52 protein-coding genes and 3 pseudogenes (1 of these 55 cut by a window edge) are annotated in these 56,050 nt (G+C 71.5%); 29 read left to right on the top strand and 26 right to left on the bottom strand.

The annotated features are described in order from the left end of the window. Positions 1-2 precede the first annotated feature (2 nt). A complete protein-coding gene (locus tag ABEA26_RS00005) occupies positions 3-782 on the top strand; it encodes a siderophore-interacting protein (protein WP_345587933.1) in 780 nt (259 codons plus the stop codon). Positions 783-809: 27 nt separating this feature from the next. Here the strand turns inward: ABEA26_RS00005 and ABEA26_RS00010 are convergent, their stop codons facing one another. Together ABEA26_RS00010 and ABEA26_RS00015 are read right to left on the bottom strand one after the other, a co-directional pair. Continuing rightward, positions 810-1,202: a VOC family protein gene (locus ABEA26_RS00010; RefSeq protein ID WP_345587935.1), complete on the bottom strand. Its 393-nt coding sequence runs from the start codon at positions 1,200-1,202 to the stop codon at positions 810-812. Then, positions 1,199-1,501, bottom strand: a complete 303-nt coding sequence (locus ABEA26_RS00015; protein ID WP_345587937.1) for an ArsR/SmtB family transcription factor — start codon at positions 1,499-1,501, stop codon at positions 1,199-1,201. Before ABEA26_RS00015 ends, ABEA26_RS00010 begins: the two co-directional genes overlap by 4 nt. Before the next feature lie 95 nt (positions 1,502-1,596). Between ABEA26_RS00015 and ABEA26_RS00020 the strand changes: the two genes are divergently transcribed. Further along, complete coding sequence (locus ABEA26_RS00020; RefSeq protein WP_345587939.1) at positions 1,597-1,986, top strand: VOC family protein; 390 nt, start codon at positions 1,597-1,599, stop codon at positions 1,984-1,986. A gap of 39 nt (positions 1,987-2,025) precedes the next feature. Here ABEA26_RS00020 and ABEA26_RS00025 read toward each other — a convergent pair whose 3' ends face one another. After that, positions 2,026-2,361, bottom strand: coding sequence for a putative quinol monooxygenase (locus ABEA26_RS00025; RefSeq protein ID WP_345587940.1), 336 nt, complete (start codon positions 2,359-2,361; stop codon positions 2,026-2,028). An 89-nt stretch (positions 2,362-2,450) separates the two neighbouring features. Next, a complete protein-coding gene (locus tag ABEA26_RS00030) occupies positions 2,451-3,041 on the bottom strand; it encodes a TetR/AcrR family transcriptional regulator (protein ID WP_345587942.1) in 591 nt (196 codons plus the stop codon). 127 nt (positions 3,042-3,168) lie between these two features. Here ABEA26_RS00030 and ABEA26_RS00035 point away from each other — a divergent pair, with 127 nt between their 5' ends. Then, on the top strand, positions 3,169-4,620 hold the full coding sequence (locus ABEA26_RS00035) for an amidase (protein WP_345587944.1): 1,452 nt from the start codon (positions 3,169-3,171) through the stop codon (positions 4,618-4,620). Positions 4,621-4,676: 56 nt separating this feature from the next. Here the strand turns inward: ABEA26_RS00035 and ABEA26_RS00040 are convergent, their stop codons facing one another. The 4 genes from ABEA26_RS00040 to ABEA26_RS00055 are packed head-to-tail and all read right to left on the bottom strand — an operon-like array spanning position 4,677 to position 8,086. Then, the gene (locus ABEA26_RS00040) at positions 4,677-5,690 is read right to left on the bottom strand and encodes a DUF2891 domain-containing protein (protein WP_345587946.1); all 1,014 of its coding nucleotides are present in this window, start codon (positions 5,688-5,690) and stop codon (positions 4,677-4,679) included. Continuing rightward, positions 5,690-6,340, bottom strand: a complete 651-nt coding sequence (gene pcp, locus ABEA26_RS00045) for a pyroglutamyl-peptidase I (protein ID WP_345587948.1) — start codon at positions 6,338-6,340, stop codon at positions 5,690-5,692. The genes ABEA26_RS00040 and pcp overlap by 1 nt, the downstream gene beginning before the upstream one ends. Positions 6,341-6,395: 55 nt before the next feature. Continuing rightward, on the bottom strand, positions 6,396-7,370 hold the full coding sequence (locus ABEA26_RS00050) for a DUF979 domain-containing protein (RefSeq protein ID WP_345587950.1): 975 nt from the start codon (positions 7,368-7,370) through the stop codon (positions 6,396-6,398). Continuing rightward, positions 7,367-8,086 (bottom strand): DUF969 domain-containing protein, encoded by a 720-nt coding sequence (locus ABEA26_RS00055; protein ID WP_345587951.1) that lies wholly within the window; start codon positions 8,084-8,086, stop codon positions 7,367-7,369. The genes ABEA26_RS00050 and ABEA26_RS00055 overlap by 4 nt, the downstream gene beginning before the upstream one ends. Positions 8,087-8,308: 222 nt before the next feature. Between ABEA26_RS00055 and ABEA26_RS00060 the strand changes: the two genes are divergently transcribed. The 3 genes from ABEA26_RS00060 to ABEA26_RS00070 are packed head-to-tail and all read left to right on the top strand — an operon-like array spanning position 8,309 to position 10,568. Further along, on the top strand, positions 8,309-9,061 hold the full coding sequence (locus tag ABEA26_RS00060; RefSeq protein WP_345587953.1) for a LamB/YcsF family protein: 753 nt from the start codon (positions 8,309-8,311) through the stop codon (positions 9,059-9,061). Then, positions 9,058-9,717 (top strand): 5-oxoprolinase subunit B family protein, encoded by a 660-nt coding sequence (locus tag ABEA26_RS00065; RefSeq protein ID WP_345587954.1) that lies wholly within the window; start codon positions 9,058-9,060, stop codon positions 9,715-9,717. Before ABEA26_RS00060 ends, ABEA26_RS00065 begins: the two co-directional genes overlap by 4 nt. Further along, on the top strand, positions 9,714-10,568 hold the full coding sequence (locus tag ABEA26_RS00070) for a 5-oxoprolinase subunit C family protein (RefSeq protein WP_345587955.1): 855 nt from the start codon (positions 9,714-9,716) through the stop codon (positions 10,566-10,568). Before ABEA26_RS00065 ends, ABEA26_RS00070 begins: the two co-directional genes overlap by 4 nt. A 29-nt stretch (positions 10,569-10,597) precedes the next feature. Here ABEA26_RS00070 and ABEA26_RS00075 read toward each other — a convergent pair whose 3' ends face one another. After that, a complete protein-coding gene (locus ABEA26_RS00075; protein ID WP_345587956.1) occupies positions 10,598-11,215 on the bottom strand; it encodes a TOPRIM nucleotidyl transferase/hydrolase domain-containing protein in 618 nt (205 codons plus the stop codon). A 316-nt stretch (positions 11,216-11,531) separates the two neighbouring features. On the opposite strand from ABEA26_RS00075, the gene malX reads away from it, so the two are divergent. After that, positions 11,532-13,178: a maltose/glucose-specific PTS transporter subunit IIBC gene (malX, locus tag ABEA26_RS00080; protein ID WP_345587957.1), complete on the top strand. Its 1,647-nt coding sequence runs from the start codon at positions 11,532-11,534 to the stop codon at positions 13,176-13,178. A gap of 2 nt (positions 13,179-13,180) precedes the next feature. After that, positions 13,181-14,407: a MalY/PatB family protein gene (locus tag ABEA26_RS00085; RefSeq protein WP_345587959.1), complete on the top strand. Its 1,227-nt coding sequence runs from the start codon at positions 13,181-13,183 to the stop codon at positions 14,405-14,407. A 33-nt stretch (positions 14,408-14,440) separates the two neighbouring features. On the opposite strand, the gene ABEA26_RS00090 is transcribed toward ABEA26_RS00085, so the two are convergent. Both ABEA26_RS00090 and ABEA26_RS00095 read right to left on the bottom strand, forming a co-directional pair. Further along, on the bottom strand, positions 14,441-15,169 hold the full coding sequence (locus ABEA26_RS00090; RefSeq protein ID WP_345588151.1) for an ABC transporter permease: 729 nt from the start codon (positions 15,167-15,169) through the stop codon (positions 14,441-14,443). A 10-nt stretch (positions 15,170-15,179) separates the two neighbouring features. Continuing rightward, positions 15,180-16,142, bottom strand: a complete 963-nt coding sequence (locus ABEA26_RS00095; RefSeq protein WP_345587961.1) for an ATP-binding cassette domain-containing protein — start codon at positions 16,140-16,142, stop codon at positions 15,180-15,182. A 103-nt stretch (positions 16,143-16,245) separates the two neighbouring features. Here ABEA26_RS00095 and ABEA26_RS00100 point away from each other — a divergent pair, with 103 nt between their 5' ends. From ABEA26_RS00100 to ABEA26_RS00140, 8 genes and pseudogenes are all read left to right on the top strand, one after another. Then, positions 16,246-17,055 carry a TetR/AcrR family transcriptional regulator gene (locus ABEA26_RS00100; RefSeq protein WP_345587962.1) on the top strand — a complete coding sequence of 270 codons (810 nt, stop codon included), beginning with the start codon at positions 16,246-16,248 and terminating at the stop codon, positions 17,053-17,055. A 496-nt stretch (positions 17,056-17,551) separates the two neighbouring features. Next, positions 17,552-17,806: pseudogene (locus ABEA26_RS00110) on the top strand (vWA domain-containing protein); the annotation flags it as partial. A 260-nt stretch (positions 17,807-18,066) separates the two neighbouring features. After that, complete coding sequence (locus ABEA26_RS00115) at positions 18,067-19,380, top strand: ATP-grasp domain-containing protein (protein ID WP_345587964.1); 1,314 nt, start codon at positions 18,067-18,069, stop codon at positions 19,378-19,380. 12 nt (positions 19,381-19,392) lie between these two features. After that, positions 19,393-21,438, top strand: coding sequence for a CocE/NonD family hydrolase (locus ABEA26_RS00120; RefSeq protein WP_345587965.1), 2,046 nt, complete (start codon positions 19,393-19,395; stop codon positions 21,436-21,438). Between the two features lie 42 nt (positions 21,439-21,480). After that, entirely contained in the window at positions 21,481-22,014 is a 534-nt protein-coding gene (locus tag ABEA26_RS00125; protein WP_345587967.1) for a nucleotide triphosphate diphosphatase NUDT15, read from the top strand. A 253-nt stretch (positions 22,015-22,267) separates the two neighbouring features. Further along, entirely contained in the window at positions 22,268-22,675 is a 408-nt protein-coding gene (locus tag ABEA26_RS00130) for a YciI family protein (protein ID WP_345587969.1), read from the top strand. 8 nt (positions 22,676-22,683) lie between these two features. Then, on the top strand, positions 22,684-23,829 hold the full coding sequence (locus ABEA26_RS00135) for an RNA polymerase sigma factor (protein WP_345588153.1): 1,146 nt from the start codon (positions 22,684-22,686) through the stop codon (positions 23,827-23,829). 15 nt (positions 23,830-23,844) lie between these two features. Then, a pseudogene (locus ABEA26_RS00140) lies at positions 23,845-24,051 on the top strand (sugar hydrolase); the annotation flags it as partial. A 125-nt stretch (positions 24,052-24,176) separates the two neighbouring features. On the opposite strand, the gene ABEA26_RS00145 reads toward ABEA26_RS00140, so the two are convergent. The 8 genes from ABEA26_RS00145 to ABEA26_RS00180 all read right to left on the bottom strand — a co-directional run bounded on the left by ABEA26_RS00145 (position 24,177) and on the right by ABEA26_RS00180 (position 34,591). Further along, a complete protein-coding gene (locus ABEA26_RS00145; protein ID WP_345587970.1) occupies positions 24,177-25,736 on the bottom strand; it encodes a GMC family oxidoreductase in 1,560 nt (519 codons plus the stop codon). Positions 25,737-25,765: 29 nt separating this feature from the next. Next, entirely contained in the window at positions 25,766-27,232 is a 1,467-nt protein-coding gene (locus tag ABEA26_RS00150; RefSeq protein WP_345587972.1) for an aldehyde dehydrogenase family protein, read from the bottom strand. Between the two features lie 376 nt (positions 27,233-27,608). Then, positions 27,609-28,634 (bottom strand): amidinotransferase, encoded by a 1,026-nt coding sequence (locus ABEA26_RS00155; RefSeq protein ID WP_345587974.1) that lies wholly within the window; start codon positions 28,632-28,634, stop codon positions 27,609-27,611. A 287-nt stretch (positions 28,635-28,921) separates the two neighbouring features. Further along, positions 28,922-29,692, bottom strand: coding sequence for a class I SAM-dependent methyltransferase (locus tag ABEA26_RS00160; RefSeq protein WP_345587976.1), 771 nt, complete (start codon positions 29,690-29,692; stop codon positions 28,922-28,924). Between the two features lie 92 nt (positions 29,693-29,784). Further along, complete coding sequence (locus ABEA26_RS00165; RefSeq protein ID WP_345587978.1) at positions 29,785-31,023, bottom strand: aminotransferase class V-fold PLP-dependent enzyme; 1,239 nt, start codon at positions 31,021-31,023, stop codon at positions 29,785-29,787. Further along, the gene (locus ABEA26_RS00170) at positions 31,020-32,357 is read right to left on the bottom strand and encodes a pyridoxal-phosphate dependent enzyme (protein ID WP_345587980.1); all 1,338 of its coding nucleotides are present in this window, start codon (positions 32,355-32,357) and stop codon (positions 31,020-31,022) included. The genes ABEA26_RS00165 and ABEA26_RS00170 overlap by 4 nt, the downstream gene beginning before the upstream one ends. Then, positions 32,354-33,853, bottom strand: coding sequence for a Y4yA family PLP-dependent enzyme (locus ABEA26_RS00175; RefSeq protein WP_345587982.1), 1,500 nt, complete (start codon positions 33,851-33,853; stop codon positions 32,354-32,356). Before ABEA26_RS00175 ends, ABEA26_RS00170 begins: the two co-directional genes overlap by 4 nt. Positions 33,854-34,132: 279 nt before the next feature. Next, positions 34,133-34,591 (bottom strand): nuclear transport factor 2 family protein, encoded by a 459-nt coding sequence (locus ABEA26_RS00180; protein WP_345587983.1) that lies wholly within the window; start codon positions 34,589-34,591, stop codon positions 34,133-34,135. 381 nt (positions 34,592-34,972) lie between these two features. Between ABEA26_RS00180 and ABEA26_RS00185 the strand changes: the two genes are divergently transcribed. Then, positions 34,973-35,317 (top strand): hypothetical protein, encoded by a 345-nt coding sequence (locus ABEA26_RS00185; RefSeq protein ID WP_345588154.1) that lies wholly within the window; start codon positions 34,973-34,975, stop codon positions 35,315-35,317. 203 nt (positions 35,318-35,520) lie between these two features. After that, positions 35,521-36,165 carry a dihydrofolate reductase family protein gene (locus tag ABEA26_RS00190; protein WP_345587985.1) on the top strand — a complete coding sequence of 215 codons (645 nt, stop codon included), beginning with the start codon at positions 35,521-35,523 and terminating at the stop codon, positions 36,163-36,165. 46 nt (positions 36,166-36,211) lie between these two features. Here ABEA26_RS00190 and ku read toward each other — a convergent pair whose 3' ends face one another. After that, positions 36,212-37,213, bottom strand: coding sequence for a non-homologous end joining protein Ku (gene ku / locus ABEA26_RS00195; RefSeq protein WP_345587987.1), 1,002 nt, complete (start codon positions 37,211-37,213; stop codon positions 36,212-36,214). A 233-nt stretch (positions 37,214-37,446) separates the two neighbouring features. On the opposite strand from ku, the gene ABEA26_RS00200 reads away from it, so the two are divergent. Next, on the top strand, positions 37,447-39,525 hold the full coding sequence (locus tag ABEA26_RS00200) for a SpoIIE family protein phosphatase (protein WP_345587988.1): 2,079 nt from the start codon (positions 37,447-37,449) through the stop codon (positions 39,523-39,525). Positions 39,526-39,618: 93 nt separating this feature from the next. Then, the gene (locus tag ABEA26_RS00205; RefSeq protein WP_345587989.1) at positions 39,619-40,302 is read left to right on the top strand and encodes a CBS domain-containing protein; all 684 of its coding nucleotides are present in this window, start codon (positions 39,619-39,621) and stop codon (positions 40,300-40,302) included. A gap of 177 nt (positions 40,303-40,479) precedes the next feature. Here the strand turns inward: ABEA26_RS00205 and ABEA26_RS00210 are convergent, their stop codons facing one another. Beyond that, positions 40,480-41,409, bottom strand: a complete 930-nt coding sequence (locus tag ABEA26_RS00210) for a LysR family transcriptional regulator (protein ID WP_345587991.1) — start codon at positions 41,407-41,409, stop codon at positions 40,480-40,482. An 84-nt stretch (positions 41,410-41,493) separates the two neighbouring features. Here ABEA26_RS00210 and ABEA26_RS00215 point away from each other — a divergent pair, with 84 nt between their 5' ends. After that, the gene (locus tag ABEA26_RS00215; protein WP_345587993.1) at positions 41,494-42,810 is read left to right on the top strand and encodes an aspartate aminotransferase family protein; all 1,317 of its coding nucleotides are present in this window, start codon (positions 41,494-41,496) and stop codon (positions 42,808-42,810) included. Positions 42,811-42,822: 12 nt separating this feature from the next. Here the strand turns inward: ABEA26_RS00215 and ABEA26_RS36225 are convergent. Together ABEA26_RS36225 and ABEA26_RS00220 are read right to left on the bottom strand one after the other, a co-directional pair. Then, positions 42,823-43,083: pseudogene (locus tag ABEA26_RS36225) on the bottom strand (hypothetical protein); the annotation flags it as partial. 9 nt (positions 43,084-43,092) lie between these two features. Beyond that, complete coding sequence (locus tag ABEA26_RS00220) at positions 43,093-45,312, bottom strand: MMPL family transporter (protein WP_345587994.1); 2,220 nt, start codon at positions 45,310-45,312, stop codon at positions 43,093-43,095. 517 nt (positions 45,313-45,829) lie between these two features. Here ABEA26_RS00220 and ABEA26_RS00225 point away from each other — a divergent pair. Together ABEA26_RS00225 and ABEA26_RS00230 are read left to right on the top strand one after the other, a co-directional pair. Beyond that, positions 45,830-46,075 carry a hypothetical protein gene (locus ABEA26_RS00225; protein WP_345587995.1) on the top strand — a complete coding sequence of 82 codons (246 nt, stop codon included), beginning with the start codon at positions 45,830-45,832 and terminating at the stop codon, positions 46,073-46,075. After that, on the top strand, positions 46,014-46,367 hold the full coding sequence (locus tag ABEA26_RS00230; RefSeq protein ID WP_345587996.1) for a DinB family protein: 354 nt from the start codon (positions 46,014-46,016) through the stop codon (positions 46,365-46,367). Before ABEA26_RS00225 ends, ABEA26_RS00230 begins: the two co-directional genes overlap by 62 nt. Before the next feature lie 127 nt (positions 46,368-46,494). On the opposite strand, the gene ABEA26_RS00235 is transcribed toward ABEA26_RS00230, so the two are convergent. Beyond that, the gene (locus ABEA26_RS00235; RefSeq protein ID WP_345587997.1) at positions 46,495-47,064 is read right to left on the bottom strand and encodes a TetR/AcrR family transcriptional regulator; all 570 of its coding nucleotides are present in this window, start codon (positions 47,062-47,064) and stop codon (positions 46,495-46,497) included. 106 nt (positions 47,065-47,170) lie between these two features. On the opposite strand from ABEA26_RS00235, the gene ABEA26_RS00240 reads away from it, so the two are divergent. Then, a complete protein-coding gene (locus ABEA26_RS00240; RefSeq protein ID WP_345588155.1) occupies positions 47,171-48,037 on the top strand; it encodes an SCO6745 family protein in 867 nt (288 codons plus the stop codon). A 76-nt stretch (positions 48,038-48,113) separates the two neighbouring features. On the opposite strand, the gene ABEA26_RS00245 is transcribed toward ABEA26_RS00240, so the two are convergent. Next, positions 48,114-49,322 (bottom strand): Cmx/CmrA family chloramphenicol efflux MFS transporter, encoded by a 1,209-nt coding sequence (locus ABEA26_RS00245; protein ID WP_345588157.1) that lies wholly within the window; start codon positions 49,320-49,322, stop codon positions 48,114-48,116. A 149-nt stretch (positions 49,323-49,471) separates the two neighbouring features. On the opposite strand from ABEA26_RS00245, the gene ligA reads away from it, so the two are divergent. From ligA to ABEA26_RS00270, 5 genes are all read left to right on the top strand, one after another. Continuing rightward, entirely contained in the window at positions 49,472-51,574 is a 2,103-nt protein-coding gene (gene ligA, locus ABEA26_RS00250; RefSeq protein ID WP_345587998.1) for an NAD-dependent DNA ligase LigA, read from the top strand. Between the two features lie 132 nt (positions 51,575-51,706). After that, entirely contained in the window at positions 51,707-53,053 is a 1,347-nt protein-coding gene (locus tag ABEA26_RS00255) for an enolase C-terminal domain-like protein (protein ID WP_345588000.1), read from the top strand. Beyond that, complete coding sequence (locus ABEA26_RS00260) at positions 53,050-53,880, top strand: SDR family NAD(P)-dependent oxidoreductase (RefSeq protein ID WP_345588001.1); 831 nt, start codon at positions 53,050-53,052, stop codon at positions 53,878-53,880. Before ABEA26_RS00255 ends, ABEA26_RS00260 begins: the two co-directional genes overlap by 4 nt. Before the next feature lie 29 nt (positions 53,881-53,909). Further along, the gene (locus ABEA26_RS00265) at positions 53,910-54,902 is read left to right on the top strand and encodes an aldo/keto reductase (protein ID WP_345588159.1); all 993 of its coding nucleotides are present in this window, start codon (positions 53,910-53,912) and stop codon (positions 54,900-54,902) included. After that, positions 54,899-55,747 carry an amidohydrolase family protein gene (locus ABEA26_RS00270; RefSeq protein ID WP_345588002.1) on the top strand — a complete coding sequence of 283 codons (849 nt, stop codon included), beginning with the start codon at positions 54,899-54,901 and terminating at the stop codon, positions 55,745-55,747. The genes ABEA26_RS00265 and ABEA26_RS00270 overlap by 4 nt, the downstream gene beginning before the upstream one ends. Before the next feature lie 178 nt (positions 55,748-55,925). Here ABEA26_RS00270 and ABEA26_RS00275 read toward each other — a convergent pair whose 3' ends face one another. Further along, positions 55,926-56,050: the end of a GntR family transcriptional regulator gene (locus ABEA26_RS00275; protein WP_345588004.1), read on the bottom strand. 592 nt of this gene lie beyond the right edge of the window; 125 of the gene's 717 nt are visible here — the last part of the coding sequence; the start codon falls outside the window, past its right edge; it ends in the stop codon at positions 55,926-55,928.

Consider the following 56,050-nt stretch of genomic DNA (forward strand, 5'->3'; position numbering starts at 1 on the left):
GGATGTTCCGTGCCCACGTGGTGCGCACCGAACGCGTCTCCCCGTCCATGCAGCGCGTGACCGTCACCGGTCCGGACCTTGCCGAGTTCCCCTGGCTCGGGTATGACCACTGGTTCCGCCTTTTCCTCCGGCTCCCCCGCCAACGCCGCCTCCGGCTCCCGGAGTTCACCGGTTCCCAGTGGTGGCAGCCCTATCTCGCCATCCCCGAGCACGAACGGCCGCACTGCGCCAACTACTCCGTGGCCGACTTCCGCCGGCAGGCGGCGGAGATGGACATCGACTTCGTCGTGCACCGCCGCCCCGGGGGCGACATCGAGGGCAGGGCGGCGATCTGGGCCTGCCGTGCCGCCCCGGGGGAGCCGCTCGCCCTGCTCGACCAGGGAATCCTTTTCGACTGCCCGCAGGACGCCTCCGAGGTCACCGTCGTGGCCGACGAGACCGGCCTGCCCGCCGCTGCCGGCATTCTGCGCTCCCTGCCGGGCGGGACCGTCGGACGGCTCATCCAGGAGATTCCCACCGCGGACGACCGGCGCCCACTGCACGGGCCCGCCGGAGTGTCGGTCTCCTGGATCGCGCGACAGGACGGCACCTCCGTTCCCGGCGTCGCCGCACTCCGGGAGCTTCGGCGGCTGACCTCCGCCAGCACGACGGGATACGCCTTCGTGGTCGGTGAGTCGGCCCTGGCCACCGAGGGCCGCAGGCATCTGCACCGTCTGGGCCTGCCCAAGGAACGCATCACCTTCTCGGGCTTCTGGAAGCACGAGAAGGCGCAGGCCGCCTGACGGCGGCCGGTCGCCGCCGAGAACCGTCTACTGTGCCTGAGTCGCGATCTGGATGAGGTTGCCGCAGGTGTCGTCGAAGACGGCGACAGTGACGGGGCCCATTTCCACAGGCTCCTGGGTGAAGCGAACACCCAGCTCACGCAGACGCTCGTATTCCGCCGTCACATCACCGACGGCGAACTGGGCGAGCGGGATGCCGTCCTGGACGAGTGCGTCACGGTAGGTCTTGACGGCCGGGTGGCCGGCGGGCTCCAGGAGGAGTTCGGTACCACCGGGCTCGTCGGGCGAGACGACCGTCAGCCACCGGTCCTGCTCTCCCACCGGTTCGTCGTGCTTCTTCAGGAAGCCGAGAACCTCCGTGTAGAAGCGCAGGGCCTTGGCCTGGTCGTCGACGAAGACGCTCGTCATGTTGATCTTCATGGGGTGCTCTCTTCGGGTTGGGGTGCGTCGGGCACGAGCCAGCGCTCGGTGATCCGCCGCAACGGGGCCGTGTTCAGGTCGTGGAACTTGTACCGGCCCTCGCGCCTGGTCTCGACGAGGCCGGCGGCCTCCAGCACGGCGAGGTGCTGGGAGACTCCCTGCCGCGAGATGCCGAGCTGGTGCTTCACACTCAGTCGCGAGCAGATCTCGAACAGTGTCTGCCCGGACTTCTCCGCGAGCTCGTCGAGGATGGTGCGACGCGTGCGGTCGGCCAGGGCTCTGAAAAGGTCGTCGGCCACGGCCACAGGATAGGCAAGAAATCACTTGCCTATCAAGTCGAGGTGCCTCCTGCGTTCCAGAGGCCCCGGGCCGGCACCTCTGGAAGGATCAGGGGATGGCACACTCGCATCCGCGGATCAACGCCCTGATCGTCGACGCCGACGACCCCGAACGGTTGGCCGCCTTCTGGTCCGAGGTGCTCGGCAGGCCGGTCATGGGCCGTACCGGGCCGTACGTATGGCTGCGGCGCGAAGACGGCCTGGGCCTCGGCTTCCAGCAGACGGGCGAGCGCCGGCCGGGCAAGAACCGTATGCACTTCGACATCGCCTCCCCCGATCCGGCCGCGGAGCAGCAGCGGGTCGAGGCGCTCGGCGGGCGCAGGCTGGAGGAGTACGCCGACGGCGGGTTCCTGGTGATGGCCGACCCGGAGGGCAACGAGTTCTGCGTCATCCCCGACGGACCGTTCGAGCTCGACGACGAGGGTCGCACCACCTACCTCGGCTGACGGGTCGCGCGAGCGGCCGGCACGCCGCCTGCCGCAGCCTCAGCCCTCTTCTGCCGGGACCGCCATCTCCCCGAGCCGCGACCAGTCCTCCTGTGGGACCGTCGCGTTGACGATGCGCGGCGTTTCCACCAGGTGGGGCGGCAACGTCTCACGTGCCGCGGCGAAGTGGTCCGAACCGACGTGCGCGGCACCGGCCTCGTCGTCACGGAACGCTTCGACCAGCACGTACTCGGTCGGGTCGTCGATGCCGCGGGACCAGTCGAACCAGAGACACCCGGGCTCCGCGCGGGTCGCCTCGGTGAAGGCGCGGGTGATGTCGGGCCAGGCGTCGGCGTCCTCGGGCCGGACACGGAACCTGGCGGTGATGAAGATCATGGACGGGCCTTTCGGGCGTTCGGACAATGGCCGGTCAGGCGCTCGGGACATCAGTGGGACGGTCTGCCGAGAGAGGAAGCCGGGGAGGATCAGCGCCGGTCGACGATCCCCTCGACGATTCCCATCAGTCGATCACCCACCTGATCGATGCTCTTGTTCTGGGTACTGACCTGCGCGCCTTCGAGTACGAATGTGATCTCGGCCGCGGCCTGCTCCGGATGGGACAGGCCGGCCTCGGTGCACATGCCGACCAGTCTGCGGGTCTGGTGTGCCTTGTGCTTCTCGATCACCTGTCGTGCGGGATGGGAGCGGTCGGGCAGCTCCGCGATGGAGTTGATGAACGGGCAGCCCCGGTGCGAGATGGCAGGCAGCCCCTCGGCGATGAAGCGGGCCAGCCCCAGGATCTGCTCCCTGGGCCGGCCCGGGTTCTCGGCCTCGACGCGGTCGAAGGCCGCCCGGTACTCGGCGGCGACGATGCGCAGCCACTCCGCGACCAGCGCGTCCTTGGTCTCGAAGTGCCGGTAGATCGCCATCTTGGTGGTCTCGGCCCTCTCGGCGATCGCCTGGACGCCCACCCGCCTGATCCCCTCGCTCCGGAAGAGCTCTTCCGCCGCGTCGAGGATGCGTTCGCGAGGGGGCAGTTTCGCGACCCTGCTCGGCCTGCCGGCGGTCGATGTCATGACTGCTCCGTGACGTCCGGTCGGTTCGGGTCTTTCGCTCCTGTTACGGTACCAGCCCGTTCCGTTCGATACTGCTCGGTATCGTAAGGGACCCAGTGGTATCGAGCAATCCGGGTGGAGAGTGACAGTGAGAATCGCCGAGTACGTGAACTTCGACGCGGTCGGGCTCGCGGAACTGGTGGCGGAGGGCGAGGTGACCCCCGCCGAACTGGCAGCAGCCGCACGTGAGGCCGCGCAGGCGGTCAATCCGCAGATCAACGCGGTCGTGGAGACCTGGCCGACCGACGACGGGCCCAGCCCCGGCAGCACACCGCTGGCCGGAGTGCCCTTCCTGATCAAGGACATCGGAGTCTCCATGGCCGGGAGACGTATGGAGCTGGGCAGTCGTCTCGCGGTCGGCAACGTCGCCGACGCCGATTCCGCCCTCATGCTGCGCTTTCGCCGGGCCGGCCTCGTGACCTTCGGGCGTACCGCGACACCGGAGATGGCCTACGGCATCACGACGGAACCAGTGCTGTACGGCCCGACCCGCAACCCGTGGAACCCGGAGCGGAGCGCGGGCGGATCCAGCGGGGGCGCGGGCGCGGCCGTCGCTGCCGGGGTGGTTCCTCTCGCACACGCCACCGACGCCGCCGGCTCGCTCCGCATACCCGCCGCCTACAACGGCCTCTTCGGGCTGAAGCCCACCCGTGGCCGGGTTTCCATGGGCCCCGACGCCGACGAGACCTTCAGCGGTCTGGCCGTGCACGGCTGTGTCAGCCGCACGGTACGGGACAGTGCGGCACTGCTCGACCGGATCCGCGGGCCGGAGCCGGGTGACCCCTACTTCGCCCAGGAGCCGTCCCGTCCGTACGCGGAGGAAGTCACCCGCCACCCGGGCTCGCTGCGGATCGGCGTCCTGACCCATGCGTGGGGCGGACGCCGAACCGCACCACCTGTGGCCGACGCCCTCTCCCGCACCGTGGGTCTGCTCGAGTCACTCGGCCACCAGGTGGAGGAGGTCGAGGTGGAGCTCGGGGCCGACTGGGAGGACTTCGTCCTTGACAACGCCCGTCTGATGACGACGCATCTCACGGCCTCGGTCGACGAGTTGGCTGCCGCCTTCGACCGTCCCGTCGACTCCTCGACCCTCGAGCCGGCAACCCTTGCCGGCTACCGCTACGGGCAGCGGGTCGGCGGCGCCCAGTTCGTCACCGCTCTCGCGATCCGGAACCGGGTCGCTCGGAGTCTGGCACGGTACTTCGACGCCTACGACATCCTGCTCACCCCGACCGTGCCGGAGCTTCCGATGCCACTGGGCACCTACGGTGGGGGCGCACAGGCACTGGACGGCCTCGGCTGGATCGACCGCCTCAACGACCGCTCGCCGTTCACCATGCCGTTCAACGTGGCCGGCACGCCCGCCATGTCCGTGCCGGTGACGGCCGACGCCCGGACGGGCCTCCCGGTCGGTATGCAGTTCGCCGCCGGTTACGGACTCGAGGGCCGCCTCTTCCGCCTCGCCGGCCAACTCGAACGGGCGGCCCCGTGGTCGGGCCGGACACCAACGGTGTGGGCGGGGAACCCCACGGGCCGCTGAGAAGCCTTCCGGTGCGAAGCCGCCGGGCTCTTCGGTGCCGTCGGCCCTGACAGGGCTCAGCCGTGGGCGACCGGGTCGAGTGCCAGGGCGGCGAAGGTCGCCAGCCAGTGGTCGGTGGTGAAGTCACCGCGTTCCACCGCCGGCAGCCCCGCCGAGAGGTGGGCCCGGGCCGCCGCGTGCAGGCGGGTGCGGACCGGTCCGTCGGGCAGGGCGTCCGCGAGGGAGCGCAGCGCGGCCGCTCTGCTGAGAGTCAGGCCGAGCAGATGACCGATCTGCGGGTCGGCGTGATCGGAGACGACCGGTACGTCCAGGAGTGAGCAAGGGGCCCCGGACCTCAGCGCGGGCAGGAAGCGGTCCAGCCACCGCGGGAACCCGTCCTTCGGGAGCACCCTGCGCATCGCGTCGGCCTCGCTCAGCGCCGGCGAGAGGAAGTCCTGGCCCGACGGTTCCCAGTGCGCGGGCGCGTCGTGGTCGTCGGCGAACCAGGCGAGCAGGCGTTCCCTCACGGCTCGGTCGGTCGCCGCCGACAGTTCTCCCGAGTCGAGGGCGAGGCCCAGCGCGAAGGCGCTGTTGGGGTGGTTGCCGTGGCGTACCGGATACGTGGCCTTGGGCAGCCAGTCGGCCAGCAGTCGGTCGACGGCTGCGACGGCCGGCGTCAGTGCCTCGGCCCAGCGGGCGCCCGCCGCACCTTGGTGGGCCCGGCACTCGGCGGTGAGCGCGAGCAGCCACGCCCAGCCGTAGGGCCGCTCGAAGGAGGGGCGGTCACGGAGGTAGGCGGCCTCGGCGGCGAGATTGCCGGGGGTGAGGTGCCGGTCGAGTACGGCGACGGCCGGGCCCGTGTCCGGCAGTGAGGGCGTACCGCCGTGCCGGCGAAGCAGGCGGACGAGGAGCCAGTGCATGTGGACCGAGGAGTGCCAGTCGTAGGCACCGTAGAAGGCGGGATGCAGGGAGCGGGGTTCCGGGCGCTCGTCGGGTGAGGTGATCAGGTGGGCGGGGAAGTTGGGGTACTCGCGCGTGATGTTGGTGAGGGCGATTCCGGCGAAGGGGGCCGCGTAGGCGCTGAGCGGCATCAGTGGGTGGCTCCTTCGGTGACCTTCAGGTCCCGCTCTGTCGGTGTGCGGGCGGCTGTGGTCAGCAGGGCGCGCAGGCCGTGGGCGACGGTGGCGGGTGGCAGGGACGGCGCGGTGCCGTCGGTGACCTGCTCCGGTGCCCAGGGCACGTGCACGAAACCGCCCCGTATGTGCGGGAACTCGGTGGCGATGAGATGGCCCAGGCCGTACGCCACATGGTTGCAGACGAAGGTCCCGGCCGTGTTGGAGACCGCGGCCGGGACACCGGCCTCCCGCAGCGCGGCGACGCAGGCCTTGACGGGGAGGGTGGAGAAGTAGGCGGCTGGGCCGTCCGCGATCACCGGTTCGTCGATGGGCTGCCGGCCGGCGTTGTCGGGGATGCGCGCGTCGTCGAGGTTGAGGCCGGCGCGTTCGACGGTGACGCCGGTGCGTCCGCCCGCCTGGCCCAGGCAGAGCACCAGGTCGGGGGCTTTCGCGCGGATGGCGTCGCGCAGGGTGTCGAGGGACTCGCCGAAGACGCAGGGCAGTTCGGCGGCGGTGACCGTGAGACCGGTGGGCGGTTCGGCGGCCACCAGGGTCGCCGCACGCCAGGACGGGTTCACGCTCTCGCCGCCGAAGGGGGCGAAGCCGGTGATGAGGACTCGGGTCATGGGCATTCCTTGCGGGTCGTACGGGTGCCGGTCGGACGAGGGCCGAAGCGGATGCTCAGAACGCGAAGAGCGACATGATGACGGTGCAGCAGCCGAGGAGCGCGATGCCCGTCGGCAACTGCGCCTTGATCGGTCCGTACTGGTCCTTGAGCTCGAGCAGGGTGGCCGGGACGATGTTGAAGTTGGCGGCCATCGGCGTGCAGAGGGTGCCGGCGAAGCCGGCCAGCATGCCGATCGCCAGGACGGCGGGCTCGTTGCCGTGCATCTGCTGGATGAGCACGGGCCAGCCGATCGCCGCGGTCATCACCGGGAAGGCCGCGAACGCGTTGCCCATGATGACGGTGAACAGGAACATGCCGACGCAGTACGCCATGACGGCGAGGTACTTGGAGTCGTCGGGCAGGACGTTGTTCACGATGTCGCCGACCTGCGTGCCGACTCCGGCGGCGGCGAAGATCGAGCCGAGTACGGCCAGCAGTTGGGGCAGGATCAGGGCGGAGCCCATCGCCTCCAGCATGGAGCGGCCGGAGTGGATCGGGACGGAGAGCTTGCGCTCGCCGGTGACCAGCATGCCGACGACGAGCGCGACGACGCATCCGAGGCCGAGCCCGAGGAGCGTGGCCTTGCCCGTCTCGAACAGGCCGGACTCGTCCAGCACGGAGGCGCAGACGATCGCGACGAGCGGGATGGTGAGGGCGGGGATGAAGATCCTGCTGCCGAGCCGGGTGGCCGAGGCCTCGCGCTGTTCGCCGGTGGTGGTGACCGGGACACCCTTGCCGAGGAAGTTGAAACCGGCGAGCACGATCAGGGTGAGGACCGCGACACCGAGCGGTTCGGCGGGCAGGTTCCAGTCGCCGTTGCCGGCGGTGGCGTTGGCGACGCCGGTGCCGTAGGGGAAGGTGAGGCCGAGCAGGCCCCAGAACGCGGCGGACGTCCACCGCTTGGGGTTGCTGCGGTCGGCGGCCATCTGCACGGCCATGACGACGAAGACGAGGCCTATCAGCCAGTAGAGCCATTCGACCTTGATCACTTGTCGGCCCCCTCGGGAAGCGGCAGGTCGTGCTCGGCCGCGGCATGCGCCATCTCGCGCTCCAGTTGCCGGTCCAGGAGCAGCAGCCGGGCGCCGTGGATGACGAAGGCGCAGACCGCGAGCGGGATCGCCCACAGGGCCAGCTGGGTCGGTTCGATCTCCTGCTGGTAGGTGGAGTTCACGAAACCGGTGATCAGCAGGATGGAGCCGATCGCGATGAAGCAGTCCTCGCCGAAGAAGACGCCGACGGTGTCGGCCGACGCGGAGTAGGAGCGCACCTTCTCGCGCAGCCGGTCGGGCAGCTTGGACCCCGTGGAGCGTTCGGCGGCGGCCTCGGCCATGGGAGCGACCAGGGGCCGCACGGTCTGCGCCGGGCCGCCGATGCTGTTCAGGCCGAAGGCCGCGGTGACCTGCCGGACCAGCAGGTACACGGTGAGGAACCGGCCCGCGCTGAGTTTGCCCAGTCGGCCGATGAGATTGCGGGCCTGCTCACGCAGGCCGTAGCGCTCCAGCAGGCCGATCACCGGGAGCACGATGGCGAAGACGGTGACCGAGCGGCTGTCGGCGAAGGACCTGCCGAAGGCCGCGAGGACCTCCATGGGGCTCATCCTGCCGAGCAGTCCGGTGACGATACCGGCGACGCCCACAACAAGGACGGGGTTGCGGCGCGTGACGAATCCGAGGATCACCACGACCACACCGAGGAGAACAATCATTCGGTGGCCTTCTTCAGGCATGAGGGGGCAGAGCACGGACCCGGAAGCTGCGGAGCCATGACTTCATCGGTCCGGGGACCATAGCTTCAGATGCGTGGCAGATGCACGGACACTAGCGATCGTTGAACGATCTAACAAGAGGTGAATTTCACGGGCCCCTGCGCACCTGTCATGCCCGTCGATGCCTTGTCGGATCGTTCAACAATCGACTACGGTCAAAGTGTGATCGACCTCAACGCAGATCTCGGTGAGGGCTTCGGCCGCTGGACCCTCACTGACGACGACGCCCTGCTCTCCGTCGTCACCAGCGCCAACGTCGCCTGCGGTTACCACGCGGGCGACCCGTCGGTGATGCGCCGCGTCTGCGACCTCGCCGCCGAACGCGGGGTACGGATCGGAGCCCAGGTGTCCTACCGCGACCTGGCGGGCTTCGGACGGCGCGCCATGGACGTGCCCGCCGGCGAACTGGCGGCCGAGGTGGCTTACCAGATCGGTGCGCTCAGGGTGTTCGCCGAAGCCGCCGGGTCCGAGGTGGCCTACGTGAAGCCACACGGCGCGCTCTACAACCGCACCGTCCACGACGCCGAGCAGGCCCGTGCCGTCGTGGCCGGGGTGCGGCTCGCGGGCGGTGCGCTGCCCGTGCTCGGCCTCCCCGGCTCGCTGCTGCTCACCGCCGCGGGCGAGGCCGGGCTCACCGGCGTGCCCGAGGCCTTCGCGGACCGCGCCTACACCGCGCGGGGCACACTCGTCCCCCGCCGGGAGGCGGACTCCGTGGTGACGGACGAGGACGCGGTGGTACGGCGCGCGCTGGCGTTCGCCGTGCGGGGCGCGGTCGAGGCCGTGGACGGGACGACCGTCGCGGTCGCCGCCCGGTCCCTGTGCGTGCACGGCGACACCCCGAACGCTGCCAGGATCGCGGCGCGGGTACGCGAGGCACTGGAGTCGTCGGGGGTCGGGATCGGGGCGTTCGCGTGACGGAGAGCCGGTCTCTCACGGTGCGTCCGGCCGGCCGCCACGCGCTGCTCGTCGAACTGCCCGACGCCGAGAGCACCGCGGCCTTCCACGCCGAAGTGCTGCGCCGGCGGGCCGCCGGGACCCTGCCTCCCGTGGAGGAGATCGTGCCGGGAGCGCGGACCGTCCTGCTGGACGGGGTGCCGGACCCGGACGCGCTGGCCCGCGGGCTCACCGGGTGGGAGGTGCCGCGCGTCGCCGACGACGACGGGGACCTGGTGGAGATCGCCGTACGCTACGACGGGCCGGATCTGGCCGACGTGGCGGCGGCGTGGGGAGTCGCCCCCGAGGAGGTCGCCGCACGCCACACCGCCCACGCCCACCGTGTCGCGTTCTGCGGTTTCGCACCCGGCTTCGCCTACCTCACCGGCCTTCCCGCCGAGCTGCACGTGCCCCGCAGGGCCACGCCCAGGACCCGGGTCCCGGCGGGCGCCCTCGCCCTGGCCGGCCCCTACAGCGCCGTCTACCCCCGCTCCACGCCGGGCGGCTGGCAGCTGATCGGCACCATGCCGGACCCGGGCTCCCTGTGGGACCCCACGCGGGAGCCGGCGGCGCTCCTCGCACCGGGGACGCGCGTGCGCTTCGTCACAGCGGACGCCGCCCCGGGAGGCACGGGATGACCGCGAGGCTCACGACCGTACGCTCCGGCGCCCTCACCACGGTGCAGGACTCCGGCCGGCGCGGCCACGCCCACCTGGGAGTGCCCCGCTCCGGCGCCTTGGACGCGCCCGCGATGCGGCTGGCGAACCGGCTGCTCGGCAACGACCCGGACGCCGCCGTCCTGGAGACCACCCTGACCGGCTGCGCCCTCCGGCCCGACCGAGCCATATCCGCGGTGGTCGGCGGCGCGCACTGCCCGGTCACCGTGGACGGGCGTCCGGCGGCATGGGGGGCGCCCGTGCGGGTGCCCGCGGGTGCGGTACTCAACGTCGGGACGGCGACCGCGGGCGTGCGTTCGTACGTGGCGGTGGCCGGAGGCATCGCCACCGAACCCGTCCTCGGCAGCCGCTCGACGGACCTGCTCTCCGGGCTGGGACCCGAACCCCTGCGGGACGGCGACGTCGTGCCGGTGGGTCTGCCCCGGTCGGTGACACCGTCCGTCGCCGCCCCCTGGCCCGGACCGCCCGCCGAACTCGTCCTGCCGGTACGCCTGGGCCCCCGCGCCGACTGGTTCGCCCCGGCTGCCCTGCGTACCCTCACCTCGGCCACGTACCGCGTCTCCCCGCACAGCAACCGTATCGGTCTGCGTACCGAGGGACCGCCGCTGGAACGGGCGTCGACGGGTGAACTGGCCAGTGAGGGCGTTGTCCTGGGCGCCGTACAGGTGCCGCCGGACGGACGCCCGGTGGTCTTCCTGCACGACCACCCCACAACAGGTGGCTACCCGGTCGTCGCGGTCGTCGCGGAACCCTCCCTGGCGGCGGCTGCCCAGGCCGCGGTCGGGACACCGGTGCGCTTCACGCTCGGCTGAGGGAGTACCGGAAGAGGCGCCGACGGGCCTCAGAGGCTGGTGAGCAGGTCGTCGAGCGGGGCGGGTACGCGATCGGGGTCCAGTGCCTCGACCATGACGCCGGCGTAGTGGATCTTGCGCCCCTTCTTCGTGCCGAGGAAGCGGCGCAGCTGCTGTCGCGCGGTGCGGCCCTGCTGCGCGGGCTGGCGAAGGAAGGTCCGCAGGGCACGCGTGTCGCCCTCGGCCCGGACGAGTTCCTCCACCCGGGTCACGCCCAGCGCGCGAATGAGCTCGTCCTCCAGATCCGCCGCGCACACGAAGTACCGGTGGTCTGCCGCGCCGGCCCGCTCCAGGGCTCGGTCGTAGTAGCGGCGCTCCCTCTCGTCGCAGAGTCCCGTGAGGCGGAGCCCCAGACCGGTGGGCCCGAGGAACCGCGCGAAGCGCCCGACGCTCATCGCGCCGCCCATCGGCAGCACGCACACTCCTTCGGCCTCCAGGTCCCGGCCGCGAGCCGCTGCCAGCGCGCCGACCGCGGCGACGTCGCTCGGGCCTTCGAGCAGGACTGCCGCCCGGACGGACAGGCGGGCCGCGAGCTCACGCACGAAGGTGTCCGGGCCCTCCGGCGCCCACTGGACGACCGCCTCGCGGAATGTCCCCATGTCAGCCATGGGACGAGTCTCCGCCTTTCCCGGCGGCCACGGTAGCGATTTCCCGCGTCGCGGCACAGGGGGTGCCGTGGACCGGTCCGGGCCCGGCGCGGAAAGTGGGAGCCTTCGCCTCCATGGACAGTCGCCGACCCGCTGTGATGTGATCCGTACGGCGGAACGGTCCTGCTTGGCGCGGTCACGGAACGACCCCAGGTACCGCGCAAGGACGGTCTCCCACCCCACGTCATGTCCTCCGCCACTCGCTGTGCCCGTGGGCCCCGCATCGCCACGGCGAGCGTCCGGGTCCGTTCCCCCCAGGCTCGAAAGTTCCCTACACATGCAGAAGACCAAGGCCGCACTCTGGGAATTCCTCCAGGGACTCGGCAAGACGTTCATGCTGCCGGTGGCCCTGCTCGCGTTCTGCGGCATCATGCTGGGCATCGGTTCCTCGCTCTCCAGCGAGGCCGTCACTGACAACGTTGCCTTCCTGAAGGGCGAGGGCTGGCACCTCGTCTTCACGTGGATGGCCAACACCGGGTTGGTCGCCTTCACCTTCCTGCCCGTGCTCTTCGCGATGGCCATCCCGCTCGGGCTCGCCCGTGAGGACAAGGGGGTGGCCGCCTTCTCGGGTTTCGTCGGCTTCGCCGCCATGAATCTGGCGGTGAACTTCTACCTCACCGCCAAGGGCGTCGACTTCGAGGACGAGAAGGCGATCGAGCACTACGGCATAGCCGACGTGCTGGGTGTGCAGTCCATCGACACCGGGCTTCTCGGCGCGGTGGCCGTCGGCATCGTCGTCAGCCTTCTCCACCGGCGATTTCGCACCCAGCGGATGCCCGACGCGCTGGCCTTCTTCGGCGGGCTGCGCTTCGTCCCGATCGTCTCGGCGCTGGTCCTCAGCGTGCTCGGTCTGCTCATCCCGCTGCTCTGGCCGACGTTCAACGGCTGGATCACCGCCGTGGGCCGGGGCATCGGGCACACCGGGGTGTTCGGGCCGTTCTTCTTCGGCATGGGAGAGGTGCTGCTGCGGCCGATCGGGCTGCACCACATCCTCGTGGCCATGTTCCGTTTCACGGACGTCGGCGGTGCGGGAACCGTGTGCGGTGACCAGGTCTCCGGCGCCCTGAACCTGTTCTACGCCCAGCTGGACTGCTCGGCCGCGCCGAACAGCGCGGTCACGGAAGCCACGCACTTCCTCTCCCAGGGGAAGATGGCGGCCTATCTGGGCGGCCTCCCGGGCGCCGCGCTCGCGATGTACCACTGCGCGAACCGCCGCATGCGCCCCGAGATCAAGGCGCTGCTGGTGTCCGGTGTCGTGGCCTGCGTGGTGGGTGGCATCACGGAACCGCTGGAGTTCCTGTTCCTCTTCGTCGCCCCGTGGCTGTACGCCATCCACGCGGTTCTGGTCGGACTCGGGTTCCTCACGGCGGCCGGGCTCGGCGTCTTCATCGGGAACACCGACGGCAATGTCATCGACTGGCTCGTCTTCGGTGTCCTGCAGGGCTCGACGACCAAGTGGTATCTCGTGCCGTTGATCGCGGCGGTGTGGTTCACCGTGTACTACTTCCTGTTCCGCTGGGCGATCACCCGCTTCAACCTGCGGACTCCCGGGCGCGAGGAGCTCTCGGCACAGGACGAGGACGAACGGGGCTCGGACGAACGGGGCTCGGACGAACAGGACGAGGTGAAGGACGCCGCGCCGGACGAGGCGGCGGGACCCGAGCGCGAGCTGGTCGCGGGCAAGTACGACGCCGTCGCCATCCTCGACGCGATCGGCGGTGCCGACAACATCCGGTCCCTGGACAACTGCATCACACGTCTGCGTATGACGGTCCAGGACGCCGAACGGGTCGACGAGGCACGGCTGAAGAAGCTGGGAGCCGTGGGAGTCGTCAAACTCGACGGCCACAACGTGCAGGTCGTGATCGGCCCGCAGGTCCAGTCGGTGAAGGACGCCATCGCCACGATGATCCCGGTGGGCTGACCATGACCTCCTTCTCCTCCATCACCGGCCATCCTGTTCGCGGGGCCTCGCAGGCGCCGTACGACTTCGACACCCCGGTGGACCGGCACGGCACCTGGTGCACGCAGTGGGACTACGTCCAGGACCGCTTCGGCGTGCCGGATCTGCTGCCCTTCACGATCTCCGACATGGACTTCGAGACCGCCCCGGAGGTCATCGCGGCACTCCGCGAACGCCTGGACCACGGGGTCCTCGGCTACTCGCGGTGGCGCCAGGACGACTTCCTCTCCGCGATCGTCCACTGGTACGCGACGCGGCACGCCACGGACGTGGAGCCCGAGTCGGTCGTCTACGCGCCCTCCGTCGTCTACCAGGTCTCGCAGCTGCTGCGGATGTGGTCGCGCCCCGGTGACGGCGTGGTCGCCCACACGCCCATGTACGACGCGTTCCCCAAGACGGTGGCGGCCCACGGACGTCGGCTCCGACAGTGCCCGATGGACGACTGGGCGGAGCTCGAGCGGCTCCTGGCGCTCGACGACACGGCCGTACTGCTGCTGTGCTCACCGCACAATCCGACGGGCAGGGTGTGGTCGGCGGACGAGCTGGACCGGATGGCCCGGCTGTGCGCGCGGTACGACGTGGCGGTCATCAGCGACGAGATCCACTCCGACCTGGCGTACGCGCCGCACGTCCACCGGCCCTGGGTCCGGCACGGTGGCGACGGTCGATGGGCCGTTCTCACCTCGGCCTCCAAGTCGTTCAACATTCCCGCGCTGACCGGCAGTTACGGGATCATCCGGGATCCCGCGGCGCGGGAGGCCTACCTGCGGCGGCTCAAGGAGGCGGACGGCCTTTCCTCCCCCGCGGTGCTGTCACTGGTCGGTCACATCGCCGCGTACCGCGAGGGAGCGCCCTGGCTGAACGCCCTGCGCGGATACCTCGCCGGCAACCTCGCGATGGTGGCCGGCCGTCTTGGCGAGGAGTTCCCGCAGCTCGGCTGGGAGCCGCCGCAGGCGGGGTACCTGGCCTGGATCGACCTGCGGCCTCTCGGCGTCGACGACGACGCCCTTCAGCGCGACCTCGTGGAGGTGGAGAAGGTGGCCGTCATGCCGGGGGGCACCTATGGCTGCCCGGGACGAGTACGGCTCAACGTCGGGTGTCCTCGGTCCAAGGCTGAGGCGGGTGTCGAGGCCCTGGTACGCGCGTTGCGCCGGGTCACCCGGCCGGAGAAGGCGACGCCCCCGCCCTGAAGGGAGCCGGGTCCGCACCGACGTGGCGAAGCCCTACCGGCTCGTCCGCCGCCGGAACAGCGCCCCCGCCGCCGCCACCGACCCCACCGTGATCGCCGCGCACCAGGCGAGCGCCTGCCAGCCGCCGGCGCCCACCGGCCGGTCGAGCAGGAGACCGCGCATCGACTCGATCACCGGCGTGATCGGCTGGTGCTCGGCGAAGCCGCGCAGCCAGGACGGCATGGTGTCGATCGGCACGAAGCCACTGGACGGATACGGCAGGAAGGCGACGAAGAAGGTGAACCCCCCGGCCGCCTCCGGCGACTTGGCCACCAGCCCCACCGCCGCCGAAAGCCAGGACAGGGCCACGATGTAACAGACGAGCACTCCGATCGCCGCGAACCAGCCGGCCGCCGACGCCGCGGGCCGGAAGCCGATCGCCGTGGCCACGCCGAAGACGACGACGGTGGCCGCGATGTTGCGGACGAGTGAGGCGGCGACATGCCCGGCCAGGACGGACGTGCCACTGACGTCCATGGAGCGGAAGCGGTCGATGATCCCACCGTGCATGTCGTTCGCGACGCTCATGGCCGTGTTGCCGGCGCCGAAGCCCGCGCACAGCACGAGCACGCCGGGCACCACGTACTGCACGTACGTGCCGCCGGTGTCGATCGCCCCGCCGAAGAAGTAGACGAAGACGAGCATCAGCATGACCGGCATCACCAGCGCGCTGATCAGCGCGTCGGGCGTACGGGCGCTGAGCCGGACGGACCTTCCGGTCATGGTGAGGACGTCAGACACTGGTGCGCTCCTTCTGCCGCGTGACGCCGGTGCCGGTGCCGGTGAGGGCCATGAAGACGTCGTCGAGGGTGGCACCGTGCACGGCGAAGCGCTCGACCAGGACGCGTTCGGGGTCGACGGCGTCGAGAAGTTCGCGGACGTGCCCGGCACGGCCGCTCGTCGCCACCCCGAGCCGCAGCTCGTCGGGATCGCGTCGCACCACGAGTGAGCCGAGGAGCCGGTCGGCCTCCTCGTACGCGGCCCGCCCGGCGAGCGTCAGGACCAGCAGTTCGTCGGCCACCCGCAGCTTCAGCTCGGCAGCCGTGCCCTCGGCGACGATCCGACCGCCGTCGATGAGCGCGATCCGGTCCGCGAGCCGGTCGGCCTCCTCCAGGTACTGGGTGGTGAGGAAGACCGTCACTCCGGACCCGGCCAGCTCCGCGACCAGCTGCCACACGTCCTGCCGGCTGCGCGGGTCGAGGCCGGTGGTCGGCTCGTCGAGGAAGATCACGGTGGGATCGCCGACGAGCGAGGCGGCGAGGTCCAGGCGGCGCCGCATGCCGCCGGAGTACGTGGCGACCCGGCGGCCGGCGGCCTCGGTGAGCCGGAAGCGAGTCAACAGCTCCTCGGCACGGGCGCGCGCGGCGGCGCGGTCCAGACGGGCGAGGCGGCCCATCATGCGGAGGTTCTCGACGCCGGTGAGCTGGTCGTCGAGAGCGGCGTACTGCCCGGTCAGGCTGATCGACCGGCGTACGCGGGCTCGCTCGGTGACGACGTCGTGCCCGGCCACCCGGGCATCGCCGGCGTCGGCGGCGAGGAGGGTGGCGAGGATGCGGACGGTGGTGGTCTTGCCGGCGCCGTTCGGGCCGAGCAGGGCGAAGACGGTCCCGGAGGTGACGGTCAGGCCGACGCCGCGCAGGACGTCGACCTCCCCGTAGGACTTGGTGAGGCCGTGGGCCTCGATGGCCGGTGTCATGGGTGCGGAGCTCCTCTGCGTACGCCATACACGCTACTGCGTAGACCATACACGAATCTGCGTAGGGCGTACACGGAACTGTGTATGTCATACACTCCTGGCCATGGAGAACGACGCATTCCCCGCCGGCGTGGAAGCGGCCTGGGGGCTGCGCGACCGCCCCGTGAAGGGCCCGAAGCGCGGGCTGACCCTCGACGGGATCATCACGGCGGCCGTCGCGATCGCCGACGGCGAGGGGGCCGAAGCGGTCTCGATGAGCCGGGTCGCGAAGGAGCTCGGGTCCTCGACCATGGCGCTCTACCGCTACGTGGCCACCAAGGACGAACTGGTGACGCTGATGGTCGACTCGGCCGTGGGCGCACCCGCGCCGCTGCCGGACGACGTCACCGGGTGGCGCGCGGGCCTCGAGTACTGGTGCGTCTCCATGCGCGAGGCGCTGCTTCGTCATCCCTGGGCGATCGGGCTGGTGGCCGCGAGCGGCGGACCGCCCATCACCCCGAACCAGCTGGCCTGGCTCGACCAGAGCCTCCGGATCCTCTCCGGCACCCGCCTCGGCCACGGAGAGAAGATCGCGATCACGCTGCTGGTGAGCGGCCAGGTCCGCAGCGAGGCCAGCATCACCGCCATTCTGCTGCAGGACCCCGAGGGGACGAAGCGACGACTGGCGGGCTACAAGGATTTCCTCCGCCGGGTGACCGAGAACGGCAGGCTGCCGGCGCTGCGCGAGGCCGTGGAGGACGGCGCCTTCGACAACCTCGACGCGGACGCCGCCGCCGAGAGCGACGAGTTCGACGACTTCGACTTCGGCCTGCAGCGTGCGCTGGACGGGGTGGCGGCTTACTTGGCGGCGACGGACGACATCCCGGTCCCCCACTCCTCGCAGAGTGACCCGACTGAGGCGACGGCCGAGTAGTTCTTCGTCAGGGGCCGGCGGAGGGCGTCCTGGCGTGTCGGTGCCGGCGTTCGGTCCCGTGCTCGGTCCCATGCTCGGTCCCATGCCGGCGGCCCTGCCCGCGGCCCATGCCCGCGTCCGCTCGAGACTCGACGACTTCCGAGGGTCGCCGTCCACGCCTGGGACGTGTGCGGAGCACAGGGCCTCGGCCTGCGCACCGCCTACACCGCCCACCCCGTCGGCGACCCGCCCGCCCCCACGGACCGCTTCGACCTCCACGCCGACGGCCCGGCTCGCCGGGTCGGCCGCGCCCAACGGCCCGACCACCGCCCATGGCACCATCCTCGGTGGCCGCTGGAGCAGCGCGCCGACCGGGAGAACGGGCGATTCGGCGAGACACTCCGCGGCTCGCCCGCCCGGCCGGCCGCCGGAGACGAGGAGTTGACCATGAGGCCACAGGACACACCGGCGGCGCGGGGCGCACGGGACACGGCCGAGCTGTTGCGGACGATCAGCGGAGTTCAACGACGCCGCCCGTACACGCGGCGACATCGTGATGCTCACCGACGACGACTGCGGCGTCACCGAGGAATGGATGCGCGCGTGGAACGAGTCCAAGCGCCTGTTGGGCTTCCGGGTCTTCGGCGTCGCCATCGGCGCCCCGCGCGTCGCCGAAGAGGGCTCGGTCCTGGAGGCCCTGTGCGACAACCTGCGCTCGGTCGAGGACTTCACCGACGTCCAGGCCGCCGCCGATCTCTTCCGCCTGATCTGACGAGAAGGCGTACGCCCGCTTCGTCCTCCCGTCCGGCGCGGGCTCCGCCGGCCCGCCAGCGAACGGGACCGCCGCCCGGTGCCGGGCCCCTCGAACTGCCGGGCGCGCCCGCCCCCTTCCCGTTCCCTGCCGCGCCGGCCCGTCGTGACCAGAGGCATTCGCCCCCCCTCCTCGGGACCGACGCCCCGCCCGACTCCCGTTCGGGGTTGCCCGAGCCACTCGCGGGTACCCAGCCGATCTTGGGAGGAGAGAGGAGAGTCGTGTCTGACCAGAATGTCAAGAACGTCTTCGTGGTGGGTCTCGACGAGACCAATCTTCCGACGCTCGAAGCCGTACCGGGGGCGGATTCGCTTCGCTTCCATGGCCTTCTGACGGTCGAGGAGCTACAGGACGGGGAGGTGTCGCTACCGGGGGTGATCGATAAGGCACAAGAGGTGCTGGACGCCTTCGACGGAAGCATCGACGCGATCGTCGGCTACTGGGACTTCCCGGTCAGCACCCTGGTGCCGATCCTCGGAGCACGCTACGGCACCCGCACCACGAGCCTGGCGTCGGTGGTCAAGTGCGAGCACAAGTACTGGAGCAGGCTCGAGCAGCAGAAGGTGACGGACCGCCATCCACGCTTCGGCCGGGTCGACCTGAAGGCCGACCCGCCACGGACTCCGGACGGCGTGCGGTTCCCGATGTGGCTCAAACCCGCGTTGTCCTACTCCTCCGAACTCGCCTTCGGCGTGGCCGACGAGAAGGAGTTCGGCGCAGCCGTCGCCGAGATACGCGAGGGCATCTCCCGCATCGGCCGCCCGTTCGAGCACATCCTCGACCAGGTCGACCTGCCGCCGGAGATGGACGGCGTCGGCGGCCGGGTCTGCCTTGCCGAAGAGGCTCTGTCGGGTGTCCAGGTCGCCGTGGAGGGCTACGTCCACCAGGGCGAAGTGACCGTCTACGGCACGCTGGACTCCATCGACTACCCCGGTTCGCCATGCTTCCTGCGCCACCAGTACCCGTCCATGCTGCCCCCGCAGGTGATCGAACGACTGCACACCGTCACCGAGCGGGTCATGCGCCGGATCGGCTTCGACTCCGCGACGTTCAGCGTGGAGTACTTCTACGATCCCGGAAGCCAGGACATCAGCCTGCTGGAGATCAACCCGCGCCACTCGCAGTCGCACGCGGAGCTCTTCGAGTACGTGGACGGCGTGCCCAACCACCATTGCATGCTCGCCCTCGCCCTCGGTCAGGACCCGCGCATGCCGCACCGGCAGGGGCCGTACGCGATGGCGGCCAAGTGGTACCACCGGTGGTTCACGGACGGCGTCGTGCGCGATGTTCCCTCCGCCGAGGACATCGCCCGCGTCGAACGCGAGATCCCGGGTGTACGGATCGAAGTCCTGCCCGAACGGGGGCAGCGGCTGTCCGACCTGTCTCAGCAGGACAGTTACAGCTACGAGCTCGCGCACATCTTCACCGGCGGCGACGACGAGGAGGACATGCGCAGGAAGTACGACCAGTGCGTCGCCGCCCTGGGCCTGACCTTCGACGAGCCCACGGAAGCAGCGCGAGGATCGCGAGAGTAAGGAGCGCCGGTCATGCGTCATGTGACCCACCTGCCCTTCACCACGAAGGAAGAGGAACACGTCGTCATCCCCATGTCCGACGGCGTCCGCCTGTCGGCGCGTGTCTGGCGCCCCACGTCGTCGGACCACGAGCCCGTCCCCGCGGTGCTGGAGTACATCCCGTACCGCAAACGGGACCTCACCGCCGTACGGGATTCCGTCCACCACCCCTACATCGCCGGGCACGGCTATGCCTGCGTCCGCGTCGACCTGCGTGGCACCGGCGAGTCGGAGGGGGTGCTGCGGGACGAGTACCTGGAGGTGGAACAGAGGGACGCCGAGGAGGTGCTGGCCTGGCTCGCCGAGCAGCCCTGGTGCGACGGCACCACGGGGATGATGGGCCTGTCCTGGGGGGCGTTCGCGGCCCTCCAGGTGGCCGCCAGGCAGCCGCCGAGCCTGAAGGCCGTGGTCATCGCCTCCTTCACCGACGACCGGCACGCGGACGACATGCACTACATGGGCGGAGCCATGCTGTCGGACAACCTGGCCGAGGCGGGCACCATGTTCGCCTACGCCACCTGCCCGCCCGATCCCGCCGTGGTCGGCGACAGCTGGCGCGACATGTGGAACGAACGCCTGGAGCACTCCCGGCCGTGGGTCCTGCAATGGCTGCGCCACCAGCGCCTGGACGACTACTGGCGACACGCCTCGGTCGCCGAGAACTACCAGGACGTGCGGTGCCCGGTACTGGCGTCCAGCGGGTGGGCGGACGGCTACTCCAACGCCGTCACGCGGCTACTCGCCCACCTGGACGGACCCCGCAAGGGCCTCATCGGTCCCTGGTCGCACAAGTTCCCGCACCTCGGGGAACCCGGCCCCGCCATCGGCTACCTCCAGGAGGTGGTGCGCTGGTGGGACCACTGGCTCAAGGGTGTCGACAACGGCGTCATGGACGAGCCGATGCTGAGGACGTGGATGCAGGACAGCGTCCCGCCGTCCACGTCGTACGAGGAACGGCCGGGGCGCTGGGTGGCGGAGCCGTGCTGGCCGTCACCGCGCGTCCGTCCGACCACACATGCCCTCACCCGGCACGGGATCGCGCCTGCCGGCGAGTCGCATGAGGAGACGGCAGGTGTCGGGGGCGACGACGCGCTGACCGTGCGGTCCCCCTTGTCCGTCGGTCAGTTCGCGGGCAAGTGGGCCTCCTACAACGCGCCACCGGACCTGCCCTACGACCAGCGTGAGGAGGACGGCGGCTCACTCGTCTTCGAGACCGGACCACTCACCGAGCGGCTGGAGATCCTCGGGTCGCCGACCGTCGACCTCGACCTGTCCGTCGATCAGCCGGTCGCCATGGTGGCCGCACGCCTGTCGGACGTCCGCCCCGACGGTGCCGCCACCCGGGTCACCTACGGCTTGCTGAACCTCACCAGGCTGGACAGCGCGGAGCGGCCCGAACCGCTGGTGCCCGGACGTCGCTACCGCGCCACCGTCCACCTCAACGGGGTGGCGCAGAGCTTTCCGCCGGGGCACCGCATCCGTCTGTCCCTGTCCACGTCCTACTGGCCGCTCGCCTGGCCACCGCCGAAGCCGGCCACGCTCGGCGTCCACAGCGGCTCCAGCACGCTCACCCTCCCGGTCCGCCCCCCGGAGAAGGCCGACGACAACCGGGCCACGCCGTTCGGCGAGCCGGAGGGCACCCCGCCCCTGGTCACCACCACGCTGACGCCCCCGGAGGAACGCTGGGACGTGAAGCGCGACCTGGTCGGCTACAACGCCGAGCTGGAGACCGTGAAGGACGGTGGCACGGTCCGCTTCGAGGAGATCGGCCTGGACGTCGGCCGCCGCGCGCACGAACGCTACGCGTCCGTCGCCGACGACTTCACGTCCGTCAGCGGCGAGTCCACCTGGACCATGGAGTTCCGGCGCGACGACTGGGACGTACGCGTGGTCACGCACACACGTCTCACCTGCGACGAGAACAGCTTCTTCGTCGACGCCACGCTGGACGGCTACGAAGCCGAACGCCGGGTGTTCTCCCGCACCTGGAACGAGTCGGTGCCCCGCGATCTGCTCTAGCGGGCATGGCACGCGAAGGCCTCGAGGATGTGGAATGGGCGGGTGAACTCTCCCGCAGAGGGCGCCGAGCGCCCGGAACGCGTCCACCCCGCCTCCCACAGCCTCACCGGTGTGGGCCTCGCCGTCCTCGACTCCGCCGGACGGGTCCTGCTCGGCCTGGGCCACGACGGACGCTGGGAACTGCCGGGCGGCAAGGTCGACGCCGGTGAGGACTTCGAGACGGCCGCCGGGCGCGAACTGGCGGAGGAAACCGGGCTTGTCGTGTCCGCGTCGGACGTCCTGGTGATGGCGGTGCTCGTCGACGCTGTGGGCAGGCTGCCCAGGGTGACGGCGGCGGCCGTCACCCGGCGGGCCACGGGCAGGCCCCGGGTCACCGAGCCGGACAAGATCGTGCGCTGGGAGTGGCTCGACCGCCGGGCGGTTCCGTCCTCGCTCTTCCGTCCGTCCGCCTCGGTCCTGGACTGCCTGTGGCCCGAAGCGGCACGACGAGGAACCGCAGGGGTACGTCACTACGAGGTACTCGCCAGCCGGATCAGCGGGAGTGGGGCGAGTGAGTCCGACGGAGTACTTCCCTGAGCCGGTCGCACACCCGACGCACGTCCGCCGCCTCGGGGGGGGGGGGAGGCGGCCGGGAACGACCGCCGCGGGCGGCACCGTGGTGGGACATCGGTCGCGACAACCGGTGCCCACCGGGCCGCCGGTCCCGACGCGTCCCCTGCGAACCGGGCCGGAAAAAAGATCCGGCGGTGATGTCGAGAACCCGTGCCCGGCTCCGTCCCCGGAGTGAACGCGACCACAATGGGTCGTACCAGCACCGAGGAGAGACACCATGGCCAAGTACCTGCTGCTGAAGCACTACCGCGGCGCCCCGGCTCCGGTCAACGACGTCCCCATGGACCAGTGGACGCCTCAGGAGATCTCGGCCCACGTGCAGTACATGAACGACTTCGCGGCCCGGCTCGAGAAGACCGGCGAGTTCGTCGACGGCCAGGCGCTCGCGCCCGAGGGCACGTTCGTCCGGTATGACGGTGCGGGGCGCCCGCCGGTCACCGACGGCCCGTTCGCCGAGACGAAGGACCTCATCGCCGGCTGGATGATGATCGACGTGGACAGCTACGAACGCGCCCTGGAGCTGGCCGGCGAACTGTCGGCCGCCCCCGGTGCGGGCGGGAAGCCGATCCACGAGTGGCTGGAGCTGCGCCCGTTTCTCACCGCGCCGCCCACCGTCACGGAGTGACCTCGTCGATGAACGAGGCCCTGCTCCGAAGCCTCACGCCGAGCGTGCTCGGCATCCTCGTCCGCCGCGGAGCCGACTTCGCGGCGGCCGAGGACGCCGTGCAGGACGCGCTGCTCGAGGCGGTCCGCGTCTGGCCGGCCGACCCTCCCCGGGACCCCAAGGGCTGGCTGGTCACCGTGGCCTGGCGGCGGTTCCTCGACGCGACCCGGGCGGACCTGGCCCGCCGCCGCCGTGAGGACCTCGTCGACGAGGAGCCGGCGCCCGGGCCCGCGGCGGCAGCGGACGACACCCTCCAGCTGTACTTCCTGTGCGCCCACCCGTCGCTGACGCCGTCGTCCGCGGTCGCCCTCACGCTGCGCGCCGTCGGCGGGCTGACCACGCGCCAGATCGCCCGGGCCTACCTGGTGCCGGAGGCGACCATGGCGCAGCGGATCAGCCGGGCAAAGCGCACCGTCTCCGGAGTGCGGTTCGACCGGCCCGGCGACGTCGCCACCGTGCTGCGCGTTCTCTACCTGGTCTTCAACGAGGGCTACTCCGGGGACGTCGACCTCGCCGCCGAGGCCGTCCGGCTCACCCGGCAGCTCGCGGCCGCGGTCGACCATCCCGAGGTGGCGGGGCTGCTCGCCCTCATGCTGCTGCACCATGCCCGGCGCGCCGCCCGGACGGCGCCCGACGGCAGCCTGGTGCCGCTGGCCGAGCAGGACCGCGTCCGATGGGACACCGAGTCGATCGCCGAGGGCGTGGCGATCCTGCAGGCGGCCCTCGCCCGCGACCGGCTGGGTGAGTTCCAGGCCCAGGCCGCCGTCGCGGCGCTCCACGCCGACGCGCCCACCACCGAGGAGACCGACTGGGTGCAGATCGTCGAGTGGTACGACGAGCTCGCGCGGCTGACCGACAGCCCGGTCGTGCGGCTCAACCGTGCGGTGGCCGTCGGTGAGGCCGACGGGCCACGTGCCGGCCTCGCCGCGCTCGCCGCGCTGGACGCCTCGCTGCCCCGCCACACCGCGGTGGCGGCGTACCTGCATGAGCGCGACGGCGACCCGGTGACCGCGGCGCAGTTGTACGCCGAGGCCGCCCGGAGGGCACCCAACCTGGCCGAGCGCGACCATCTGACGCGTCAGGCGGCCCGGCTCAACTCCCGTCGGCGTCGCTGACGGGTCGCGCTCGGGTCCTCGCTGTGGCTGAACATCACCCAGTTCGACCGGTTCTCCGCGCCCTACCCGGCCGGCGTGCAGGTGTCCGACGGCGGCCTGAGCACCGCAGCCCGGCTGGGGCCGGCTGCTCCGGATCCCGGTCGGACGGCACCGTCCTGCGGGCACTGTCCCCTGTACGGGGTGGAGACCGGGGCGCTGCCCGCGTCGGTCACGGACGACTACCACACGAACCCGTCCCCGGCCTCCGCTGATACGGGAAGCCGGGGTCGGGCTCACGCGCGGCGCCGCGCGGGGGCGGCTGCGTGATGCCGCGGTGTCGTCCGGGGTTCCGGGAACGGTCGTCGGGTCTACCCTTCCAGAGCCGTCGGCCGCGGGGCCGGCCTGGCCGTGATGAGGTCCGCCGCGCGTTCGGCGGCGAGCAGCACGGTGACCATCGGGTTGATGGTCGGCATGGTGGGGAAGACGGACGCGTCCACGATCCGCAGCCCGTCGTGTCCACGCAGCCGCAGCTGGGGGTCGACGACGGCCATGGGGTCGTCCTCGGCGCCCATCCGGCAGGTGCCTGCCGGGTGATAGACGGTGTGGGCGGCGCGGCGCCCGTACTCGGACAGGTCGGCGTCCGAGCGTACGTCCGGTCCCGGTGCCACCTCACGCAGCAGCCAGTCGCTGAGCGGGGCCGTGGACGCCACTTCGCGTGCGATCCGCAGGCCGTCGACGATCGTGCGCTCGTCGTGCCCGTCCGGGTCGGTGAAGTAGCGGAAGTCCAGGGCCGGTTTGACGTCCGGATCCGCGCTGCGCAGCCACATGCGGCCGACGGAACGGGCGCGCGGGACGTTCGGGGTCATGCAGACGCCGTGCTCGGGGACGGGGTAGCCCAGCCGTTCGGTGTTGGTGGTGAACGGCACCTGGTAGAAGTGGAACATCAGGTCCGGGCGCGGACCGCCCGCCGGGTCGCGGCGCAGGAAGAGGCCGGCGTCGGAGTCCATGGCCGAGTTGGGCGGGAGCGGTTCACGGGTCTCCCACACCATTACCGACTCGGGGTGGTCCAGCAGGTTCTCCCCCACCCCTGGCAGGTCGGCGCGGACCTCGATGCCCAGGTCGCGCAGTTGGCCGGCCGGGCCGATGCCGGAGAGCATGAGCAGTCGGGGCGTGTCGATCGCCCCGGCGCACAGAAGCACCTCGGCGTCCGCCTCCAGCGTCGAGAGGGAGCCGTCGGCGTTGCGCACCTGGACGCGGGTGAAACGGCCCTCGCTGTCCGGCAGCAGCCGGTACGCCCACGTCTCCAGACGCAGCGTCAGGTTCGGTCGGTCCAGGACGGGGTGCAGGTAGGCGACGGAGGCGGAGGAGCGGGTGTTGGTCGCCGGGTCGTACGCGAGGGAGAAGAAGCCTGCGCCGTCGGTGAAGGGGCGGGCGTTGAAGTCATCGACGCGCGGTACGCCGAGCCGGGCGGTGGCCGCCGTGACGAAGTCCTCGGCGATCGCGTTGCGGTCGTCGGCACCGACGGGCACGATCGTGTTCTGCAGCCGTGTCCGGTACGGCAGAATCGTCCGGGGCTCCCACCCGGCGCAGCCCCGCTCCACCCACTCGTCGAGGTCCTGCGGGAACGGCAGGAAGCTGATCAGCGTGTTGTGCGAGGAACAGCCGCCGAGCACGCGGGCGCGGGAGTGCAGAATGTGTGAGTTGCCGCGCGGCTGCTCCTCGGTGGTGTAGCCGTAGTCGAACTCGGAACCGAGCAGGTTGATCCAGTTGCGGAGCCGCAGGATGCGTTCGTCGCCGACATCGCTGGGGCCGCCCTCCACCACGCAGACACGGCTGGCCGGGTCCTCGCTCAGCCGTGCGGCCAGTACGCAGCCGGCCGTACCGCCACCGATGATCACGTAGTCGTAGGTCGTCGTCTCGTCGTCCATGGCGTCGCCTTCTCTCTCGCCCTGCCCGCTCAGCCCTTGAACCAGCCGGAGACAGCCGGCCGCAGGTTCTGGTAGATGTGCTTGGCCTCCTGGTATTCGCGCAGGCCGGTGGGCCCGAGTTCCCGGCCGATACCGGAACGGCCGAAGCCGCCCCATTCGGCCTGCGGTACGTAGGGGTGGAAGTCGTTGATCCAGACCGTGCCGTGCCGCAGCCGGCCGGCGACCCGCTGGGCGCGGCTCGCGTCGTTCGTCCAAACGCCGCCGGCCAGGCCGTAGCGGGTGTCATTGGCCAGTTCGACGGCCTCCTCCTCGGTACGGAAGCGTTCCACCGTGACGACCGGGCCGAAGACCTCCTCCCGCACAATGCGCATCGAGCGGTCGCAGTCGGCGTAGACGGTGGGCAGCAGGAAGAAGCCTCGGGACAGCTCGGGGTCGTCCGGGCGACGGCCGCCGCAGACCAGTCGGGCGCCCTCGTCCCGGGCGATCTCCAGATAGCCTTCGACCTTCTCCCGGTGCTGCGCCGAACTGAGCGGCCCGCTCTCGGTCGTCGGCTCGAGGCCGCTGCCGAGCCGGATGGTCTGCGCGCGGGTGGCCAGCCGCTCGACGAAACGGTCGTGCAGGCTGTCCTCGACGAGGAGCCGCGAGCCCGCCGAGCAGACCTGCCCCGAGTGGAGGAACGAGGCTTCGAGGGCGTGGTCGACGGCGGCGTCGAAGTCGCAGTCGGCGAAGACCACGTTGGGGTTCTTGCCGCCGAGCTCCAGGGCGAGGTTCTTCACGCCGGGCGCGCACGCCTCCATGATCCGGCGTCCGGTGGCCAGGCCGCCGGTGAAGGAGACCAGGTCCACCTCGGGGTGGGAGGACATCGCCGCGCCCACGGTGCCGCCCGGGCCGAGCACCAGGTTCGCGACCCCGGACGGCGCTCCCGCCTCGGCGATCAGCCGGAGCATGTGGATCGTGGACAGGGGGGTCGTCTCGCTGGGCTTGAGCACGAAGGTGTTGCCCGCCGCCAGGGCGGGGGCGACCTTCCAGGAGGCCTGCAGCAGCGGGTAGTTCCACGGTGCGATGAGGGCGCAGACGCCGAGGGGGTGGTAGGTGACCCGGCTGAGTACATCGGGGCCGACGTCCACGACCCGGCCGCCGTCCTTGTCGGCGATCTCGGCGAAGTAGCGGAACGCGTTCGAGACGTCCTCGATGTCGATGCGCGCCTCGGCGAGCGTCTTGCCGGTGTCGAGGGTTTCGACGCGGGCGATCTCTTCCTGGTCGCGCAGGAGGAACCGCGACACCCTGAGCAGCACGTCGGCCCGCTCCCGGGTGGGCGCCGCCGGCCAGTCGCCCCGGTCGAACGCCTGCCGGGCGGCTCGTACGGCCCGGTCGACGTCGGCCTCGTCGGCGTCGTCCACCTGCTGGACGACGGACGCGTCGAAGGGGTTGACCACGTCCCGGCGTGCGCCGTTCACGGCGCCCGTCCACTCGCCGTCGATGAACAGTTCCGGCATCGCAGGCTCCCTCGCTCGTACCCGTCCGGTGCCGACGCAGCCACCGGCACGGCACACCTGGCACCAACATCGTCGGAGGGACCCGCGCCGGTCATGCGGACGCACCGGTCGAGGGAGGGTTGGGTGGGGATGTGACCTGGTTGGGCTAGCTTTCTCGCCTACGCGGTCGGCCCGGGCCCCGTGTCCGGCCGGGCGGGCGGCACCGGCCGGCCGCCTGCCCGGGACCGACGGCGCGCACGGGACCGGGCCGAGAGACAGGGGCGCCACGGACACCGACAGGGGCGCCGCGGGCGCCGGCCGGGCGCCGGCCGGGCGCCGGCCGCGGGCACGACCGCAAACGGCCATCGGCACGGCAGAACGCCGCCCGGCCGCCCGGTCACCCTTCCAATTCGCGGACCAGAGGATGATGCGCGCAGCGGAAGCCACCGGCGAACGCGGTCACCGCGTCGAAGGGAAGCGTGTGAACGGTGACGTTCCGCGCGGTCAGCGCTTCGGCGAGTCCTGTCAGACGTTCGTCGACGAGCACCTCCCCGGGGCCCATGACGAGGCTGTTCCCCGCGAGGAGGTCCACGGCGGCCCGCAGGCCGATGTCGATCAGGTCCCAGTCGGCGACCGGCACCGGCACCCCGTCGACGAACTGCTCACGGCAGACCACCGCCAGCCCCTCACGGACGGCGGTGAGGCCGTCGTCCAGATGGATCACCTGGTCACTGACCGGCACCTCGTGGACGCGGTAGCCGTCCCCGAGCAGCCGCGCCAGCCACCGCGCGCCCTTGGCGTCGGACGCCGCTCCGCCCCGGCCTTGGCCGACGAGGATGTCCCGGCCGAGGACCATGACGTCACCGCCTTCGAGGAAGGGACCCGTCGCCGACGCGAGCTCCGGCACCGCCACCGGCGACGGCGGCGGCATCACCGAGTGGCGGGCGCCGCGGGACACGGCCTCCTCGAAGACGGGACGCAGACCGAAACGCTCCTTGAAACGGGCCGGCAGCCGCAGGGCGGCCTCGATCACGTGGTCGCCGACGACGATCATCGGATCACGGACGAAGGTCTGCATGCTGAACCGGTCGCCGTCGTTCTCGTACACGCCCAGTTCGTGTTCGGTCAGCTCCCGCGGTCTGTGCACGCTCACTCCGCGGCCGGTCAGGAAGCGGACCAGTCCGTCGATCTGCTCGACACTTCTCGTGTATCCCTCCGGGTCCGCTTCGGACCAGAGCCTTCCCGCCCAGCCCGGCAGGTCCCGGCGGGTGGGGCCGGGCAGGAAACGCAGTGAGTCCGGCAGACCCGCACCGAGCCGCTCCGGAACGCGGAAGTCGATGACACGGCCGACCACGGCCTCCTTCAGGACTCCCCATTCGTGGGTGACGTTGACACGGTCGAAGGGTTGCGCTGTGGACGTCATGATCCCGTGGCTCCTTACCCTGTCCCCGTGAGCGGCCCGGGCCCCGCAGGGCCTCTGACCTGCTGACATATCCAGCGTTTCACGTGAAACCGGCCGCTACGTCATCGAATGGGAGCAAAGGCTGCCGGCCAGTACGGACGAACCGCGCCACCGGGCCCTCAACCCTCAGGAGGACATCCGTGCCGCCCGATGCCCGTGGTCTTCCGCTCCGCCGTGCCGGTGAACGGGCTGCCACCATCGGCCTGGGAGACCGGGACTGCAGGGCCGGCCAGTGAACCCGCGTGGGGTCAGTCGCCCCTGACCGCCACCAGAACGGCGCTGTCGCCGAACTGCCAGACCGGCGTGACATGCCGGAAGCCCGCCCGTCGGAGCAACTCGGCGTGGCGGTCCGCCGCGAGGTCCTCGTCGGCCCCGGTCCCCTCTTGGGCCGCACGGCGCTGGGTTCGCTCGGCGAACAGGTCGGCCAGTTCGGGATCCCGGGCCGCCGCGGCCCACCATTCCCGCCAGTCCTCGTGAGTGTGGCCGCCCGTCCGCTCCGCGCGGCGACGGCCCACGTAGGCGGTGATGTCCGAGCAGGGTGCTTCGTCGGGCGGGAAGTGGTCGCCGTTGACCAGTACGCCGCCGGGCCGCAGCAGGGCGGCGAGACGGCGGTACGTGTCCAGGAGGACCGGTTCGGGCAGGTAGTGCAGAGCCGTCGTCGAGACGGCCGCGTCCAGGGGGCGTTCCAGCCCGAGGTCGTCGGTCCAGCCGTCGGCGCCGATCACGGTGTCTACATAGCGGGCGGCGTCCGCGTGGTGGGTCCGTCCCAGCTCCAGCAGCAGCGGATCCATGTCGGCGGCGACGATCTCCGCGTCCGGCAGGCGGCCGGCGAGTCTGGCGGCCAGGGAGCCGGGACCGCAGCCGAGGTCGAGCAGGAGCGGCCGGGTACGGCCGGCCGTCACGTACTCGACGACATCCGTGATCACCGTGAACCGCTCCTCGCGGTCCACGGCGTAGCGCTGCTGCTGTCGCTCCCAGCGCTCCACCCACGTCCTGGCCATCGCCATGCTGATGCCCATCTGGTCGCGCCACCTCTTCCGTCTCTCACCCGTCGCGGACGGGACCGAATCTACAGGTGGAAACGGTTATCACTTGCCATATGGCTCGCGCTTCACGCCAATGACGCCAGTACGGCGAACAGGCGGTCGATTTCCTCCCCCGTGGTGTAGACGTGCGGGCTCACGCGCACCGACCCGTCCTTCTCGGCCGCGCCGGCCTGGCAGAGGCTGTCGGCCCGCACCATGAAGCCGTGGCTGTAGAGGATGAACCCGAGGTCGTCGGACGGGATGTCGTGGTGCCGGAAGGTGACGATGCCGTGACGGCGCTGGGCCGTGGGGAGCGCGGAGCCGGCGGCCAGACTGGTGGGACAGCCGAGGATCTCGTACGCGTCGAGGTTCCTCAGTCGGTCGGTCAGCCGCGTCGTGAGGCCGGCGGTCCAGCGGGCGACCCGGTCGAGACCGGCCGTCTCCAGCCAGTCGAGCGCCGCCCGCAACGACACGATGCCCACCGTGTTGGGCGTGCCCTGCCATCCGGCCGGCCGGAACGCGGGCCCCCGCGTGTTGCGTGCCCAGACCGCTCCGGTACCCGGCAGGGCCATCGCCTTGTGCCCCGAGAAGACCACGAAGTCGACGTCGAGCGCGGGATCGGCCAGGTCGACGGGCAGGTGGCCGACGCTCTGGGCGGCGTCCAGGCAGATCGGCACGTCCGGGCCGACCGCCGCGCGGATGCGGTGGACGTTCATGTCACCGCCGTAGACGTGGTGGACGTGCGTGGCGGCCACGAAACGGGTCCGCGGACCGACGAGGTCGCCGAGGGCTCGGTGGTCGTAGTCGCCCGAGACCGCCTGGTAGGGCAGGGCGCGCACGTGTACCTCGACGCCGCGGGCTGCGAGCAGCCGCCGCGTCTCGAGCCAGGGGTCCAGATTGGCCCGGTGGTCGGCGAACGGCACGAGGATCTCGTCGCCGTCGGCGAGGTACGGCATCAGCCAGTCGTGGGCGACGGTGCGCAGCCCCTCGGTGGTGCCGCTGGTGAAGTGGACGGCGGAGTGGTCCGGTTCCGGGTCGTGGAGGAACTCCTTGACCCGCTCGCGGGTCCCTTCCACCAGCTCCGTGGTCCGGTTGGCCCAGGGGTAGGTGCCGCGGCCCGCGTTGGCGTTCGACGTCGTGACGTAGGCCTGGACGGCGTCCAGTACGGCTCTCGGCTTCTGGGACGTCGCCGCGCTGTCGAGGTAGACCGACCCCGGATGTGCGGTGACGATGGGGAACTGCTCCCTCAGTTCCCGTTGCCAGTCGGCGTCCCGGCCGCTGTTCTCCTCGTGTTCCGCCCCGGGGAGCGGGCCGGTCGCGCTCATTCCCGCACCAGCGGTGCGCCCGCGTCCCGCCAGGCGACGATTCCCCCGGTCAGGCTGCGCACGTCGGGGTGGCCCAGGCGCGTCAGCAGGGCGGCGTAGCGCAGTGACCTCTCGCCGACGGGACAGGCGAGCAGTACCGGTGTCCGCTTGCTGAAGGGGAGCCCACCGCGGACGAGTTCCTCGAACAGCTCGTCGACGATGTTGACCGAGCCCTCGATGTGCAGGGCGGCGTAGGCGTGCGGGCTGCGCAGATCGACGACGAGCGGCCGGGGATCTCCCTGCGTGATCCAGCGGCGGGCCTCGTCCACGGTCGCGGACCGGCCGCCCGTCCGCACCTCGTCCTCGGTGAGGGTCGCGAGGGTGGGCCCGCGGCTCGCCCTGCCCAGCAGCTCGGGGCGGCGTGCGCGCACGTAACTCAGATAGCTCTCCGCCCGGTCGCACACGATGAACACCGCGGTCTCCCGGCGCCCCGAGCCCTCCAACGCCGCGTCGGCGTCCCGCAGATGCCGGACCGCGCCCTGGTAGGCGGCGCCCCCGGTCGGTCCCGTCAGCAGTCCGCAGCGGCGGATGAGGGTGAGCATCCCGTCGACGGCCTCGGCCGAGGTGACGGACTCGATGGTGTCGTACGTGGCCGGGTCGAACAGGCCGACCTGATGGACCTCGTCGATGGTGCGGATGCCGGGGATGAAGTCCGACTTGTGGGCGACCAGACCGAGCACCCGCACGTCCGGGTCGTGTTCGCGCAGCACCCCGGCGACGCCGGTCGACGAACCGGCCGTGCCCACGCAGGCGACGAACCAGTCCGGTGCCCGCCCGTCGAGGTCCTTGACTATCTCGGGGCCGGTCCCCTCCGCGTGCGCCTCGACGTTGCGCGGGTTGAAGTACTGATCGGTGTGCAGGTACGTGCTTCCCGGCTCCGTGAGTGTCTGGTGGAAGTGGGTCAGCGGATCGTCCGTGTCGGTCGGGTCGAGGCACTCGCTGCGCCCCGGCAACTCCTCGATCTCGGCGCCGAGGAGCAGGAGCAGCTCCTTGATCTCGGGCACCCGCATCCGGTTGGTGACGCTCTTGAACCTCAGTCCGTGCATGCCGGCCAGCAGGGCGAGGGCCTTGGCCGTGTTGCCGCTGGAGAGTTCCACGACGGTCCCCTCCCCGTCGGCCGCGCCCTCCAGGTGGGGGCGGGCCATGTGCCAGGCGGGCCGGTCCTTGACGGAGCCGAAGGGGTTGAGCATCTCCAGCTTGGCGTAGAGGTCGATGTTGCGCAGCCCGTGCACGGCGGGGTCGATGCGCACCAGCGGTGTGTTGCCGATGGCCTCCGTGATGCTGTCGTACCTCATGCGGGCGTTCCCCCCGGGTGTGTGATCGGCCAGTAGTCCTCGTCCAGGCACCAGCGCCAGGAGTCGCCGTCCTTCTCCACCGCCACTGTCCGGGCCAGGGGCTGCCGTTGCGCGTGGTGGGCGTGGAAGTCCATGGCGTACCCGGCCGTGTTGGCGAAGGCCAGCAGGTCGCCGGCGCGCGGCAGCCTGGGGAGGAAGACCAGGCGGCGGGTGATCAGATCGGCCTCCAGGCACAGATTGCCGACCAGGTGGACTCCGACCGGCCCCTCGCCGTCGTCCTTCTCCGGTTCGCCACGGGGCAGCAGCACGGGGTCCACGAGGACTCCGTGCTCCTCCAGACTCACGTCCCCGGCGTTCATGCCGAGGCGCACCAGGTACGGGGCGGAGTCCTCGCCCGTGCGCCGCACGTCCAGCACCCGGGCCAGCGACAGCCCGCACTGGTCGACCAGGGAACGGCCGGGTTCGATGTGGAGGTCGTGGAGGTGCTCCAGGAGCAGAGTGCCCGGCCCGCGGCCCAGGACCGGTGCGGGCAGCGTGAGGAGTTCGTCGAGGTAGCCGGGGCCGGCGGTGGGGCGGTGGCCGGGGTACAGAGCGACGGACCCGCGCACCGTGCCGCCCTCGTTGCGCAGCCCGTAGCCGTGGCCGCGCCAGGTCAGGGGCGGGCGGCCACCGAGGACCGCCTCGCTGAGCGCCGTCGTCCAGCGTTCCCATTCCTCGGCGTCGGCGACGTAGCCGACGCCGAACCCGCCGCCGATGTCGACGGCACGCGGCGCCAGGCCCCGTGCCCGGCATTCGTCCATGAGCAGCACGCACTGCTCCAGGGCCCGGCCCTTCTCGGCCAGGCCGGTGGTGTCCAGGTGGTAGGCGAGGCCGGTCAGTTCGACGGCGTCCGCGTGCCGTTCCACGGCCGCCAGGAGCGCCTCGACGTCCCGCGCCGGGGTGCCGAAGCGACTGCGGCGCGACAGCATCCGGGTGCCCGCTCCCCCGTGGCCGGCGGCCGACTCGAATCCGGACAGGCGCAGCAGCACCTGGGGCCGGCCGAGTCCGTACTCGCGTACCAGCCGGGCGAGCTGTTCCAGCTCGCCCGGCGAGTCCAGGTTCACCGTCGCTCCCACGCGGGCCGCCAGCCACAGGAACTCACGGTCCTTGGGACCGGTCGCCATGACGCGGTCCCCGGTGAAACCGCAGCTCAGTGCGTGCCGCAGTTCCTCCAGCGAGGCGACGTCGACACCGACGGCGGCCGGTTCCGCGGCCGCCAGCCGCCGCACCAGGGCGCTGGACCGGTTCGCCTTGTGCGCGAAGTACACCCGTCCGGCGAGATGGTGGCGGCGGTAGACGGCCCGGAAGCGCTCGGCGTTCGCGGCGACGGTCTCGGGGAGCAGCACGTTGAGTGGAGACCCGAGCGCGTCCACGAGCGAGTGCAGCAATGGTGCGGCCCCCAGCAGTGAGGCGAGCGGTTGGTCCACCCGCGGCCTCAGGTATAAGGGCACATCCACGAAAGACCCCTCCCCATGTCGGCCGACCGTCGTTGCGACGACCGTTCGGGAGTAGTCGTTTCCAGGTACACACGCCGCTAAGCCTCGGGGCGCGGCCGGGGGCCGGAGCGGACGCTTCCGCCGCCACCGGACGGTTCGGTGCCCGGAACGCGACGCGTGCCCCTCATCAGCTCGTACACGCCGGAGTAGCCGTCCTGGCCGTGGCTTTCCGCGAACCGCCGGCCCAGGCTCGGCCGGGCCGCCCTTACGCGGTGACACTCCACTGGCCAGCGAGCTCCGTCACGGAGTGCAGGCCTCGGCGATGGACAGGCTGTTCTCGTAGAGGTGGTGCCGGATGATCCGGCCGTCCTCGACGGTGAGGTGGAGCGCGAACGGCCCCTCGAAAGGCTTTCCGGTGGCACGTACGACCCCCGACAGGTGCCCCGTCAGGACGGCGTCGGTGCCGTCGACGAGGAAGGCGTCCACCGAGGCACGCGCGTCCTCGGGAACGGTGTGCTCCATCAACTCCGTGAACTGTGCCGCACATTCGGCGGCTGTGGAGCGGGGTCGGATCCACGGAACGGCGGGGTTCTCGGCGAGCAGCCAGTCGACTTCGTCGGCGAAGAGCTGGGCGAGCCGCCCGGTGTCCCCGGCGACGCGGGCGGCCAGGAACTCCCGCACGACGGCCCGGGTGACCTCGGCGACCGGGGTGGCGTTGACGACGGGACTCGCCTGGGCAACGGTGGGCTTCACGGACATCCTGCTCTCCTCGCGACTGCGGCCGGTTTCGGCGGGGTTCCCGTCGACACACTTGATACTGCCGGGGAGAGGGAGAAGGGTCGATTACCCCGGAGGTAGGGCGCCGGGGGCGAGCCGCCGGTCCGGTCCCGAGAGCGGGCGGCCACGCATCGCCGACATCGTCGGTGATCAGCTCGGTGGCCTTCGGCGCCCGTTTCCTCGGGCGTCCGCTTCCTCGAGCCGCGCTCACCCGTCCGGCTCAACCGCCGGGCCGACCAGGGCGACCGGAAGTCACCGCTTTGACACACACCGCCATCGAGCGTTGACTACCAGTACGGCGCAGAGCCATGCCGCCCCGGGGAATCCGGTGATCCAAGCGACCCAGGAAAGCGGCTGATGACGATGTACGACCAGACACGCGCACGGCAGCCATCGGACCAGACCCCGCGCCGCCCCCAGCACCACTCCACGGCGCCTGACGCCCTCCTTCCGTCGGACGAACGCGACGCGGTCCTGCTACGCCTTCGCCAGGCCATCAACACCTTCGCCGACACTCCGCGTCAATCGCTGGAAGAAGCAGAGGGTGCCTTCGACGACGCCGTCGCCCACCTCGTGAACACGCTCGCGCAGCGGCGCCAGGCCCTCCACGAGAGCTGGCAGGACGGGGATCCCGACACGCAGGCCGAGGAACTCCGGATCGCGCTGCGGCAGTACCGGGAGATCACGCAGCGGCTGCTGCGCACCTAACTAGAGCCGCCCGGGACGGCCCCGCCACCGCGCGATCGGTCAGGCCCACGGACGGCCGACGGCCACTGATCCCGTGTTTACCCGGGCGACCCGGGAGGAAGTGGCATGGGGCGTCAGGATCGCGGGGCGACCGTCGTCGCCGCGCGACCGAGCCGATCCCACCGAGTCCGAGCCGGACCGGCAGAAGGAAAGAGCCGCCCGTCATGTCACGCTCCCACGTCCACAACTTCTCCGTCTCGCTCGACGGCTTCGGCACCGGTGAGGGCCAGAGCCTTGACGAGCCGTTCGGCCACGCCGGTGAAAGACTGCACGAGTGGATGTTCGCCACTCGGTGGTGGCACGAGATGACGGACCGGCCGGGCGGGACCGGCGGTCTCGACGACGCCTTCGCGCGGCGGTTCACGCCCGGGATCGGCGCCGAGATCATGGGCGCCGGGAAGTTCGGTCCTCCCGGATGGCACCAGATGCCGGAGTGGAGAGGGTGGTGGGGGACCGACCCGCCGTTCCACACACCGGTCTTCGTCCTCACCCGCCATCCGCGCCCGTCGATCGAGATGGAGGGCGGCACGACGTTCCACTTCCTCGACGCGGCGCCCGACGAGGCCCTCGCAGCGGCTCGCGAGGCCGCGGGCGGCCAGGACGTCCGCATCGGCGGAGGGCCCGCCGTGGTCCGTGACTTCCTGGCCGCCGGGCTCATCGACCACCTGCACGTCGTGGTGGTCCCGATCCTGCTCGGCCGAGGCGTACGCCTCTGGGACGGGCTGGAGGGCCTCGAGAAGGACTATGCGGTCGAGACCGTCTCCTCACCCAGCGGGGTCACCCATGTGACGCTCACCCGCATGGCCTGAGAGCCTGACCTGCCGAGGAGGCGGGGCAACCTCGTGAAGGCGGCGGCTAGGCACTTCTCGGCTTGCGGGCCGGGGGTTTGCGGGCGGGTGCCTTCTTCGCGGCCGTATCCCTCGCCGCGGTCGTCTGTTTCGCGGTCGCATTCTTCGCCGTGGCCTTTTTGGCGGGTGCCTTCTTGCCAGGTGCCTTCTTGGCGGGTGTCTTCTCGGCCGCGGCCTTCTTCTTCGGTCCGGGCAGTTCGTGCACCTCGGCGTGCCCGCCCTCGCCCCGGGACTCCTTCGCCTCGGAGACGGACTGCCGCAGGGCTGCCATCAGGTCCAGCACCTGCCCCGGCTGCTCCTCCCGCTCCGGCACCGCCGGCGGCGCCCTGTGCTCACGCTTCGCCTCGATCAACCCCGCGACGGCGTCCGTGTAGGTGTCCCGGAACTCTTCGCCCTCCAGGTCGTCGCGGGTCATCGTGTCCATCAGCGCGAGCGCTCCTTCGATCTCCTCCTCGGACACCTCGACCGGAGGCGGTGTGAGGGAGGAGGGGTCGCGGATCTCGTCGGGCCAGCGCATCGCGTGCAGCACGATCGCCTCGTCCCGCACCCGCAGCAGGCCCAGCCGCTCCCGGCCCGACCACGCGTACCTCACCACCGCCACCCTCGACGACCGTGCCAGCGCCTGCCGCAGCAGCTTGTAGGGCTTCCCGGCCACCTGACCGTCGGGCTGCAGGTAGTAGCCGTCGCCGATCCGGATCGGATCCACGGACGCCAGCGGGACGAACGCCACGATCTCGATGGCCTTCACGGCCGGCAACGGCAGCTCGCGCAGGTCCTCGTCGGTCACCGGGACGATCTGTGTCCTGGTCAGCTCGTAGCCCCGGCCGATCTCGTCGGAACCGACCTCCCGGTCCTCCAGCTCACAGATCTTCCGGGTCCGGATCCTCCCCTGGTCCGCCAGGTGGTACCGGTGGAACCGGATGCTGTGGTCCTCGGTCGCGCCGACCACGTGGATCGGCACGGTGACGAGTCCGAACGAGATGGCACCGCTCCAGATCGACCGGGGCATGGACAGACCTCTCCGCAGCAAGCCCCGAGCAGCACCAGCCTAGGAGCGGCAGGGCGGCCCCGCACGCGCACGGCCGCCCGCACGCGCCGTCGGCGCCGGCCGTGCGCCGGCACATCACCGCCCTCGCATGCCTTCGCAGCGATACGGGCGTAGTGTCCTCATATGTGCGATGTTCGGTGTGGCTGGCGTCGAACAGCCCTGCCGGAGCCGGCGCGGATTCGGGCGGGCCTCTGATGGACACCGCGATGGCCGCCGTGATGCGGGAGAGCGGGGCGTTCGGAGGGCTGTTGTATGTGCTGCCACCGGGGGACAACGCCCTCTGGCAGGTCCTGGTGGCGGGGGTCCCCCGGGAGTTCGCCACTCCGTGGCGGCGCGTCGCGCTGACCGATCCGATGCCGGTGGCGGACGCCGTCCGCGAGCGGCGCCTGGTGTGGGTCGGCGGCCGGGAGGAGATGGCGCGCCGGTATCCGCGACCGGCGCTCGTACTGCCGTACGACTTCGCGCTGGCGGCCACGCCGCTCGCTTCGGGTACCACCGTTCGGGGCGGGCTGGTGCTGCTGTGGCCCGGGGCCCATCCGGCGCAGCTGAGTCCCGAGGAACGCGATGTCGTCCAAAGGGGCTGCCGCCACCTGGGCGGGCTGCTTCAGCAGGCGGCGGAACGCGGCGACCCGCTGGTGCCGGCGGACCGGCCCCGGACCGTGCCGCCGCCCGCCGTGCGCGCCCCCTCCCCCTCCCCCGGCGAGGCGGCCTCACTGTCGGCCTTCGTCGACCGCCTGCCGGGCGGGTGCTGCGCGCTGGACATCAACGGACGCATCACCTTCCTGACTCCGGCCGCGGCCGACCTGCTCGGTGCCGACCGGGCCGGCCTGGTGGGTGCCCTGCCGTGGGAGGCGCTGCCGTGGATGGACGTCCCCCACGTCGAGGACCGCTACCGGGCCGCGCTGGTCAGCCGCCGGCCCCAGGCCTTCACCGTCCTGCGTCCCCCGGAGACATGGCTGGCCTTCGAGCTGTACCCGGACGCCACCGGCCTCAGCGTCCGCATCACCCGCGGCGGCCCGGCCGAGGACGCTCCTCCGTCGGGGTCCGTGCCGACGGCAGGTCCCAGCCGCGCCACCGTCTTGTACCACCTGATGCACCTGGCCTCCACCCTCACCGAGGCCGTAGGTGTCCAGGACGTGGTCGAGCAGACCGCCGACCAGCTGCTGCCCGCGCTGGGGGCGCAGGCCATGGTGCTGATGGCCGCGGAGGACGGCCGCCTGAGGATCCTCGGTCACCGCGGCTACCGCGGTCACCGCACCGAACTCATGGACAGTTTCGACGGCGTCCCCCTGAGCTCGGGCATCCCCGGCTCCGACGTCATGGCCACCGGCGTCCCGGGGTTCTTCGCGTCCTTCGCCGAGATGCGGCGCGCCTACCCGGCCACCGTGCACGAGGACGGGATGGCCGCGTGGGCCGTACTGCCGTTGATCGCGTCCGGTCGCCCCATCGGGTCCCTCCTGCTGTCCTACGAACGGCCCCACGCCTTCCCGCCCGGCGAACGAGCCGCTCTCACCTCACTGGCCGGCCTGGTCGGCCAGGCTCTGGACCGTGCCCGTCTCTACGACGCCAAGCACCACCTCGCCCACCGCCTGCAGTCCGCCCTGCTGCCGCACACCCTCCCCCACGTGCCCGGCCTGAAGGTCGCCGCCCGCTACCTTCCGGCTGCCCGGGGTCTGGGCATCGGTGGCGACTTCTACGACCTGATCCGCCTCGACGAGCACACGGCCAGCGCGACCATCGGTGACGTGCAGGGCCACAACGTGGACGCCGCGGCGCTCATGGGGCAGGTCCGCACCGCCGTCCACGCCCACGCCACCGTGGGGGCGACCCCGGACGACGTCCTCGCCCGCACCAACCGCCTGCTCACCGACCTGGACCCCGGCCTGTTCACCAGCTGCGTCTACGTCCATCTCGACCTCGCCACCCACCGCGCCTGCCTGGCCACCGCCGGCCACCCGCCACCCCTCGTGCGCCATGCCGACGGACGTACCGAACTCCTGCGGGTACCACCCGGGCTCCTGCTCGGCATCGAGCCCGACACCCTCTACCCGGCGCTGGAGTTCGGTCTGCCGCCCGGCAGCGTGCTCGCCCTCTACACCGACGGACTCGTCGAAGCCCCCGGAGTCGACCTCGACGACGCGATCGCGGCCCTCGCCGGACTGCTCGAGCACGCCGACCCCAGCGACCTCGACGCCATGGCCGACACCCTCATACGACACGCGCCCACACCGGGCGACGACATCGCCCTGCTCCTCATCAGTCCCGCTGCGTGACATCGGGGCACTCCCCGGGGAAGCGGGTCGTTTCACAGGCAAGAAGGACGGACGCCGGTCCACGCAGGCCGGCAGCGGAGGAGAAGACCCCTGATGAAGCACCAGAAGGTGTGCGATCTGATGAGCGACGCCGTGGTCCGCGTCCAGCGCGGCACACCGTTCAAGGAGATCGCCCACCTGCTGCAGGAGTACGACATCACAGCGGTGCCCGTCGTGGACGAGGAGGACCGCCCCGTGGGGGTGGTGTCCGAGGCGGACCTCCTGCAGAAGATGTGGGGCTCGGACCCCGACGGTTCCCCCGTGCAGGAGGAACGGCCCCGGCCCGGCGGCGGCAAGGCGTTCGCCACGGACGCGGCGGGGCTCATGACCTCACCCGCCGTCTGTGCCCGGGAGAGCTGGAGCGTCGTCGACGCCGCCCGGGTGATGGCCCGGCAGGGTATCAAGCGGCTTCTGGTCGTCAACGACGCGGGGCGGCTGATCGGGGTCGTCAGCAGAAGCGACCTGCTGCGGGTCTTCCTCCGCACGGACCGGGCGATCCGAACCGAGATCATCGAAGAGGCCCTGGTCAACGGACTCGGTCTGGCTCCCTCGTCGGTACAGGTGGACGTCGAGCACGGGCATGTCGTCCTCAGTGGCCCGCTCCCCGACCGCGTCTCCGTCCCCGAGCTGGAGGAACACTGCCGACGCGTCGACGGCGTCGTCGCGGTGGAGTTCAGAGTGGCGGGAGAGGCCGCCGCCGGGAGCTCGGCGAGCGGACCGACGCGACGGCCGGGGTAGGACACGCCGGTGCCCGCCTTTGGGGGCCGGGCACCTCTGCTTCCTGAGTGACCGACATACGCTGGAGGACGCGCGCGCGGCAGGGTGCGCCGCTGCCGGTTCGGAGTCCCTGACGCCGACGTGATGTCGCCTCCGGACCGGCCTGCGCCCACCGGCACGTTGACGGGCAGCGAGCTCTCACGGTTGGCGGGTGACGTCAGGGGGCCCGGCCAGGGCCGGGATCTCCGGGTGGGCGCGCAGTGCCGCGATGACCGCGTTCACCGCCGCGCGCCGGGTGGTGCCGTGCCGCACCACGACGGCGACATTGCGGTGCGCCGGGGGGCTGAGCTCCCGAGTGACGACGGCGTGGTCCGCGGTGACGGCCAGGGCGGGCAGCAGAGCGATCGACCCGGTCGACTCGACGTGCCGCAGCAGCATCAGGTAGTTGCTGAACCGGCAGGCAACCCGCGGTTCGAATCCCGACTCCCGGCACAGCCTCAGGAGCAGGTCCGCCATGTACGACTGCGGTCGGTCGCACGCCCAGGTCTCCTCCTTGCATGCCGCGAGGCCCACCGCGGCACGGGAGGCGAGCGGGTGTCCGCGCGGCAGCACCAGCACGACCGGGTCGGCCCCGAGGGACATGACCTCGATGTCCACACCCCAGGAGAGGCCGGCGTAGTCGGTGGTGGTGACGATGACGTCCGCCTCTCCCGAGCGCAGGGCGGGCCCGCTCTCGTGCGGCTCCATCTCGATCAGTTCGAGATGCAGGTGCGGATGGGTGGTGGCCAGACGCGTCGCCGCCGGAACCGCGAGGGTGTAGATCGCGCTCTGGAACACCCCCAACCGGACGGTGCCGATGGGTTCCTCGTTCAGGGCCCGCAGTTCGGCCTCGGCCTCGGCCATGCGGTCCAGGATCTCCCGGCCCCGGCGGGCCAGCAGGAGACCGGCCGGGGTCAGCCGTACCCGCCGCCCGGTCCGCTCGAGCAGCGGGCACCCGGTCTCGGTCTCGAGCACCGCCAGTTGCTGGGACACCGTGGACGCGCTCAGATGCAGCGTGTCGGCGACCGCGCGCACGGTGCCGAGCGTGTCCAGCAGACTGAGCAGTTGCAGCCGTCCCGAGTTGAGCATCCCGCGATTGTACGGTTCTGCCGTACAGCCAGGTCGAATCTGTGCGATGGACACGCGCAGTGGTACTTTCCTACGGTCGGTCGCATGCCCTTTGACGAGACATCCCGCGCCGACCCCGAACGCCACCTCATCCGCTACTCCGGCCACGCCGACTTCTCGCCGGAGGTCGCCGTGCGCGCCGCGGGCACGTCGGTGTTCACCGAGAGCGGTCGTGAGCTGCTCGACTTCACCTCCGGTCAGATGAGTGCGATCCTCGGGCACTCCCATCCGGCGATCGTCTCGACGGTGCGCGAGCAGGTCGCGCACCTCGATCACCTGCACAGCGGCATGCTCAGCCCTCCGGTCGTGGAACTCGCGCGCCGGCTGGCCGGCACCCTGCCCGATCCGCTGGAGAAGGCGCTGCTGCTGACCACCGGGGCGGAGGCGAACGAGGCCGCCGTGCGGATGGCGAAGCTCGTCACCGGACGCCACGAGATCGTCTCCTTCGCCCGGTCGTGGCACGGCATGACGCAGGCCGCCGCGAACGCCACCTACAGCGCCGGCCGCAAGGGCTACGGGCCCGCCGCGCCGGGCAACTTCGCGCTGCCGGTGCCGGACCGCTACCGTCCCGGCGTCGTCGACACCGAGGGCTCACTGGACTGGCGTCGCCAGCTCGACCTCGGCTTCGAGCTGATCGACGCCCAGTCGGTGGGCAGTCTGGCCGCGTGTCTGGTCGAGCCGATCCTCAGCTCGGGCGGCGTCGTCGAGCTTCCGCCGGGCTATCTCGCCGCCCTGGCGCTCAAGTGCCGGGAGCGTGGCATGCTGCTGATCCTCGACGAGGCCCAGACCGGGCTGTGCCGCACCGGCGACTGGTACGCCTTCCAGCACGAGGGCGTCGTCCCGGACATCCTCACGCTGTCCAAGACGCTCGGTGCGGGACTGCCCCTGGCCGCGGTGCTGACCAGCCCGGAGATCGAGCAACGGGCCCATGAGCGGGGATTCCTGTTCTTCACCACCCACGTCAACGACCCGTTGCCCGCCGCCGTGGGCAACACCGTCCTCGACGTCCTGGTCCGCGACCGGCTCGACGAGCGTGCGCGCCGGCTCGGCACGGCACTGCGCGGTCATCTGGACAAGCTCGCCGCCCGCCACGACGTCGTCGGAGACGTCCGCGGCCGGGGACTGCTCCTGGGGATGGAACTGGTCGGGGACCAGGTTCTGGGAACCGGCGGCGCGGACCGGCTCGGTGCGGCCGTCACCCGGCGCTGCTTCGAGCTCGGGCTGCACATGAACATCGTCCAGCTGCCCGGGATGGGAGGCATCTTCCGTATCGCGCCCCCACTGACCGCGAGCGACGACGAGGTCGCCCGGGGCGCCGCCATCCTCGACGAGGCGCTGACCGACGCCGCCCGGAACCTTTGAGGATCTCGCCTCCTGTCGGCCCGCCGCGTGGGCCGGGCCGCCCGCCCAACGGCGGAGGGTGGCCTCGGCGCGGGCGGAGGACGCAAGGTCCTCCATGCCCACGTGGTGGTCGACGCCGGGCGCCCGGTGGACGCGGCAGTCCCGGGTGCCTGGGCCGATAAGGAAGTGCTCGGCGACGGCCGGGTCCGGATCCCCGTTGACGAGGAGGAGGCGGCTGCCGTGCCGGCACGGGAAGGCCCCGGTGGCCTGGATGTCCAGGTCACCGGGGCCCAACGCGGGGTGTCAGACTCCGGCCGTCTCCGGCTCGCGGGCGGGCTCCGGGGGCTCGGTGGTGTCGCCGAGCTCCTTGTGGAGCTTCTCACCCTCCACGTCGACGTTCGGCAGCAGTCGGTCCAGCCACTTGGGGAGCCACCAGGCCCTGTTGCCGAGCAGGGCCAGCACGGCGGGCACGATGGCCATGCGGACCACGAAGGCGTCGAAGAGGACCGCGATCGCGAGGCCGAAGCCCATCATCTTGATCATGTTGTCGTCCTCCATGATGAAGCCGGAGAAGACGCTGATCATGATGACCGCGGCCGCCGCGACGACCCGGCCTCCGTGGGTGAAGCCCGTGGTGACGGATTCGGCGGCGGACGAGCCGTGGACGTACGCCTCACGCATGCGCGTCACGAGGAAGACCTCGTAGTCCATGGCGAGGCCGAAGACCACGCCGATCATGAAGATGGGCATCATCGACATGATGGGGCCCGGCTGGTCCACTCCCAGGACGTCCGCGAACCAGCCCCACTGGAACACCGCGACCACCGCGCCGAGCGCCGCGGCCACCGAGAGCAGGAAGCCGAGGGCCGCCTTGAGCGGGACGAGGATCGAGCGGAAGACCAGCATCAGGAGCAGGAAGGCCAGGCCGACGACCAGGGCCAGGTAGGGAATGAGCGCGTCGTCCAGGGTCTGCGAGAAGTCGATGGTCATCGCGGTCGCGCCGGTGACCAGCATGGTCGCGCCCGTCTCGCCCCTGATGTCGCCGGACAGCCCGCGGATGTCCTTCACCAGCGACTCGGTGGCCGCCTCGCTCGGCCCCGTCTTCGGCACGACCGTGAGGACGGCGGTGTCGCCCGCCTCGTTGAAGTTCGCCGGGGTGACCGCCGCGGCCTCGCCGAGGCCCGTGATCTCCTTGCCGACGGTGTCGGCGGCGGCCTCCGCGTCGTCGGCGTCCCGCGTGTCGATGGTGACCATCAGCGGGCCGTTGAATCCGGCGCCGAAGGACTCGGACAGCATGTCGTAGGCCTTGCGCTGGGTGGTCTCGGGCGCGGAGCTGCCCTCGTCGGGCAGGCCCAGCTCCATGCTCGCGGCCGGCACGGCGACGGCACCGAGGCCGAGCACCGCGGTCAGTAGCACGGTCACCGGTCGCCGCAGTACGAACCGGGCCCAGCGGGTGCCGAGCTTCGGCTTGGCGGACGCGTCCCGCTGTCCGGCGGGTGCCTTGCGGTCCTTGCGGCTGAGCGCCTTCTTGCCGGCGAAGCCGAGCAGCGCCGGGGTGAGGGTGAGCGCGATCAGCACGGCGATGCCGACCGTGGCCGCGGCGGCCAGGCCCATCTTGGTGAGGATCGGGATGTTGACCACCGCGAGGCCGCCCAGGGCCACGATGACGGTGAGTCCCGCGAAGACGACCGCGGAGCCCGCGGTGCCGACCGCGCGGCCCGCGGCGTCCTCGGGGGTGCGGCCCTCGGCGATCTCCGCGCGGTAGCGGGAGACGATGAACAGGGCGTAGTCGATGGCGACCGCGAGGCCGATCATCATGGCGAGGGTGGAGGTGGTGGCGGAGAGTTCGAGCGTGCTGCCGAGCGCCCCGATGGCGGAGATGCCGATGCCGACACCGATGATCGCCGAGAGCAGGGGCATGCCGGCCGCGACGAGCGAGCCGAAGGTCAGCAGGAGCACGATCGCGGCGACGCCGATGCCGATCAGCTCGGCGGTGCCGCCCATCTCCTGTTCGGCCATGACCGCGTCGCCGCCGGTCTCGACGGTGAAGCCGTCGCCGCGCGCGTCGTCGGTGGCGGCGGTGAGCGCGTCACGGGCCTGGTCGGTCAGCTCCATGGCGTTGACCTTGTACGTCACGGAGGCGTACGCGGTCGTGCCGTCCTCGCTGACGGCGTCCGCCTCGAACGGGTCGGCCACCGAGGCGACCTGCGGCCCGTTGCCGAGGGCCGTCACCAGTTCCTCGACCTGCTCCTTGCCGGCCGAGTCGGAGATCTTCCCGCCGTCGGGGGCGCGGATGACGACGCGTGCGGTGGCGCCCTCGGCACTGGCGGCCGGGAAGCGCTCGTCGAGGAGGTCGAACGCCTTCTGGGATTCGGTGCCGGGCATGGAGAAGGAGTCTTCGGGCGGGGCGGGCGCCGTGGACGCGGCGACGCCTGCGCCCACGAGTATGGCCACCCAGAGCAGGGCGACGAGACCGCGGCGCCGGAACGCGCGTCGGCCGAGTCGGTAGAGGAACGTAGCCACTGGGACCAATCCTTCGGATTACGGGCAGGATGGAGACCCGGCACATGGGGGGAAGGCGGATGCGCTGACCGGGGTACCTTTCCATGCTCACCCGGGGGGTCCCGCATGTGATCCGACCCTGGGTCTGGACTGGCGTACTGCACAGGGTGTAGTGCTCCCGGGCGCTCCTCTCCCCCGGGTGTAGGCCGCGGCGATGGGTGTACTCCGCACTTCGTTGCCGCGGGCAGCCGACACCCGTCGGCCGGTCATCGGGGCCGCGCTGCCGCCCGGTGCACGGCGGGCCCTCGTCCACATCGGGAACCCCCGCAGGGATCCGCTGTGCGAGGGAGAGCCGCGGCCGAGCGCCCACGACCGTGCCGTGGGTTCGGCCGGCAACGGCTCCGCCGGTCCCGACAACGACAGCCGCTTGGCCGCCGATTGGACATCGGGTGGGTGACACCGACGGGTACGGTGACCCAGGGTCGCAACGCGCGTTCCGTGCCCCCGAAACTCGGGGGAGGGAAGGGACCTCTCGAGGATGACGACACCCCGCACCGATCTGCTGCTGCGTCAGCTCGACACCACCTGGGCCCTGTTCGAGCACCATGCCGTCGGCCTGGTCGACGCCCTGTGTCTGTGGACGCCGGAGCCGTACCACTGGACGGTCCGGCCGGACGAGCAGGGGGTGGGTCGCCGACTTCCGGGTGCCGGAGCCCGACCCGGTGCCGGCGCTGACCATCGGATGGGTCACCTGGCACACCGGCTACTGGTGGACGGCCACTGACCGCCACTGCTTCCGGGATCCGGCGCCGTCGGAGCACGAAGAGGTCTTCTGGCCGGGTACCGCCGAGGGTGCCGTGGAATGGCTGCGCGGACTGCACGAGCAGTGGCGGGCGCTGCTGGACGGCCTCACCGACGCTGAACTCGACTCCGCCGAGAGGACCGCGACCCTGCCCTGGGGCGCGGGCATGTCCCTGGGGGACGTGGCGGGCTGGGTCAACGTCGAACTGACCAAGAACGTCGCGGAGATCGGGCTCCTGCGCGTCCTGCACGGCGCCCGGAACGCCCGCCCCTGACCACGGGCGCGACGCGCGGATGCCTTCGACGCCGCCGGCGGGCGTCGGGTCGGACGGCTGAGCGCCGTGCACCGGGTGGCCGTACGCGTCCCTGGCAGCGTACGCATGGCGCACCGTAACGGACGAGTCAGCCCGTCGCGGAGTCTTGGGGCGGCCTGAACATCTCGCCCGTCAGCGCGCGAAAGGTCTCTTCGGGGTCCTGACCGCCCAGCAGGCCGTCCAGGTTGCGGGAGATCAGCAGCGACGCGAAGCCGTGCGCCATCGACCAGGCCGCCATGAAGCCGACGGCCGGATCGTCGGCGTAGCCCGCCACGGCCGCGCGGAGCCGGCTCCGCGTCCGCTCGCGCGCCGCGAGCAGCTCCGGGTCGTCCGGGCGCAGGAGTTCAGGCCGGAACATGACCTGGAAGTGCGCCGGGTGCGCGATGGCGAACCGCACGTACCGGATGCCCAGGTCACGCGGGCCCTCCGTCTCGCCCAGGATGGCGGACAGCAGCCCGTACCCCTCGGTCGCGATGGCGGTGAGAAGGCCCGCACGGTCCCCGAAGTGGTGTGCGGGGGCGGCGTGGGAGACGCCCGCGCGACGGGCCAGGCCGCGCAGGGACAGGGCTGCCGGACCCTCGGCGGCGATCACGTCGAGGGCCGCGGTGAGCACGGCCCGCGGCAGGTCTCCGTGGTGGTAGGCGCGTTCTGCGGTCATGGGAGCAGGCTAACGCAGTCTTGTCATTGACTAGACTGCATCCCGGGTGTCAATCTAGTCAACGACAAGATGTGAGGGTCGGGAGAAGAGAAGGGTCATGGACATCATGGGTACGGACCACGGACGCGTCCGACAGATGTGGCACCTTCTGGAGCCGCTGCACGCCATCGTCTACTACGCGCCGCAGGTCCTCGAGGAGGCCGAGTCGCTCGGCTACGACACCGGCGAGCGCTGGCCGAGCTACTTCGCCTGGCGGGCGGCTCCCCTCGGGACACCCGGATGCCGTCGGGTGACGTCCGCGTTCTACAGCTTCAGCCCGAGCATGGTCGCCGAGCACATCCCCGCCGCCTGGGAGGTCTCCGCACCGGACAAGGTGATCGAGGCCCGTACGCGCGGCGTCGACCGGGCTTACGGCGCGCTCATCGGAGAGCGGACGGGCAACCCCGACATCGGGGAAGCCGCCGCACTCGCCCGTCGGGCGGCGGAGGCCGCGCCCACCGAGGGCCGCCCGCTCGCCGCCGCCAACGCCGCGCTGCCCTGGCCGCGGGAACCGCACCTCGTCCTGTGGCAGGCCGCGACGATCCTGCGCGAGCACCGCGGGGACGGCCATCTCGCCGCTCTCCTGACCGCGGGTCTCGACCCGGTGAAGGCACTGGTGTCCTTCGCCGCGGTCGGCGCGGCACCGGCCGGCGTCTTCGCGAGCCGCGGCTGGAGCGAGCACGAGTGGGCGGCGGCCGGCGAACGGCTGAGGTCACGAGGACTGCTGGCGGCCGACGGCACCGCGACCGCGGCGGGCCGTGCCCTGCGCGCCGAGGTCGAGCGCGACACCGACGAACTGGCCGCCGCGCCCTGGCAGGCACTCGGCGCCGCGGACACCGCGCGGCTCGCCGAGCTTCTCGGCCCGCTCTGGCTGGAGGTGCTCGGCTCCGGACTGCTGCCCCGCGAGAACACGCTCGGCATCGGGAAGGTCTGACCCCAGACGCCGGGACAGCGTCCCGGAGGGCGCCGGGCCGACGAGGACAGGTGACGCGTCCGCCCGCCGGTACGCGTCACACCCGCTGGGTCCGCTCCGCGCCGACGGGCTCGGTGGCCATGCCGCCCATCACGATGCGCGACCGGCTGTGCAGCCGAAGCGAGACGGCGGCGAAGGCGATCGCGACCAGGGTCATCGCTCCGCCCGCCCAGGCCGTGGCGGGGTAGCCGAGGCCCGCGTCGATCACCGTGCCGCCGAGCCAGGGACCGCCGCTGTTGCCCAGGTTGAACGCGGCGGTCGTCGTCGCGCCCGCGAGGGTGGGCGCGGCGCCGGCGACGTTGAACATGCGCGCGTTGAGCGCCGGCGCGGTGTAGAAGGCGGAGACGCCGAGCAGCAGGGAGAGGGCGATGACGGCGGCGGGGCTCGACGCGAACAGCGCCAGAGCGGCCAACAGCACCGTCGAGGCGGTGATGCCGGAGAGCAGGACGCCGAACAGATGCGCGTCGGCGACCCGGCCGCCGATCGTGGTGCCGATCAGCGCGCCGATGCCGAACAGTGCCAGCACGCTCGGAACCCAGCCGTCCGCCAGTCCGGCCACATCGGTGAGCAGCGGTGCGAGATACGAGAAGGCGCAGAACACGCCACCGGCGGCGAGCGCGGTCATCACGATGGACAGCCAGACCTGACGGTCGCGGTAGATCGCCAACTCGCTCTTCAGCCGGGGCCGTCGCTCGGACAGCGGGATCCGCGGGATCAGGGTCACGACGCCCACGAGCGCGACGGCGGACGCCGCGCCCACGGCCCAGAAAGCGGACCGCCACCCGAGGTGCTCGCCGAGGAACGCGCCCACCGGGACGCCCAGGACGTTGGCGATCGACAGCCCGCCGATCATCACGGCCATCGCGCGGGCGCGCGAGGTCGTCGGCACCATCGCGATGGCCACGGCGGCGCCCACCGCCCAGAAGCCGGCACACGCCAGTGCGCTCACGACCCTGGAGACGAAAAGGATTTCGTACGTCGTCGCCAGCGCGCCCGCGATCTGGCCGAGGCCGAACACCGAGATCAGCGCGACCAGCGTGATCTTCCGCGGCAGCCGCAGGGTCGCGACCGCGAGCAGGGGCGCGCCGACCACCATACCGATCGCGAACGCGGATATCAGTAGCCCGGCTTGCGGGATGGACACGTCCATGTCGTCGGCGATGGGCGGCAGCAGTCCGGAGAGCATGAACTCGCTCGTGCCGAGCGCGAAGACGGAGAGGCCGAGGATGTAGACGGCGAGCGGCATGCGGGATGCTGCGGGCCGTGCGGAAGATGCGGGCATGACAGGTGTCAACGAAGCGCTTCTTCCCTCCATTCCCCAACGGAGGGCCGTCTCACGATGCGTCGGGCCGGTGACCGGGCCGATTGTCAGTGGTGGGCGGCATGATGCCACTCATGACGACTCCCGCAGCAGTGATCGTGGACGCCGCCGCCTACACACAGGCGGTCGAGGATGCCGCGCGTGCGGCAACCGCCTATTACGCGGGCGGCTCCTCGCCACTGGACGACGACACCTATGACCGGCTGGCGAGAGGAATCGCCGCATGGGAGGCCGAGCACCCCGACGAGGTGCTGCCCGACTCCCCCACCGGGAAGGTCGCCGGCGGCGCGGCCGAGGGCGATGTTCCGCACACGGTTCCGATGCTCAGCCTCGACAACGTGTTCTCACCCGAGGAGTTCACCGCATGGACGGCGTCCCTGACCCGTCGTCTGGACCGGGAGGTCACCCGGTTCTGTGTGGGTCCCAAGCTGGACGGGCTCGCGGTCGCCGCCCGCTACAGCGGTGGCCGCCTCACCCGGCTGATCACTCGTGGGGACGGCACGGCCGGGGAGGACGTGTCGCATGCCATCGGCACCGTCGAGGGACTGCCCGAGACGCTGGCCGAGCCGGTCACCGTGGAGGTGCGCGGCGAGATCCTCATGACGACGGCCCAGTTCGAGCACGCCAACGAGGTGCGCACAGGTCATGGGGGCCAGCCGTTCGCCAACCCGCGCAACGCGGCGGCGGGAACGCTGCGGGCCAAGGAGCGCGCCTACACGGTCCCGATGACGTTCTTCGGGTACGGCATGCTGCCCCTGCCCGAGACGGAGGCCGCGCTCGCCGGCCGGCTGGAAGAGCTCGCCCACAGCGACCTGATGTCGACGGCGGCCGGGCTCGGCGTGCACACCAGCGCCGGGACGGCGGTCCCGGACGTCGTCGTCCAGACGCCGGAACAGGTCGTGGACCGGGTCCGGGAGATCGCCGCGCTGCGCACCCAACTGCCGTTCGGCATCGACGGGATCGTCGTCAAGGCCGACCTCGCCGCCGATCGGCGGGCCGCCGGATCGGGCTCCCGGGCACCCCGGTGGGCGATCGCCTACAAGCTGCCCGCAGTGGAGAAGATCACCCGGCTGCTGGAGGTGGAGTGGAACGTCGGCCGCACCGGCATCATCGCCCCGCGCGGCGTCCTGGAACCGGTGGTCATCGACGGCTCCACGATCACCTACGCCACCCTGCACAATCCGGCCGACATCACCCGTCGCGGTCTGCGCCTGGGCGACCACGTCATGGTGCACCGCGCCGGTGACGTCATCCCCCGCATCGAGGCCCCGGTCGCCCACCTGCGCACGGGTGAGGAGCGGCCGATCGCGTTCCCCGAGCTGTGTCCGCGCTGCGGTTCGGACATCGACACGAGGGAGGAGCGCTGGCGCTGCGCACAGGGCCGCAACTGCCATCTGGTCGCCTCTCTCGCCTACGCCGCGGGCCGCGACCAGCTGGACATCGAGGGCCTGGGCACCACTCGTGTCGTCCAGCTCGTCGAGGCCGGCCTCACCGCCGACCTCGCCGATCTGTTCACCCTCCGGCGCGAGGAGCTGCTCGCCCTCGAACGGATGGGTGAGACCAGCACCGACAACCTGCTCGGCGCGATCGCCAAGGCCAAGGAGCAGTCGCTGTCACGAGTGCTGTGCGCGCTCGGCGTCCGGGGCACGGGCCGGTCCATGTCCCGTCGCATCGCCCGGCACTTCGCCACCATGGACCACATACGCGCCGCCGACGCCGACGCGATGCAGCGGGTCGAGGGCATCGGGTCGGAGAAGGCGCCCTCGATCGTCGCGGAGATCGCCGAACTCGCCCCGCTCATCGACAAGCTCACCGCCGCCGGGGTCAACATGACCGAGCCCGGCGCCACTCCGCCCCCCGCCGGTGCCGACGGCGAGGGCGAGGTTCCGAGCGAAGGCGCGGATGCGGTCGCGACACCGGCGGAGGGCGGCCCGCTGGCGGGGATGCGGGTGGTGGTCACCGGCGCGATGACCGGAAGTCTGGAGAAGCTGTCGCGCAACGAGATGAACGAACTCGTCGAGCGGGCCGGCGGACGCTCCTCCTCCAGCGTCTCGAAGAAGACGACGCTCGTCGTCGCGGGCGAGGGGGCCGGTTCCAAGCGGGCCAAGGCCGAGGAGCTGGGCATCCGCCTCGCCACGCCGGACGAGTTCGCCATACTCGTCGCCGGTCTCCTCTGACTGGGCCGGCGCAGACGTCGAGTCCTGGATTCGAATAATCCTATGGGATCTGTCGCCCTCTTGACGGGGCGATCGCGTCTGCCACACCATCAGGGCGACAGAATCCTATTTGATTTCAGTGGGGAAGCGACCATGACCGCGGCTCGCATCACCGAAGTCGACGTGATCGACATCCGTTTTCCCACCTCGCGCGAGCTCGACGGCTCCGACGCGATGAACCCGGACCCCGACTACTCGGCCGCGTACGTGATTTTGCGGACCGACGCGGGTGACGGGCTTGAGGGCCATGCGTTCGCCTTCACCATCGGGCGCGGCAACGACGTGCAGGCCGCGGCCATCGCCGCGCTGCGCGATCACGTCGTGGGCCTGTCCGCCGAGGCGGTGTGCGCCGACCCCGGTTCGCTCTCCCGGGCCCTGGTCGGTGACAGCCAGCTGCGCTGGCTCGGCCCGGAGAAGGGCGTGATGCACATGGCGATCGGTGCCGTCGTCAACGCGGTGTGGGACCTGGCGGCCAAGCGCGCGGGCAGACCGGTGTGGAAGCTCCTGACCGACTCCGAGCCGGAATGGCTCGCGGACCAGGTGGACTACCGCTACATCGAGGACGCCCTCACGCGCGAGGAGGCCGTGGCCCTGCTCCGAAAGGGCAAGGACGGCTCCGCCGGGCGCGAGTTGCGGCTCCTGGCGAACGGCTACCCGGCGTACACCACCTCTCCCGGCTGGCTCGGCTACTCCGACGACAAGGTGGTCCGGCTTGCCGAGCGGGCGGTCGCGGACGGCTTCACCCAGATCAAGCTGAAGGTCGGTGCCGATCTCGCCGACGACGTACGCAGGATGCGCGCGGCGCGCGCGGCCGTCGGCCCCGACGTCCGGATCGCTGTCGACGCCAACCAGCGCTGGAACGTCGCCGAGGCCGTCGAGTGGACCAACGCGCTGGCCGAGTACGCCCCGTACTGGATCGAGGAGCCCACCAGTCCGGACGACATCCTCGGGCACGCGACCGTCCGCAGGGGGGTGGCCCCGGTCAAGGTCGCCACCGGCGAGCACGTCCACAACCGCGTCGTCTTCAAGCAGCTCCTGCAGGCGGAGGCCATCGACGTGCTGCAGATCGACGCGGCGCGGGTGGGCGGTGTCAACGAGAACCTGGCGATCCTGCTCCTCGCCGCCAAGTACGGCGTCCCGGTCTGCCCGCACGCCGGCGGCGTCGGCCTGTGCGAGCTGGTGCGCCATCTGTCGATGTTCGACTACGTGGCGCTGACCGGCACGACCGAGGACCGCTTGATCGAGTACGTAGACCATCTGCACGAGCACTTCAAGGATCCCGTGGCCATCGTGAACGGGCACTACGTGGCTCCCACGGCGCCCGGCTTCTCCTCGGAGATGCACGCAACGTCGATCGAGGCCTATCGCCATCCGGGCGGCGCCTTCTGGGTCGCCGACGCCGCCGGCCTCACCGAACCCCGGGAGGGGACCAACCGATGAGCGAACTCTCCGGTTTCAGAGCCCTGGTGACCGGCGGCGCGTCCGGCATCGGCAGAGCCACCGCCGGTCTGCTGGCCGCCCGCGGCGCCGACGTCGCCGTACTGGACCTCGACCCGCTCGCACCCGATCCGCTCGCACCCGATCCGCTCGGCCCCGGCCCGTTCGGCCATGATCCCCTCGACCTCGGCCCGTCGGCTGTCGGCAAACCTCTGCGCGGCTACCGCGCGGACGTGTCCGACGACGCCTCCGTACGGTTCGCCGTCGCAGCCGCCGCCGAGGATCTGGGGGGCCTCGACATCCTGGTCAACAACGCCGGCGTCGGCGCGGTGGGAACGGTCGAGGACAACGACGACGCCGAGTGGCACCGCGTCCTGGACGTCAACGTCCTCGGTATGGTCCGCACCACACGCGCGGCCCTCCCCCACCTGCGCGCCTCCGCGCACGCCGCCGTCGTCAACACCTGCTCGATCGCGGCCACCGCAGGGCTCCCGCAGCGAACCCTGTACAGCGCGAGCAAGGGCGCGGTGCTGTCCCTGACCCTGGCCATGGCGGCGGACCACGTCCGCGAGGGCATCCGCGTCAACTGCGTCAACCCCGGTACGGCCGACACCCCCTGGGTCGGCCGCCTCCTCGACCGGGCGGCAGACCCGGTCGCCGAGCGGGCGGCGCTGGACGCCCGGCAGCCCATGGGCCGGCTGGTCACCGCCGAGGAGGTCGCCGCTGCCATCGTGTACCTGGCGAGTCCGGCCGCCGCCTCGGTCACGGGCACCGCGCTCGCGGTGGACGGCGGGATGCAGGGCCTGCGACTGCGGCCGGAGGGACAGTGACGCGGCCGGACGCGAGCGGCGGTGCAGCGCTGCCGAGCCGCACTCTCGGCCGCAGTGGCGTGTCCGTCAGCGCCCTCGGCTTCGGCGCAGCGGCCGTCGCCGGCCTCTACGAGGAGGTGGGCGAGCAGGAGGCCGCGGCCGCCGTGGACGCCGCCTGGGAAGCGGGCGTCCGCTACTTCGACACCGCCCCGCACTACGGCCTCGGCCTGTCGGAACGCAGACTGGGCGAGGCCCTCAGGACCAGGCCGCGCGACGACTTCACCCTGTCCACCAAGGTGGGACGGATACTCGTCCCGCACGAGGGCGGCGGCGACGACCTGGCCCAGGGCTTCGCCGTGCCGGCCACCCACCGGCGGCGGTGGGACTTCAGCGCCGACGGTGTACGCCGCTCGCTGGAGGACAGCCTCACCCGCCTCGGGCTCGACCGCGTCGACCTCGTCCTGCTGCACGATCCGGACGACCACGGGGAGCAGGCGTTCCGGGAGGCCTATCCGGCGCTCGAGGAGCTGCGGTCCCAGGGAGTCGTACGGGCGATCGGCGCGGGAATGAACCAGACCCGCATGCTGACACGCTTCCTGACGGACACGGACGTGGACGCCGTGCTCTGCGCGGGGCGCTACACCCTCCTCGAACAGGGTGCGCTGGACGGACTGCTGCCCTCGGCGGCGGCGGTCGGCAAGAGCGTGATCGTCGGCGGAGTGTTCAACTCCGGCCTGCTGGCCGATCCCACGCCGGGCGCCACCTACGACTACGCGGCGGCACCCACGGACCTGCTGCACCGGGCCGTGCGGATGCGCGACGTCACCGAGACGCGGAGCGTGCCGTTGCGCGCGGCCGCGCTGCACTTCCCCTTCGGGCACCCGGCGGTCGCCTCCGTCCTGGTCGGGGCGCGATCGGCCGCCCAGGTCCGGGACGCGGCCGAGCAGTTCCACCGGCCCGTCCCCGACGCCGTGTGGGAGGCCCTGCGGGCGCGGGGGCTGTTGCCCGGTGAGGTGCCGCTGCCGGACGGGACGGTGCCATGAGCCTCGTCGACGCCCACCATCACGTCTGGGACCTCGGCGTACGCGACCAGGAGTGGATCACCGGCCCGGAACTCGGCCCACTGCGGCGCTCGTTCCTCCTCACGGATTTCGAGACCGAGGCCCGCGAGGCAGGGGTGGCGGCGTCGGTACTCGTGCAGACGGTCACCGTGGCCGAGGAGACGCCGGAGCTGCTGGCCCTGGCCACGGGCAGCGAGGTGGTCGGCGCGGTCGTCGGCTGGACCGATCTGACGTCGCCCGGGGTCGCCGACGAACTGGCGCGGCTGCGCTCGCTGCCCGGCGGTGGGTTCCTGCGCGGTATCCGGCACCAGGTCCAGGCGGAGCCCGACCCGGACTGGCTGACCCGGCCCGACGTGCTGCGCGGACTGCGCGCGGTCGCGGCGGCCGGACTCGTCCACGACCTCGTCGTCCTTCCGCACCAGCTGCCGTCGGCGACGAGGGCGGCAGCCGCCGTCCCCGGACTCACCTTCGTCCTCGACCATCTGGGCAAACCACCGATCGCGTCGGGCCGTCGGGAACCATGGGCCCGCCATGTGCGTGCGCTGGCCTCCCTGCCGAACACGGTCTGCAAGCTCTCCGGCATGGTCACCGAGGCGGACCGCCGATCGTGGACGGTCGACGACCTCAGGCCGTACGCCGACACGGTGCTCGGCGCCTTCGGTCCCCGGCGGCTCATGTTCGGCTCCGACTGGCCGGTGAGCACCCTCGCCGCACGCTACGGCGACGTCCTCGCCGCCACCCGGGAACTGACCGGCTCGCTCACCGCGCCCGAGCGGGACGAGGTGTGGTCGGGCACCGCCCGGCGGATCTACCGCATCAGCGATTGACCGGGCGACCGGGCGACCGGGCGACCGGGCGACCGGGCGACCGGCGTCCACGATGGGTGACCGTCGCCACGTCGACCCGACGCTGTGTCAGCCCCGTGCCGTGTCAGCCCCGTGCCGTGTCAGCCCGATCTGCGTCAGCCCGACCCACGTCAGCCAATCCGCGTCAGCCCGATCCACGTCAGCCCGGTCCGAGCCGGCTGAGCAGGCGCTCCAGGCTCCGGGTGAGGTGGTCCGCCATCGCCTCGGCGGCGTGTCCGGTCCTGCGGCGCAGGATCGCGCGCACCACGCGCTCGTGCTCCGCGA

The organism is Streptomyces marokkonensis (genome assembly GCF_039539045.1).
Taxonomy (GTDB): Bacteria; Actinomycetota; Actinomycetes; order Streptomycetales; family Streptomycetaceae; genus Streptomyces; species Streptomyces marokkonensis.

Excerpts from the sequence above, each read along its gene's own strand:
- ABEA26_RS00005 (WP_345587933.1), top strand. The coding sequence starts at position 3 with ATGTTCCGTGCCCACGTGGTGCGCACCGAACGCGTCTCCCCGTCCATG.
- ABEA26_RS00010 (WP_345587935.1), bottom strand. The coding sequence starts at position 1,202 with ATGAAGATCAACATGACGAGCGTCTTCGTCGACGACCAGGCCAAGGCC.
- ABEA26_RS00020 (WP_345587939.1), top strand. The coding sequence starts at position 1,597 with ATGGCACACTCGCATCCGCGGATCAACGCCCTGATCGTCGACGCCGAC.
- ABEA26_RS00025 (WP_345587940.1), bottom strand. The coding sequence starts at position 2,361 with ATGATCTTCATCACCGCCAGGTTCCGTGTCCGGCCCGAGGACGCCGAC.
- ABEA26_RS00030 (WP_345587942.1), bottom strand. The coding sequence starts at position 3,041 with ATGACATCGACCGCCGGCAGGCCGAGCAGGGTCGCGAAACTGCCCCCT.
- ABEA26_RS00040 (WP_345587946.1), bottom strand. The coding sequence starts at position 5,690 with ATGCCGCTCAGCGCCTACGCGGCCCCCTTCGCCGGAATCGCCCTCACC.
- pcp (WP_345587948.1), bottom strand. The coding sequence starts at position 6,340 with ATGACCCGAGTCCTCATCACCGGCTTCGCCCCCTTCGGCGGCGAGAGC.
- ABEA26_RS00055 (WP_345587951.1), bottom strand. The coding sequence starts at position 8,086 with ATGATTGTTCTCCTCGGTGTGGTCGTGGTGATCCTCGGATTCGTCACG.
- ABEA26_RS00070 (WP_345587955.1), top strand. The coding sequence starts at position 9,714 with ATGACCGCGAGGCTCACGACCGTACGCTCCGGCGCCCTCACCACGGTG.
- ABEA26_RS00075 (WP_345587956.1), bottom strand. The coding sequence starts at position 11,215 with ATGGCTGACATGGGGACATTCCGCGAGGCGGTCGTCCAGTGGGCGCCG.
- malX (WP_345587957.1), top strand. The coding sequence starts at position 11,532 with ATGCAGAAGACCAAGGCCGCACTCTGGGAATTCCTCCAGGGACTCGGC.
- ABEA26_RS00085 (WP_345587959.1), top strand. The coding sequence starts at position 13,181 with ATGACCTCCTTCTCCTCCATCACCGGCCATCCTGTTCGCGGGGCCTCG.
- ABEA26_RS00090 (WP_345588151.1), bottom strand. The coding sequence starts at position 15,169 with ATGACCGGAAGGTCCGTCCGGCTCAGCGCCCGTACGCCCGACGCGCTG.
- ABEA26_RS00095 (WP_345587961.1), bottom strand. The coding sequence starts at position 16,142 with ATGACACCGGCCATCGAGGCCCACGGCCTCACCAAGTCCTACGGGGAG.
- ABEA26_RS00100 (WP_345587962.1), top strand. The coding sequence starts at position 16,246 with ATGGAGAACGACGCATTCCCCGCCGGCGTGGAAGCGGCCTGGGGGCTG.
- ABEA26_RS00120 (WP_345587965.1), top strand. The coding sequence starts at position 19,393 with ATGCGTCATGTGACCCACCTGCCCTTCACCACGAAGGAAGAGGAACAC.
- ABEA26_RS00130 (WP_345587969.1), top strand. The coding sequence starts at position 22,268 with ATGGCCAAGTACCTGCTGCTGAAGCACTACCGCGGCGCCCCGGCTCCG.
- ABEA26_RS00135 (WP_345588153.1), top strand. The coding sequence starts at position 22,684 with ATGAACGAGGCCCTGCTCCGAAGCCTCACGCCGAGCGTGCTCGGCATC.
- ABEA26_RS00145 (WP_345587970.1), bottom strand. The coding sequence starts at position 25,736 with ATGGACGACGAGACGACGACCTACGACTACGTGATCATCGGTGGCGGT.
- ABEA26_RS00150 (WP_345587972.1), bottom strand. The coding sequence starts at position 27,232 with ATGCCGGAACTGTTCATCGACGGCGAGTGGACGGGCGCCGTGAACGGC.
- ABEA26_RS00155 (WP_345587974.1), bottom strand. The coding sequence starts at position 28,634 with ATGACGTCCACAGCGCAACCCTTCGACCGTGTCAACGTCACCCACGAA.
- ABEA26_RS00160 (WP_345587976.1), bottom strand. The coding sequence starts at position 29,692 with ATGGGCATCAGCATGGCGATGGCCAGGACGTGGGTGGAGCGCTGGGAG.
- ABEA26_RS00165 (WP_345587978.1), bottom strand. The coding sequence starts at position 31,023 with ATGAGCGCGACCGGCCCGCTCCCCGGGGCGGAACACGAGGAGAACAGC.
- ABEA26_RS00170 (WP_345587980.1), bottom strand. The coding sequence starts at position 32,357 with ATGAGGTACGACAGCATCACGGAGGCCATCGGCAACACACCGCTGGTG.
- ABEA26_RS00180 (WP_345587983.1), bottom strand. The coding sequence starts at position 34,591 with ATGTCCGTGAAGCCCACCGTTGCCCAGGCGAGTCCCGTCGTCAACGCC.
- ABEA26_RS00185 (WP_345588154.1), top strand. The coding sequence starts at position 34,973 with ATGTACGACCAGACACGCGCACGGCAGCCATCGGACCAGACCCCGCGC.
- ABEA26_RS00190 (WP_345587985.1), top strand. The coding sequence starts at position 35,521 with ATGTCACGCTCCCACGTCCACAACTTCTCCGTCTCGCTCGACGGCTTC.
- ku (WP_345587987.1), bottom strand. The coding sequence starts at position 37,213 with ATGCCCCGGTCGATCTGGAGCGGTGCCATCTCGTTCGGACTCGTCACC.
- ABEA26_RS00200 (WP_345587988.1), top strand. The coding sequence starts at position 37,447 with ATGGACACCGCGATGGCCGCCGTGATGCGGGAGAGCGGGGCGTTCGGA.
- ABEA26_RS00205 (WP_345587989.1), top strand. The coding sequence starts at position 39,619 with ATGAAGCACCAGAAGGTGTGCGATCTGATGAGCGACGCCGTGGTCCGC.
- ABEA26_RS00210 (WP_345587991.1), bottom strand. The coding sequence starts at position 41,409 with ATGCTCAACTCGGGACGGCTGCAACTGCTCAGTCTGCTGGACACGCTC.
- ABEA26_RS00215 (WP_345587993.1), top strand. The coding sequence starts at position 41,494 with ATGCCCTTTGACGAGACATCCCGCGCCGACCCCGAACGCCACCTCATC.
- ABEA26_RS00225 (WP_345587995.1), top strand. The coding sequence starts at position 45,830 with ATGACGACACCCCGCACCGATCTGCTGCTGCGTCAGCTCGACACCACC.
- ABEA26_RS00235 (WP_345587997.1), bottom strand. The coding sequence starts at position 47,064 with ATGACCGCAGAACGCGCCTACCACCACGGAGACCTGCCGCGGGCCGTG.
- ABEA26_RS00240 (WP_345588155.1), top strand. The coding sequence starts at position 47,171 with ATGGGTACGGACCACGGACGCGTCCGACAGATGTGGCACCTTCTGGAG.
- ABEA26_RS00245 (WP_345588157.1), bottom strand. The coding sequence starts at position 49,322 with ATGCCGCTCGCCGTCTACATCCTCGGCCTCTCCGTCTTCGCGCTCGGC.
- ligA (WP_345587998.1), top strand. The coding sequence starts at position 49,472 with ATGACGACTCCCGCAGCAGTGATCGTGGACGCCGCCGCCTACACACAG.
- ABEA26_RS00255 (WP_345588000.1), top strand. The coding sequence starts at position 51,707 with ATGACCGCGGCTCGCATCACCGAAGTCGACGTGATCGACATCCGTTTT.
- ABEA26_RS00260 (WP_345588001.1), top strand. The coding sequence starts at position 53,050 with ATGAGCGAACTCTCCGGTTTCAGAGCCCTGGTGACCGGCGGCGCGTCC.
- ABEA26_RS00270 (WP_345588002.1), top strand. The coding sequence starts at position 54,899 with ATGAGCCTCGTCGACGCCCACCATCACGTCTGGGACCTCGGCGTACGC.